Raw genomic sequence first — 56,975 nt, 5'->3', positions numbered from 1 at the left:
CTTGCCGCGCTTAATCATTAGCTCTAAAGCCTTCTCTGCCGCGCCCAGCGCTCGCATGCAGTGGTGAATCCGGCCAGGTCCAAGCCGCCCTTGGGCAATTTCAAAACCGCGGCCCGCACCCAATATCATATTAGTCTTAGGCACACGCACATTTTCAAACCAGACCTCGCCATGACCTTCAGGCGCGTCATAGGCATTAAATACCGGCAACATCCGTTTAATCACCACGCCTGGGGTTTTCATCGGCACCAGCACCATTGAGTGCTGGCTGTGGCGAGCGGCTTCGGGATTACTCACCCCCATAAAAATACCAATTTCACAGCGCGGGTCACCCGCCCCCGAAGACCACCACTTCTTGCCATTGAGAATGAGGTCGTCGCCATCTTCAACGATAGTCGCTTCCATATTGGTTGCATCTGAGGACGCGACATCTGGCTCGGTCATAAAAAATACTGAGCGAATCTTGCCTTCTAACAGCGGCTCTAACCACTGCTGCTTCTGCTCCTCGCTGCCGTATTTCCACAGCACTTCCATATTGCCGGTATCGGGCGCATTGCAGTTAAAGATCTGTGGCGCGATATGAGAGCGACCCATCTCTTCAGCCAAGGGTGCGTATTCCAATGTCGACAAGCCCGCACCGCGCTCGGCATCGTGCAAAAAGAAATTCCACAAGCCCAGCTCTTTGGCTTCGGCTTTGAGATCCTCAATGCGCGGATCTACCTTCCACTTAGTCCAATCGCCGCCATCGCTGCTAGCCAGCATCGCGGGCAATAGCTCCGCCTCTAAGGGCTCTATGCGATTTTTGATAAAGGCGCGCACCTGATCGATCAATTCTTGGCAGCGGGGGCTGTGACTAAAATCCATGATGTACTCTCCTCGATTATCTGCTCAAACATACGGCGTGTTTAAATATCAGTCTAATTTATTTCATAAATGTTATATCATCATTGCCGTGAATATATTAAAACGGTCGGCACCATGGATCTCAATCTCTTTAAAGTCTTTGATGCGGTCTACCGCGCCAACTCCCTCACCGAGGCCGCCAAAGATCTGCACATTACCCAGCCCGCAGTGAGCAATGCCCTTGCCCGCCTGCGCGAGCACTTTGACGACCCCCTATTTGTACGCCGCGGCCGCAGCATCGCGCCCACACCGCTGGCCGACAGCATTGCCGCCGACATCAGCAATTCACTAATCGCATTACAAGAGAGCCTGCATCGTGGCCAGCAGTTCGACCCAACCACCTCCAAGCGCCGATTTATTATTAGTATGGGTGACCCAATAGAATTCGTCGCCCTACCGAGCTTAATTAGTCAATTACAGCAACACGCGCCGGGTATCCGCCTGCAAAGCCAGCGCCTAGTTCGGGATCAGCTTAGCCGCCAATTAATCAGTGGCGAAATTTCAATGGCAGTCGACATTCCCCAGGCGGTCGACCCCAGCATTCAGCAGCAGTTTTTGTTCAAAGATGATTTTTGGGTGATGATGCGCGAGAACCACCCTTTGGCGGCGCAATCGCTCAGTTTAAAAAGCTACCTGCTCGCCCAACATATTTCGGTGTCTGGACGCAGCCGAGGCAGCGTTATTGAAGATGCCGCACTCAATCGCAAGGGCCTAAACCGCAATATTATTTTACGCGGCCAAAGTTACTACTCAGCCAGCCACATTGTTGCGGAAACGGATTTATTATTAACCTTACCCAAGCATTTAGCGCTGCGCTTTCAGCAGTTTTTACCGCTGCAATGCCTCCCGCTGCCGCTGAAACTGCCCGCGCTTGAAATGCAGATGTACTGGCATCGCAGCGCCAATAATGACACCGCCCATCAATGGCTACGAGAAAAAATTCAAGCAATTATCGCCCAGAACGGCGACGCAAATTAGACTAAACGCCCAGCCATAAAAAAACCGCCGTAACCTAAGTTACGGCGGTTTTTTGCTTCTAGCGTCTGACGTCTGGCGCTTTGCCTCTAGCTCACCTCAAGACAGAGGATAGTGTGCTGGGTATGGTAGCTGGGCAACCCCAGAATCTACCGCCGCCTGCGCGACCGCTGCCGACACCTTACCCAGCAGGCGACGATCCACCGGCTTAGGAATAATGTACTCGGGGCCAAAGGCCAGCTCTGTTACACCACAGGCGTCCATCACCACTTGCGGGACCGGCTCTTTAGCCAATTCGCGCAGCGCATGCACCGCGGCAATTTTCATTTCTTCATTAATCGCGCTTGAACGCACGTCTAAAGCACCCCGGAAAATAAACGGAAAGCCCAAGACATTATTGACCTGATTCGGGTAGTCAGAACGCCCAGTCGCCATAATCAAGTCATCGCGCACCGACAGTGCCAGCTCCGGCTGAATTTCAGGGTCAGGGTTAGAGCAGGCAAAGACAATCGGCTTTGGCGCCATCGACAGCAACATCTCAGCGCTGAGCAGGTCTGCACCAGACAAACCCACAAATACATCAGCGTCTTTAATCGCATCCTGGAGGGTGCGAGCATCAGTATCGTTCTGGAATTCTTCTTTGTATTTATTGATGCCTTCGCGGCCGGGGTAAATTACACCGCTGCGGTCGATCATAAAAATATTTTCATAGCGCGCGCCAAGACTCACCAGCAAACGCATACAGGCAATCGCAGCGGAGCCAGCGCCAAGACAAACCACCTTGGCGGTTTCTAGATTTTTGCCTTGAATCTCTAGCGCGTTCAGCATGCCGGCAGCCGTTACAATTGCTGTGCCGTGCTGATCGTCATGAAAAACAGGGATAGGGCACTGCTCTTTTAAGACGCGTTCAATTTCAAAACACTCGGGCGCCTTGATATCTTCAAGGTTAATGCCACCAAAGGTAATGGCAATACGCTTAACGGTGTCGATAAATGCTTGGCTGTCTTCGGCGTCGACTTCAATATCAATGGAATCAATATCGGCGAAGCGTTTAAACAACAAAGCCTTACCTTCCATTACCGGCTTGCTGGCCAAGGGACCTAAATCGCCCAAGCCCAAAATAGCAGTGCCGTTTGAAATGACCGCAACCAAATTGCCTTTGCTGGTGTATTTATAGGCATTGGCTGGATCTTTGGCAATTTCCCGCACTGGCTCAGCCACACCGGGGCTATAAGCCAGTGATAAATCGTACTGAGTTTCAGCAGGCTTAGTCAGCATAATGCCGATTTTACCTGGGGTAGGGAGCGAGTGGTAATCCAGAGCCGCCTGCTTAACATCTTTGGACATTCGATTATTCCCAATATGAACGCAATCTCAGAGAGGCGAGAAAGCATATAGAAAAGAACTAACAGTAACAAGTCACCTTATGTGACAAAGCCCGTCACAGCTGGGTTTCAAGGGCATTTCTGTACTCAGCGACAACATTGAAGGCTACTATCTAGATTAAGGTAACAACACAATTCGTCGGTGCGGGGCGCCAAGCCCACGACATAGACCCGAAGGCCACAAACAAAAATGCCCGGTCAGATAAGCACCGGGCATTTCTATGGTGGCTGCCTGCGCAGCCACTAAGCACTACCGGGATATTACTCGGTAGGTGCCGCCGCCGCTGCGCCACGTGCGCCAAAACGCTTGCGGAACTTATCAACACGACCGCCGGTATCAAGCATTTTCTGCTTACCAGTATAGAACGGGTGACAAGATGAACAAACGTCAACGTGCAGGGCGTCGCCCAATGTAGAACGCGTTTCAAAGGCGTTACCACAGCTGCAAGTCACGCTCATGGCGACGTAATTTGGATGGATATCTGCTTTCATGGGTATTTCCTCTATGGACGCCGCCACCCGATCATTTGCCGAGCACCGCGCAGGCTATGAGTCTCAAAATTAGCTTGAAATTCAGGCGGCGAATGTTAACAGAATTATATCAATAAGCAAGCAGCTCGCGCCGCTGTTCAAAAACTTCGCTCTGCGCAGCGCCTGAATTCTTATACACTGGCGTTTTTACACACTTAAATAGCCAAGCTGTATGCCAAAACTCGTCACTGTCGCCGTTCCCTGCCCCCTGCGCCGCGGCTTCGACTACTTGTGGCCAGAAACCCTAGGGCTAGAGGCTGAAATCGGTTTGCGGGTGAGCATTCCCTTTGGCCGCCAACAGCTGGTTGGTGTTGTTATCGCCCGCGATGCAGTCAGCGATATACCCAGCAACAAGCTCAAAGCCGTCTTAAGCGTGCTAGACGAACATCCCTGCCTGCCACCTAATTTAGTCCAGCTCGGCCGCTGGGCCGCCGATTATTACCACCACCCCGTTGGCGATTGCTTTCAGCAAATGCTGCCCGTGGCTTTGCGCAAAGCGAGCCCGCCCAAAGACAAGCCCGCCCAGTACTGGCGGCTCAGCGCCGACTGGGAACAATTACCCGAGATTGCTAGCCGCGCCCACCAACAGCTCAGCCTGCTCGCCGTGATTCGCCAAGCAGGACAACTCTCCCGTCGCCAAATTAAAGACCTTGGCTATAGCAATGCAGTGCTCAACACCCTAATCAATAACGGTTATTTACAGCAAGCCGACGCCCCCGTCACGCCACAACCACCAAGCGGCAACACAGAGCTCGCGTTAAATTCAGAACAACAGCTGGCGGTTTCCGCCATTAGCAATAGCCTTGGCCAGTTTGCCCGCTACTTGCTCGACGGTGTTACCGGCAGCGGCAAGACCGAAGTGTATTTGCGCAGTATTACCGAGTGCCTAGCGCGGGGCGAGCAAGTGCTAACCCTGATCCCTGAGATTGGCCTAACCCCACAGACCTTAGAGCGCTTTGAAAGCCGCTTTCCCGGCCAAGTTCGCGCCCTGCACTCCGGCCTCAGTGACGGCGAGCGCTACCGCAGCTGGCAGGACATTCGCAGTGGTCGCGCTCAAATTTTACTCGGCACCCGCTCTGCGGTATTTACGCCCTTTCAAAAACTGGGACTGGTCATTGTTGACGAAGAACACGACGCCTCTTATAAGCAGCAAGACGGTTGGCGCTATTCAGCCCGCGACATCGCCGTTAAACGCGCCGCCGACCATAACTGCCCCGTGGTACTCGGCAGCGCCACCCCCAGTCTCGACAGCCTGCACAACGTTGGCCAAGACCGCTATCAATTGCTCGAACTGCGCGAACGCGCCGGCGTGGCCAGCAAGCCCGATATTCGCCTTTTAGATATTCGCCAACAGAACCTCGACGAGGGCCTGAGCAACACCCTACTCGACGCCGCCCACGACACCCTGCAAGCAGGCAATCAGGTTTTAATATTCCTTAACAGGCGCGGGTTTTCTCCCCTTTTGCAATGCCACGGCTGCGGCTGGGTAGCCAATTGCCAAGCCTGCGACGCCAAAATGACCGCCCACTTTGGCCGCCGCGAGCTGCGCTGCCACCACTGTGACGCCAGAGAGGCACTACCAAGCATTTGTCCCCAGTGCCACAACAGCCAGTTGATTTTTCAGGGGCCGGGTACTGAGCGCCTCGAGCTCAGCCTTAAACGCCACTTCCCCGACGTCGACGTTATTCGCATAGACCGCGACACGACCTCAGCCAAAGGCAGCATGCAAAGTTTAGTCGATGGTATTCGCGACGGCCGCCCCAGCATATTGGTTGGCACCCAAATGCTGGCCAAGGGCCACCACTTTCCGGACGTCACCCTCGTCGGCATCATTGATATTGACGGCGGCCTGTTTAGCGCCGACTTCCGCGCGCCCGAGCGCAGCGGCCAATTACTGGTGCAAGTTGCCGGCCGCGCCGGTCGCGCCGACAAGCCCGGCCGCGTCTATATTCAAACGCACTGCCCAGATCATCCCGCACTACTGGCACTGGTGAGTGAAGGCTATCAACCCTTTGCCCAGCAGTTACTGGCTGAGCGGCAATTATTGAGCTTACCGCCAGTGAGTTTTAGCGCCGTGATTCGCGCCGATGCCAGCAGCCTGCGCTGCGCCGAAGATTTTTTAGCCGCTATTCGCGCCGAACTCGCACCCGGCGATACCCGCTGGAGCATTGTTGGCCCGCTGCCCGCCCCCATGACCCGCAAAGCTGGGCGTTTTCGCGCCGCGCTCATCCTGCAAGCTGAGCGACGGCCGATCCTTCACCGGCAACTCGCGATTGCCTGCCACACCGGCGACCGACTTCCCAAACACAAAAGCCTGCGCTGGTCGGTAGATGTAGACCCGATCGATTTGTTTTAATCTCATTTACCGTTATTAAGGTTTAGCTGCGCCCCCCAGCACTAGCCGCGGCAGCTGTAAACAGGGATAATACGCGGCCTTGTTTCGCCCCAGAGAGTTAGTCACTACGCCATGAAAGAGAAAGTTGCCGCACATATCCATCAGGCCCTGCAAACCCTGCGCAGCGCTCACGCTTGGCCAGAAGATTTGGTGGCAAATATTCAAGTGGAGCACACCCGCGACAAGGCCCACGGCGATTTTGCCAGCAATATCGCGATGACTTTGGCCAAGCCATTAAAGTCTAACCCCCGCGCCATTGCCCAGCTGATTGTCGATGCCCTGCCAGAAACCAGCGACATTGTTAAAGTCGATATCGCCGGCCCCGGTTTTATTAACTTTTTCGTCGACGAAGCCAGTAACTACCAAGTTTTACACGACATTTTCGCCCAAGGTGAGCAGTTTGGTCGCCATGCCAGCCGCAACAAATCGATGCAGGTTGAGTTTGTCTCCGCCAACCCGACTGGCCCGCTGCACGTTGGTCACGGTCGCGGCGCAGCCTACGGCGCCAGCGTCGCCAATATGCTGGAAGCAGCCGGCTATGATGTGTGCCGTGAATATTATGTAAATGACGCCGGCCGCCAGATGGACATCCTCGGCACCAGTGTATGGCTGCGCTATCTGCAAGCCTGCGGCGAGACCATCACCTTTCCCAGCAATGGCTATCAGGGTGACTATATTGCCGACTATGGCCGCGAACTGCTGGCCAAGCACGGCGAAATTCTGCGCCATGCTGCCACCGACGTTTTTGCCGGCGTATGCACCGACGCCCCCGAGGGCGACAAAGAGAAGCACATCGACGGCCTTATCAACCGCGCCAAAGAACTGCTTGGCGACAACTACCAAATTACGTTCAACAAGGGCTTAGACGCTATTCTCGGTGACATTCGCAGCGATTTGGCGGAATTCGGCATTGAATACCAGCAGTGGTTTTCTGAACGCAGCCTGACCCACGATCCCGATCAGGTCAGCCGCGCCATCGCCAAACTTCAAGACAACGGCTTTATCGAAGAGCGCGACGGCGCGCTGTGGTTTATGTCAACCCGCTTTGGCGACGACAAAGACCGCGTAGTGAAGCGCGACAACGGCCAAACCACCTATTTCGCCTCAGACATTGCCTACCACCTCAATAAATTTGAGCGCGGCTTCGACACCGTAGTCAATATTTGGGGCGCCGATCACCATGGCTACATCTGCCGCGTAAAAGCAGCACTGGAAGCCATGGGCATAGATCCCGAGAAACTCGTGGTGCGGCTAGTGCAGTTTGTATCGCTGTATCGCGGCGACCAACAAGTACAAATGTCGACCCGCTCGGGCTCCTTTGTGACCCTGCGCGAGCTGCGTGAAGATGTCGGCAACGACGCCGCGCGTTTCTTTTATATTATGCGCAAGGCCGACCAAGCCACCGATTTCGATCTGGAATTAGCGAAGTCCGAAACCAAGGACAATCCGGTTTACTATATTCAATACGCCCATGCGCGGGTGGCCAGCATTCTCCGCAAGCTCGCCGAGCAGGGCGAAACGTGGACGCCAGCCGCGGGCCTTGCCAATTTAGCCAAGCTAGATAATGAGGCCGAAAAAGACCTGTTAGTGAAACTGTCACGCTACCCTGAGACACTGGCCAGCGCCGCCGAGCACTTCGAGCCCCACAGCTTGGCGCATTATTTGCGGGAATTGGCTGGCGACTTTCACACCTATTACAACGCCCACAAAATGCTCGGCGAAGATACCGCCGTGCGCGATGCCCGCCTTGCACTGGCCTGTGCCGTGCAGCAAGTATTGCGCAACGGGCTAAGCTTACTGGGCGTATCTGCTCCAGAGGAAATGTAAGGCATGGCACAAGCCCCTAAAAAAACCAGCCGTGGCGCTACCCGCAGCCCAGCCAGAAGTGGCCTACCCGCTTCCGTGCTGCTGGGCACGGGCTTTATAGCTGGAGTAATCTGCTCGGTGCTAGTGTTTAGCGCAATGAGCAAACAACCCAGCAACGAGACCAAGGTTGCTGCGGCAAAAACTGCCGCCGAAGCCAAGGTAAAAGCCGACCGCAAAGAAGTCACCACTAATACCAAATTCGATTTCTTCACTCTGCTCCCAGAGCGTGAAGTCATTGTTAACGACGAGCGCCCCGCAGCCAAACCCGTCGCCACGGCGAGCGCCCCCAAGAATGACCGCCCTCCGGTTGAGGTCAAACCCGACCCCAATATGGAAAAATATATTCTACAGGCTGGCTCATTCCGTCAAGGTGCCGACGCCGACCGCCGCCGCGCCCAGATTCTGCTACTCGGCCTCGATGCCAAAGTAGAATCAGTTGAAGCAAATGGCGAACGCTGGCACCGCGTTTATGTTGGCCCCTTCCAATCGCACAATACCCTGAGCGATGCCCGCAGCAAGTTGATCAATGAGAGTATTGATACTCTGGTTATTCGCCAAAAGAACTAAGCATAAGCTTTCTCGCGCCCTTGAAAATATCAGGGGCCAACCCCACTAACTCTGTTCACACCCGCTTTTCCCTATCAATTATAAGGAGTCCCGCGTGGAACAGTTTCGCGGCACCACAATACTCTCGGTTCGCCGGAATAATCAGGTCGTTATCGGCGGCGACGGTCAAGTCACCATGGGTAATACCGTGATGAAGGGCAATGCCCGCAAAGTCCGCCGTCTATATAAAGAACAAGTGCTGGCCGGCTTCGCTGGCGGCACCGCCGATGCCTTTACCCTGTTTGAGCTATTTGAAATTCAGCTCGAAAAACACTCAGGCAAACTCACCAAGGCCGCTGTTGAACTCGCCAAAGCCTGGCGCAGCGAGCGCTCTCTGCGCCAACTCGAAGCCCTGCTCATTGTCGCCGACAAAGAAACCACCTTGGTTATCAGCGGCAATGGCGATGTCATCGAGCCCGAAGACAATATGATTGCCATTGGCTCCGGCGGCTCCTTTGCCACCGCTGCGGCCCGCGCGCTAATGGACAATACCGAACTTAGCGCCAGTGATATTGTTGAAAAAGGCCTGACCATCGCTGGTGATATCTGTATTTACACCAACCACAGCCGCACCATTGAATCTTTGGAATACTAGCGCCCAAGGGCGCCCTCGGAGTCTCCATGTCGACCATGACACCCCGTGAAATCGTTCACGAATTAGATAAACACATTGTTGGTCAAAGTGATGCGAAACGCGCCGTGGCAATTGCCCTGCGCAACCGCTGGCGGCGCATGCAGCTTAGTGAAGAGCTGCGCGACGAAATCACCCCCAAGAACATTTTGATGATTGGCCCCACCGGCGTCGGCAAAACTGAAATTGCCCGCCGCTTGGCCAAACTCGCCAACGCGCCGTTCATTAAGGTTGAAGCCACCAAATTCACCGAAGTGGGCTATGTCGGCCGCGACGTGGAATCCATTATCCGCGACCTAGTTGATGTCTCGATTAAACTGTATCGCGAGCAGGCCATGGAGCAAGTGGCTCACCGCGCCGCCGATGCGGCTGAAGAGCGCATTCTTGACGCTTTACTGCCGCCAGCACGCGGCGAAGCCACAGAAGAAGAGCGCAATACCAGCACTCGCCAACTATTTCGTAAAAAACTTCGGGAAGGCGAACTCGACGACCGAGAAATTGAAATAGAACTCAATATGGCTCCCGTTGGCGTCGAAATCATGGCCCCTCCTGGCATGGAAGAAATGACCAACCAGTTGCAGGGCATGTTCTCTAAAATGGGCGGCGACCGCAAAAAGACTCGCCGCTTAACGGTTAAGGCCGCTGCCAAGCAGCTTCAAGACGAAGAAGCCGCAAAGCTTGTTAACGAAGAAGAATTAAAGGCCCGTGCCGTAGAAGCGGCTGAGCAGAACGGTATTGTCTTTATTGACGAGATCGACAAAGTCGCCAAACGCCAAGAATCCGGTGGCGCCGACGTATCCCGCGAAGGCGTACAGCGCGACTTGCTACCGCTTATTGAGGGCTGCACAGTTAGCACTAAGCACGGCGTGATTCGTACCGATCATATTTTGTTTGTGGCCTCAGGCGCCTTTCACCTGAGTAAACCATCAGACTTAATCCCAGAATTGCAGGGCCGCCTGCCGATTCGAGTAGAACTGTCGGCATTAACGCCCGAAGATTTTGAGCGCATTCTTACCGAGCCACATGCGTCTTTGACCGAGCAGTATCAGGCCCTATTAGCAACCGAAGGCCTGAGCATTGAGTTCACCGCCGACGGCATTCGCCGCATTGCCGAAACCGCGTGGGAAGTGAACGAGCGCACCGAGAATATCGGCGCACGCCGCCTGCACACCATGCTCGAGCGTTTACTTGAAACAATTTCCTTTGACGCTGGCGACATCAAAGATCCTGTTAAAATTGATGGTGATTACGTGAATGAACAGCTAGGTGAATTGGCGAAGGATGAAGATTTGAGTCGATTTATACTTTGATCGGGAGACGCTATACGGGAGACGGAAAACGCTTTGTTGAACTTGCGTCTCCCATCTCCCGTCCAGCATCTAGCCACCAACGGACACCACCATGAGCCAAGCGCCTACCGATATTAAATTTCGCAAGCAGTCCCAGCAGCTGGAACTCACTTACACTGGCGGTGAGCAGTTTGCCTTGGACGCAGAGTTTTTGCGCGTGCATTCGCCCTCGGCTGAGGTGCGGGGCCACGGCGCGGGACAGGAAACCCTACAAACCGGTAAAATGCATGTAAAAATTACTGAGCTAATTCCGGTGGGCAATTACGCTTTGCAGCTGGTGTTTAGCGACGGCCACGACAGTGGCATTTTCTCGTGGGTGTATTTGCGGGAGCTGTGCGAAACCAAAGACGCCAAGTGGGAAAGCTATTTACAAAAACTGCACGACGCCAAGGCCAGTCGGGACCCAGACCAACAGGTCGTAAAGTTTTTTGGTTAACGCTAATTACGCAAAACAATTCGTGGGTTTAAGTTCACGCCACCATCTTCCTCTAAAACACCAATATTAACGCCGGTAGAATTTTCAACTACGACCATTGGTGGTTCAAAGCTCGGATGACGAATAAACTTAAGCTGCCAGCCAAAATTTTCGATTCTGCGCAGCGCTATTTTCTGCAAATCCGTCAGCATATCCATTGCATTCTCTGGCACAGGAGGTTCTGCCCTGCGTTTTTCTTGTGTCATATCCATAAACGGCCTACCTAATGTCGGATCTTTAGCCAATTAACACTAAGCTTATGGCGCGGAAAGTTCCATGACGGATAAACCCTATTGACAACAACTAGGCCCGCAAAACCGCGTTAACTGCACCGCTACCGCTGACTTTACGGGCTGAAACTCAGACCTTACTCAAGTATTGAAATCAAAGATTTTCCTCGGCAAACGCCGCTAATCGCGAGCGTTCAATACCATTAACGTGCATAACCCCCGCGTGTTCGAAGTGTTTACATTTTTCAACCAAATAGGTCAGACCAGAGGTCAACGGCGAAATATATTTATTGTCAATTTGAGCTAAATTGCCCAGCACCACAATTTTTGAGTTCACCCCAACTCGAGTGATGATGGACTTTAGCTGAAACTGAGTAAGGCTCTGCGCTTCATCAATGACAATATAGGCATTATTAAAAGAGCGCCCTCGCATAAAATTTAGTGACTTAAATTGAATATTCGCCTTGTCCTTCACATACTCTATACTGCTGTAGGGCGACTCGTCGCTGCCATGTAGCACCTCCAGGTTATCTTCAAATGCGGCAAGCCAGGGTGCCATTTTCTCTTCCTCCGTACCCGGTAAAAAGCCGATATCCTCAGCCATAGGCGGAGTCGAGCGCGCCACAATCATCTTGTCATATCGTTTTTCTTCCAAAATAGCGTGTAGACCATACGCTAAAGCGATAAGGGTTTTACCCGAGCCCGCTGGGCCCGTCATGACAGTCATATCTATATTGCTTTGGGCGATTAGGAAAAAGGCCATCGCCTGCTCAAAATTACGCGGACTCAAGCCCCACATCCGCTGGTGCATTAATTGATCGCGACTCAGGTCGAGTAGTTCAATTTTCTCCTTATCTACCGCCCGCACCATGCCGACAAAATCGTTGTCGTCATACACAAACTGATTAATGTGCGCCTTGGGCAGTAGTTCACTATTAAGTACATGAATGGTTTGACTGCCCTCGCGCAAGGTGTCTACCTTGTCGACGGACTCCCACAGCGTGCCAGCCAAGTGTTCATAGCCTTTGGCCATATATTGAATATCTTCCAACACTCGGTCTTTGCGATAGTCTTCAACATTTTCTAAGCCCGACCCTTTTGCCTTAAGGCGCATATTAATGTCTTTGGTCACCAGACAGACGTAGGCCTTGGGGTTTTTGAGCTGTAAATGCAGGGCAACATTTATAATTCGGTTGTCATTGGCTTGATGCTCGCTGCCATCAAGATAAGGCGCGGAAGTGTCGTGTTTAATCAGCTGATCGGGGAAAATGGCCAAGCTGCCATTTTTGTCTTCATCACGGGCCGAGGGAATAGGCACCCCCTCTTGTATTGCCTTAGGGCTGGCGTTAAATAAAATTTTATCAATCGCATTAATGGCAATCCGCGCTTCGCGACTCACATCTTTGTCGCGCCTGTCCTTGATATGATCGAGTTCCTCCAGCACCGTCATCGGGATAATCACCCGATGTTCATGAAAGGCGCTTAGCGCCATCGGGTCATGCAATAGAACATTGGTATCAAGAACAAAGATTTTTTCCATAGGACACTCTCTGTTGGCAACAACGACAAAAACCGGCACCTCATCGCCCTCGCGCCAAGAGCACGAGAAGACCGGCGAAAGACTAGTAAGTGAGAAAAACCTAAACGAAGGGGGTAAAACTGCTGCAGCGACACAGCGTGGCCGCGGTGCGCAAAGGTATTGTGACTGTAAGCCCAAAGGCAGTTGGATTCTGGCGGCAACAGACCGCTCCATACAGCGTAGCGTAGCTTGATTATTAAAAGCGATGGCCATCATTGTCAACCGTTATTACGTCGATTTGGGAAGACTCTGCTGCGCATTTCCGCTACCCTGTAGCCCTTTTTAGCGACCCGAACACAGGTACCACACCTCCATGCTCGACAAAAATGCCCTGCAGCAGCTCCGCCAACTCAAAACTCATATTATTGACACCAAAGATCAAGGTGAAGGCGAAGTTCGCGGCAGTCAGCGCCGCTTCGGTTTTGTGCGCTTAGATGACAAGCGCGACGTATTTCTCGCCCCAGACGATATGCAGCGGGTGTTTCCCGGTGATCGCGTCAAAATCACCGTGCACACCGACGACAAGGGTAAGTTTAAGGCTGAGCTCGAAAAGCTCATCGACAGCCCGCTAGACTGCTTTACCGGTCGCTATATTGTTCGCGGCCAGGGGCACTTTGTAGAGCCAGACCTGCCACGCTTTAATAAACTGCTGTTTATTCCGCCCTCACAGCGCAAGAAATGCGCCGAGGGCGATTTGCTGTATTGTCAGGTGGCACAACACCCCTTTAAAGACGGCAAATCTCAGGTCAAAGTATTAGAGAATATCGGCCGACCCGATCAAGCCGGAATTGAAGGCAAGTACACCCAGCGCAAATTTAAATTGCCCCGCGACTGGCCCGCTAGCTGCGGCATTACCGACGATGCCTACTTAGATGGCCGTGAAGATCTGCGCGAACTGCCGTTTGTAACCATCGACGCTGCCGAAACCCGCGACTTAGACGACGCGCTCTGGGCCCAGGGCAACGAGAACGGCTGGACGCTGAAGGTTGCCGTGGCTGACCCAGGTGCCTTTATCGGCCCAGGCACCCCTCTAGACCTTGCAGCCAAACAGCGCGCTAGCAGTGTCTATTTACCGGGCTTTAATCAACCGATGATGCCTAATAGCGTCTCCCAAGGTGCTTGCTCGCTGCTAGCCAACGAAGATCGCGCCGCGATGGTCTGCACCCTGCAAATTAGCCATGATGGCGACATTAGCGACATTCAGTTTAGCGAAGCCCTGATCCACTCCCAGGCCAAGCTGAGCTATAACGACGTTCACGCGCATATCCACGACGAAATGGATTTAGGCTATCCCAGCCTAAAAGACCTGTACGCAGCCAGCCAAGCCCTGAATCGCTATCGCCGCGAACACCACTTGGTGATGCCTGAGCAACCCGATTACCACCTGCAGCTCAATGAGCAGCGCAAGATTGAAAGCATTGTTAAAGTGGAGCGCAACGACGCTCACCGTTTGGTAGAAGAGTGCATGCTCGCCGCCAACCGCAGCGTTGCAGAATGGCTAGGCGACACTCCCGCACTATTCATTAGCCACGCGGGTCTGCGCGAAGACCGTCTCGACAATGTGCGCAAAGTCATCGCAAAGGAATTGCCCGAGCTAATTGACAGCGATATAAGCAGCCTCGCTGACTACAAAGCCTTAATTAAAGCCTGCGACGCCAGCAGCTCAAGCCTGCCATTGCGCAGTATTTTTGCCCGCATGTTGCAACCTGGCACCGTTAGTATCGAGCCCAAACCGCACTTTGGCCTCGGCCTAGCGCGCTACACCACCTTTACTTCGCCGCTGCGTAAATACAGCGATCTCATCGTACAGCGCTGCATTCGCGCCAAGCTCCGCGGTGAAACTGCCCAGCACATCGACGAAGACACCGCTAACGCCCTGCAATACGCCCTGCGCAACGGTCGCCAAGCCAGCAAGCAAATGGAGCAATGGCTGCAATACCAATACCTTGCCACTAATACCAGCGACACCGTTTATCGCGCCCGCATTGCCCACGTTAATGGCGGCGGTTTTAGCGTGGAACTCGAAGACTCCGGTATAAGCGGCTTTGTAGAAGCCCGCACCATACCCGGAAAACTCAGCTTCGATGCCGACACCCTGCGCCTATTCAACGAGCACAGCAATTATCAGCTAGAGCAGATAGTGAATGTTAAGGTGTCTGAGCTGGATGATTTTCAGCGTAAGCTGATGTTTATCCTCGCTTAAACGAGGAGACGCTTGACGGGAGACGGTGAACGCTAAGGAATTTACTACGCTCACATAACTTACCTACATGACTCGGGGCTTGTACACTGAGCAGGGCTAGGCTTTTGCGTCTTTCGTCTCCCATCCAGCGTTCTGCTGATAAGGCATTGCATCTCCTGTCAAGCACCTCCCGCTAACTCAGTAATCAGCATGCTTCGGCGTTCGTGGAAACGGAATCGCATCGCGGATATTCTCCATGCCGGTGATGTAATTCAGCAAGCGCTCAAAGCCTAGCCCAAAACCGGCGTGGGCAACGGTGCCGTAGCGGCGCAGATCGCGATACCACTCCAAGCCCTCTAAACCCTGCTCAGCCATACGCATGTCCAAAACATCTAGACGTTCTTCGCGCTGGGCACCGCCAATAATCTCGCCAATGCCGGGCGCTAATACGTCCATCGCGGCAACGGTTTTCCCGTCGTCGTTAAGCCGCATATAAAAAGCTTTTATGTCTTTGGGGTAATTAGTGACGATTAGCGGCCCACCGACATGCTCCTCGCACAGGTAACGCTCGTGTTCAGACTGCATATCGAGGCCCCAGCGCACTGGATACTCAAATTTCTTACCGGATTTCTCCAGTATTTTAATCGCATCGCCGTAGTCCATGCGTTCAAAGGGCGTGCTTGCCACTTTCTGAGCGCGGGCCAAAACGCCCTCGTCGACAAACTGATTAAAAAAGGCGAGGTCGTCTTCGCAGTTTTCCAAAACCTGAGTTAGCAAATAGCGAAGAAAGTCTTCGGCCAAGGCTGCATCATCGTCCAAATTGGCAAAGGCAATTTCCGGTTCCACCATCCAAAACTCAGCGAGGTGACGGCTGGTATTAGAGTTTTCGGCGCGAAAGGTGGGGCCAAAGGTATAGACCTTAGACATCGCCAAACAATAAGCCTCGGCATTGAGCTGACCGGAGACGGTTAGAAACGCTTCTTTACCAAAGAAGTCAGCGCCAAAATCCACCGCGCCCTGCTCGGTGCGGGGCAGATTCATCAGGTCCAAGGTGCTGACCCGAAACATTTCGCCCGCACCTTCGCAGTCGCTAGCAGTAATAAGCGGCGTATTGATCCACTGGAACTCACGCTCGTAAAAATAGCGATGTACCGCATTAGCCAATACCGTGCGCACCCGTGTGGTAGCGCCAAAGGTATTGGTGCGGGGCCGTAAATGAGCCACGGTGCGTAAATATTCAAAGCTGTGCCGTTTCTTGGCAATAGGGTAGGTGTCTGGATCATCTACCCAACCGCAAACTTCAATGCCGCTAGCCTGAATCTCAAAACTCTGGCCCTTGCCTTGAGACTCGACCAACACCCCCTTGGCAATTACCGAGCAACCCGCGGTAAGGCGCAGTACATCAGCTTGATAATTCGCAAGCTCTCCTGGCGCAACCACTTGGATCGCCGCTTGGGCTGAGCCGTCGTGTAGCGCCAAAAATGAAAAACCGCCCTTGGAATCCCGCCGACTGCGAATCCAGCCCCGCACTTCGACCTCGCTCCCCTGTGCGACGCGACCTGCCAGCAAAGACTTGATTGATACCACTGTCATAAGGACTCCAAATTTATTCAACAACATTTATCTGCGCATTATAGGCCGCGATGACCGAGCTCAGTAACTTCTCACAAGGAAAATATCTCGCCACCGCGACACTGCCAATATTAGGCCCGCGCCAGCCACAAAATTCACTCCCAATAAATACCATTTACGGCTACAGTAAATATTGGAAATACCCCTTCACCACGTTACAGAGACGAGTATGCAGGCCGAAAATTTTATTGCCCATCGCGGCTGGCGCCAACACTACCCAGAAAACACCCTAATTGCATTCCAGCAAGCCATTGCGGCGGGCGCGGTCAATATTGAACTCGACATTCAAATTAGCGCCGACGGTGTGCCCTTTGTATTTCACGACCCCAATCTGCAGCGGATGTGCGGCTGCGGCGGCTTGATTTGGGAATATCGCGCCAAGGAACTTCTGGCCTTAAAGGCCTCAGAAAGTGCCCGCCTCGGCAATAAATTTCCAGATAACCCCATGTGCTTGCTAAGCGACATCGTAACCTTGCTACAGGCCCACCCCACGGTGAATGCCTATGTGGAAATTAAAGAAGAAAGTCTGAGCCACTTTGATGAAGCAACAGTGGTCGATGCCATCATCGATGTACTGTGCCCGGTAGCCGACCGCTGCCTACTAATTAGCTTTGAGTTAAGCGCCTTAATTTACGCTCAACACCAAGGTTGGCAGCGCTTTGCCGCGGTGTTCGATTACTGGCCAGACTGGCAGCTCGCCTCTCTCGCCAGCCTAAACCCCGAAGTGATTTTTTGCGATAAACACTGTGTACCAACCGATGCCGACCTTCGCGCGCTGCCCTGGCCGCTATTGGTTTACGAGGTAGGCACCCTGCAAGAGGCGAAAGACTGGTTTGCCCGTGGCACCGTCGCGGTAGAAACATTTTTAGTTGGCGAGATGCTGCGAGACTTTAATATAACGGCGGCACTTCCTGCCATGCCGCTGCGCTAAGCCGAAAAAACCGCCCTAAAGCCCTCAAAAGCCGCTGCATTACACCAATTTAATCCCTGTGCCATGATTAACGGCCCTTAACCGCCAGCTAAATTCTAGGTAATAGAAGCGCTAAGTCCTTGTATTTAAATGGCATGGCACATGGCTAATAAATTAAATATGGCCGCAAATCCGGCCCCTGAGCGGCGTGCGCACAATATCGCCGTAACCCAATAAATGCGTGATCCTTCGTATACTGGCTACGTCATCAAGACACAGTAAATCTTACTTAATAGATACCTAGGAGCACCACCATGAGCCAATTACAAGCCGCCATCGCATCTAACGACATCAGCTTTTTTGCCGAACTCGCTGCCAAATACAGCCTACTGACGATTGTCGCTGTTGGCATTGTTGCCAGCGTAGCAGGATTAAACTAAGCCCTGCGTGCACTGCAACGAGAGCGATATAATGAGCGTAACCAATCAACTGTCGGCAACAACTGCGTCGACAGTTTTGCGTAAACTAGCGCAAAACGTAACAGAGCCTTGCCAAGTTTATTAACCCGCGCCACACTGCCAGCTATTCGACACTCCGCTATAAAGCCGCCTAGTTGAAACTGCCAATATGAAACACCTATTCCAATCTAGCTACATTTTATTCAGCACCAAAAAGCGCGATGGTAGCTTTGTCGCGACGCCGGTGTGGTGCTCGGGTGACGAACACACGCTGTATGCCTACTCGGCTGGTGAGGCCGGCAAGGTCAAACGCCTACGTAATTTTAGCGAATGTAAAGTCGCACCCTGCACGGTCAGTGGCAAACGCCTTGGTGATGATATCAATGCCCATGCCTATTTACTTGATCCCGAGGAAAGTATCGTCGCCCATCGAAGCTTGACGAAAAAATACGGCTGGCAAATGCGGGTTTTAAATGTCGGCGCGAGCATCACTGGCCGCAAAAAGAGCCGAGCGTTTATTCGTATCGAATTGAGCTGAACAGCCAATAGCCCTTGTCAATTCGGCCATTGACGCTAAGCGAGGGTTCACCTACTTTAGGCATCTATAACCTAGTAGGAGACTAATGCGGTGCGCACCCTAAATCAGTGGCTAGACGAATACGACGCTTCACACCAAAACCCACGCAACAAAGCCATCCACCTCTGGTGTGTTCCAGCAATTGCCGTGTGCACTGTGGCGCTGTTGTGGCTAGTAAATATTCCGAACACCACCGCCAATCTTGGCCAAATTCTGCTCATTGGCGCGATGTTCTTTTACGGCTACCTATCTGTTCGCTTGGCGCTGGGCATGCTTCCATTTGTTATTCTGATAGCTGCTGGCATCATGCTCTACCAAATGTACGTGCCCTTGGCGCTGTGGATACCAGCTGGAGCAATATGGATTATTGCTTGGATAATGCAGTTTGTCGGTCACAAAGCAGAGGCTCAGCAGCCTTCATTCTTTACCAATATATTATTTTTGCTGATCGGCCCGCTGTGGATTCTTGGCTCACTTTACCAAAAGCTGGGCATTCAATTTCGCAGCGTCTAATAGGCTGCTCAACTGCCACGTAGGCCCAGAGCTCAGGCCGGCCGCCGACACAGCAAGTGTATATAGCGGCCCAGCGCCCAAAACGGCTCTTCCGCGCCATACTGCCACTCCAGAGCAAGTACATCTGCCACACTACGCTCGGCGCGCACCGCGCGAGGCATTAAATCGTAAACTAGACGTATGCCGCGCTTAGCGACAATCTCTAGGCCTGCGGCTTCCAATATGGCCATCATTTCCTGGGGCTGACGCGGTGCCGGCGGCGTGAGCCCGCCAGGATGGCCGGCAAAATCACGATCGCGAAGCTTATATAAATTGCCCTTGGCCATATTGCTAATAATCAGGGCGTTTAGGTTATAAAACATTAACGACAAATACGCGCCGGGCCGCATGCCAGCAACTAGCGCCGCAATAATATCCTCTGGCTCTTTTACCCACTCCAGCACCGCGTGGCACAGCACTAAGTCAAAGGCCTCGCGATACTCCGCAGTAGCTAAATCTTGAATCGCAGCATGCTGTATAACAACTCGGTCAGCCACTCCCGCTGCTGCAATATCGGCTTCGGCGATCGCCAGCATATCGGCCGACACATCATTCAATAATATCTGATGGCCGCATTCCGCGAGACGAATACTCATTTGCCCTAGGCCACCACCGGCATCCCAGACGCTCATCGTCTGCTCACCAGTCAACTCGCTCTCGTTAAGAGCTGGCACCTTGGCGAGTAACTCCCGCCAACAAAGTGCTAAGCGCAATTCGCCTTTGGGGTTGCCATAGATATTTTTACGGAAGCGCTCTGCAATGCCATCAAAATTACGGTCGGTCATACCAGCTTGAGCCTGTGGAAAAACGCCGAGCTTAAGCAAGCGGAGCGAAAAGCTCAATGCATAAAAAAACCGGAGCAATAAATTGCTCCGGTTTCCAAAATTTTAACATCCAATGTCGCATCCAATCCGTTGAATGCCTAAATCTTCCTGACAAGGCCTATTATCCCCCTTTCTCGTTTATCCAACAGTGGAGAACACCGGTGCGTCACGTGAGACATTTCCCACAACAACTACCCATTACCAACAATATGCGCACTACACTACTGCTAGGCATCGAGATCCGGTATCAAATCGTCCTTCAGCAATTCAATATCATCCTTTATCCGCAGTTTTTCCTTTTTAAGACGCTGAATAAGTAGCTGATTTTGATAGGGATTGGCTGCTAATTCACTTATTTTTTCATCAAGTGCACGATGCCGAATCTGCAATAGCAAAATTCGAGCACTGATAGAGGGGATATGATCCATAGTAAAGCAGTATTCCTATGACAAGGACTGTGAAGCTCTGAACTATTACTTTTTACGCTGCGCGAGCCGTATACACAAGCCCTCCATCAGCACGATTTAATCGTCAAAGCTCGCGCTCAGCCAAAACTCGCTCTACCGTATCCACAATTACCTGAGTTTGGCGATCGACCTCAATATTCACCCTGTCACCAATCTGTTTAGCGCCCAAATTCGTCACTCGCAGGGTTTCAGGAATCAAGCACACCGTAAAATGGGCCTCATTGCGCTCATAGTCAGCCACAGTCAAACTGCAGCCATTCACCCCAATAAAGCCTTTTTTAAAAACATACTTACTTAACTGCGGAGGCAGGCGAAAATGCAGGCTGCAATTATTTTCAGTTTGCTCAATGGCAATAATTTCCGCACAGCCGTCAACATGACCAGAAATATTATGCCCCCCAATTTCCGCGCCCTGTTTTGCCGAACGCTCAACATTCACTAAATCGCCGCGGTCCAACTCGCCCAAAGTCGTTAAATTGAGTGTTTCCTGCATAGCGTCAAAGCTAACGCGCAGCCCGTCAATCTGGGTTACTGTCATGCATACGCCGTCCAACCCGACGCTGGCGCCAATCTGCAAGTCTTCTAGCAGTACCGGCGGCAACTCGATATATAGCTGGTGTAAACCGACTTTACGTACCACCGACGCCAATGGGTAAGCCCCGTGAACAATTCCCGTATACATAATTTTTGCACCTATTTTGCGTTACAGAATATTAACTTATATTGAAGCGCTGCCGCCAATGCCGCATTATGCTCGTCCAACAATAAGGACAAGGTTTCGCCACACTATGAATAATTTTGGCAAAGTATTTATGCTGGTTTTCTGGCTTGGTTTTGCGGTGAACTCCCTCTTTCCTCTGCTCGGCGAATACAGTGTATGGCTGCAGTGGGCGGGTGTGGCTATTGCCATAACTCATGTCATTGAGTGTATTATTTTCCGCAAGCATGTGCGCGCCAACTACAGCAAGCCCGCCGAAGGTTACTTAGTGGTAATGCTCTTTGGGGTATTGCGCACTGGTGATTGGATAGGCAAAAAGGTCTAAGTCAGTACTCCCAAGCCTGCAGACCTCGTTCGCACCAGATCAGCGCAAAAAATCCAATAAAAGGCTTATTGACCGCCGGTTTTCCGCTCGGCCAGCGACCGGTCATAGCACCATGGCACGAGAGCTGCTAGGATTGATTTTTAGCAAAAATTCTCAGGACAGAGCCATGAAACGGGTGATTTTTAACCAGAAAGGTGGTGTTGGCAAAACCAGCATCACCTGTAATTTAGCTGCAATCAGTGCATGGAAAGGCTTTAAAACACTGGTTATTGACTTAGATATTCAAGGTAATAGCAGTGAATACCTAATCGGCACCCAGTTTCGGGATTTAGAAGACAATGCCGCCGATTTCTTCAAACAAAAACTATCCTTGTTCGGCAAAAGTAAAGAAGCGGCAGACTGCATATACGAAACTGAATTCCAAAACCTCTACCTGATGCCCTCGCACCCCGAATTGGCGGTAATTGAGCGCGAGTTAGAAACCCGCCACAAAATTTATAAGCTGCGCGATGCCTTAAACAAGCTGCAAGCCGAATACGAGCATATTTATATTGATACCCCGCCGGCCCTCAATTTTTACAGCCGCTCAGCCTTGATTGCCGCCGACTCACTACTTATACCTTTTGACTGCGACAGCTTTTCACAGAGTGCATTAATGGGTCTAATGGAAACCGTGGAAGAAATTCGCGAAGACCACAACCCCGAGCTCAGCCTAGAGGGCATTGTGGTTAATCAGTTTCAATCTCAAGCGAGCTTACCCACTCAATTAATTGAAAGCATGAAGGAAAGCGGCCTGCCAATTTTTGAGCAATATTTGAGCAGTTCGGTCAAAATGAAAGAATCTCGCAGCAGACAAAGCCCGATGATCCATTTTGCACCCTCACACAAGCTCACGCAGCAATTGCTGAGCCTGCACGACAGTTTAAGTGGTAGCAACACCAGCAGTGCCGCTCGCAGCGCTTAAACGCTGCACGGCACTCTAGTATTAGGGTGCCGTTGAACCCAAACCGACCTTACCCTTTTTATTTATTGTGATATCACCCAAACCAAAGTTTTCTACTGCAGTGGTTAAACTGAGCTGGTAATCCAAATCAGACTGCATACTGCCCATAATCGCCCGCAACACGCCCAAGCCGCTGAGTAAATTCACCTCTACTGGCACCACAATCTCGGTACGACCATTGGCAGGCAAACTGAAGGATTCATTCAAACTGCCGCCAGCCAAAGCCTGGCCTTGCAAACTTAATTGGTAACGCAAACGGCCCAAATTCAAGGCAAAGCTATTGGGATTATCCAATTGCAGGCCAACCAACAAACGCTGCTGCAAACCATTGGCGGGCGCCATTTTAATATGGGTAATCGCAACTTGGGGCTTTTCTAGGGGATTAAATGCCGCACACGCCGACATCAGCATCGCCGCTAAAATCACTAAGCAGGTTTTCATTTTCATCGTTAACACCACCCTAAAAGATTTACTTCAGGCATAAAAAAGGGGCACCGAAAAGGGCGCCCCTACATCGCGTCAATATACTTACTGAGTAGGCAGCATTTCAATTTCAACGCGGCGGTTCTGCTCGCGGCCAGACGCAGTGCTGTTGTCGGCAATCGGATCACGAGGACCGTAACCAGAGGTACGAATACGGCTAGCAGCCACACCTTGGTTCATAAAGTAACGGCCAACGCTGCTGGCGCGCTGCTCAGACAGCGACTGATTGGTCTGGAAAGAGCCGGTAGAATCAGTGAAACCATTGATTTGCATCAGAGTTTTATCAAACTCTTTCGCAACCAGTACGACACTGTCTAGCACGTCGTGGAAACCACCTTTAATAGCCGAGCTGCCGGTATCAAACGTAATATTACCAGGCATAATCAGTTTGATATTGTCGCCAACGCGCTCAACGCGAACACCAGTGCCTTCTAAACGTGCGCGCAATTTTGCTTCTTGACGATCCATGTAATAACCGTAGCCGCCGCCAGCCGCAGCGCCGACAACCGCGCCCTGCAAGGCACCTTTTTTACGGTCATCTTTACTAGATACTGCAGCGCCCAGTACGGCACCACCCAAAGCACCCCAGCCAGCGCCCTTAGCGGTATTGCTGGTTTTTTCTTCACCGGTATACGGGTCGATACTACAAGCTGTCGCAAAAACAGTTGCCACTAACAGCGCTGTCCAGCGGCCGGCTTTAATAGAAATATTCATTGGTGAACCCCCTAGTTCATTTTCATCAAACAGTATTGCCTTATCATGACACAGGCATCTGACTAAAAAACATGCCACTATTCACGGCATTAAACCCCTCACCGCCATGAACTTGCCACACAACTTCTCTGTCGACTATGACAATGCGAGTTATAGACTAGTTCATTATAGCCGGTGCGCGCCACTGGCCATCGCCATCGGCATCAATATAAATCGGGTTACTTAACGCCAAGGGTGCCAAGCCCGGCATTAAGGATCGGTAGATTGATCCCGGCTGCCCAGAGACCTCCACCACCACATACGAATCGCGATCTGCAATCAGATCAACCACTCGATGATCTCCGGCCACAACACTGAGCTCGCGATAAATTTTACCGTTAACCCACACCGTTAATTTATCCACCGTCACCCACGGCGCGGCATCAATCTGCACATGCAGTTCACCTCGCCCGCCTTTAAATAAGTCGCCCAAACCCGCCTCTGCGCTGCCACTGCGCAAGGTCACCGCCAAGAGCGGACCCGTCGTGGTGAAACTATGGCCAGCTCGAATTCCCTCGCTTAATACTTCTTCATCCAGCGGTAGCGCACCCGCAGCGGGCAAATAAATATAATTGCGCGGCGCGGCCACCACACTGCGCAAACCGTGGGAATCACTGTTGCCAGTTGCGGCTCGGCGCGCACCTTGGTTTAACAAAGAAAACCAGTCGTCGCGAATCTGGGTATAAACGGCAAACTCTGCGCCGTTGAGCACCTCGATCACATCAAAGTCTATATCCCTAAAACCCGACACGGGGTCTGGCGCCAGCAAGCTTTCATTGTTACTGCTATCGAGGCTTTGACTGGGATCATAATTTTTACCCAGCGATAAGTGATCAAAAAATGCCAAGTCGGCATCGAGAGGATCAGCAGCGCGAGGATGGTTCAACTGAAATACCGCCGTGGGTGCTACCTGTCGTACACCGGCAATCACTTCGCCCAAGCTGCGATTTTCAACTGCCGGCGCACCGCCGGCAAACTCCGCAGGCTTGGCCGTGAGTGGAAAGGCATTGCTATGGCCCACAGTAAAAGGCGCCTTAGCAGTGCGCGCCATGCCCGTCAATTCCGCGCCCACAACTACCTGTACCTGTCCGGCCAATCCCAGCGCGACAACGCGATTGCGATAGTCCACTAGCCTATTATGTTCACTGGCCACTAATATCTCGGCGCCTTGCGCCACAAAGCTACGCAGGCGCTCATCGAAGGGCAGAGTGGCATCGAAGCTAGCGCCACTGTGTACATGGAGGTCGGCAGAGCGCCAATCGTCGCTATGCCATACCTGACGCGGAGGAATTATCGGCAACTGACTGGTTTTACCCGCCACGATCGTCAGTAAATACTCCTTTACGTCGTATTCAAGCCCACGGCTGGCGAGCACTCGATACTGCCCCGGCGGCAAATCGATTTCTTGGGGATCGGTGGCAACGCCGGCAAGATCGACTCTATTGCGCCGCAATGAGCTCGGCAGCGACACACCGGCTTCGGTAAAGCCGAGTAAATCATTGCCAAACTCCGGCGTAGTGGTATCGCCAAGACCAAAGAAATACAGACTCATGGGCATTTCGCGGGGCAGTTTAAGCAGGCCCTTCTTTTTAAATACCCAGCGACCACTGTCATTGCGAGCATCCGCCAAGGACAGCTCCCGCGTAATTTTTTGCCCCCACGCGGAGGTCGCCTGCATCTTCACCCACTGCGTGCGCTTGGGTAGACGAATCGTAAAGCTGCCATCCGCAGCCACCCGTCCCTGAGTCACCGGCCGGTCATCTTGATCCCAGATCGCAACCGACACAGAGCTGTCATTGGCGTAACCCCGCAGCAGAGGTCCTTGATAAATTTGATCACTTACTGAAGCCACATCACTGCGATCACCCACTAGCAGCTTGAATTTAGCCAGCAACTTCTCGCCAATCTCAATATCCATAAACTGGTTTTGCAGCATCGACAACCAATTTAAACGCTCGCTCTGTAACCACAGGGGCCGGCTCATCCATCCGTGTAAACTGTAATTTGGAAAGACGGCTAGGAAGCGCGGCAGCGGCTGGCGACTGCCATTCTTGGTGATAAGCTCTGCCGACTCCAGCTGCACGCCGTAGCTTACTTGGGTATCGTAGCTGGTAGCGCCAACTAAAATATTCCAGTCGCTGGGCATTAGCCCAGCCAATAACGAGGACACTTTATTACGATCAATCGCCGGATGCTGAAAGCCCAGCGTGGCGTCAGGAACATAGCTAGAATAGCTAAAAGGCGTTAGAGCTCGCTGGGAATAAAGGGTAAAAAGGCCGCTCATGTGTACGGCTTTACCGTCGCCAACACGCTCGATATTAACATCAATATCGAGGCTGTCGGCGCCCTCTGCTAAGCGGTAAACTACAGTTTGGCGAATACCATCGGCCTCGCCCATGGTGGTAATCTCAGCGCTGCCATCGCGAATCCCCGCGCTAACCCTAGTAACCGGAATTGCCGTTTCCTTAGCCAGCCCAGTAAGAATATTGCCATACGTCCACTGGTCGTTAGCCAAGTCGCAATGCCCAACGTCTATCAATGTGCCACCGCCAGCAACAATGCCGGCGCTGTGATCGACATCACTCACCGCAACACAGAGCTTGCCATTAGACAGCCACCAGTCACCTAGGCCAGCAATACTGTCGGGGCCACCGCGCGGAAAGCTATCGAAGGTTTCCGTTTTTATTTGTTCAGCGCGCAGCAGCGATGGCGGCGGCGGCGCTTCAGCAACCGGCAAGAATTCTTCGAGTTGAGGCGTAAAACCTTCGTCGTCCACGGACTTGTTTGGCTTCGATGCCGCCAGCGTCACCGACGTTAAAAAAGCACTTAACGGCAGCCACAGCATCCATTTTGCGTTAGTGCTTAGTCCAGCCATAAATATTTATGCCGCCATCACAAATAGCGAAATGCAAGCACCCATGCCCACTAAAAAACTCAAAGAGCGTAAAATATCTTTATTGGCAATATAAAAAATAGGGTAGAGAATTCGCGCGGCAATAAATATCTCCGCGGCCAGTGCTGCCCGCTCTGGCGCCACCCCCGCCAAATGCGCAACAAGCACCGCCGCGATAAACACCGGCAATGCCTCCCAGGCATTTTGCTGCGCCGCATAGGCTCGAGCGCCTGCTCCCTCAAGCTGAGCGTACTGCGCTCGCGGATGCTTATTATCAATATTCCCCAATTGCTTGGCGCGAAAATAACCACAGACCCAAGCACTCACTACCGGCAGTAAACACGCAATAAACACACACCAAAAAGCAACAGTCATTGTTAATCCCTATTCTTGTTTTTGTTAGCGCTCACGCAGCGCAAGCCTGTGGTTAGACTTATTTCGCAGCGCGCTGAACGCTTACTTCTGGAATCTCGGTAGCGAAAGTTTTATACAGGTAATCCCTTGCGTCTCGGCGCCGCACTTCGCTCAAGGCAAAGTGCGATTCAAAGAACGGAAATACTGCGAGCGTAGTGAGCCACTGCTGGCGAATTGGGTTCATCGCCTTAGGCAATGGATCCAATGTGCACAAGGCCGGCTGTGGTACTGGCAAAATACCTTGCTCAGCTGTACCCAATTCTGCAGCCCAAGCCTCGTCTTCCGTTTTGGCCAAGCCGCGAGTCACCATACTACAACCCACCATATCGGCATTATCTAACCAGCGGAAATATTTACCCGGCGTCGCAAACGCCGTATGCGACGCATCTTCCATGGTCACTAGCAGAGAGCCTTTCACAAACTCAGGAATATTAGCCCCATTCGCCGCATAGTCGATCATGGCATCGATCGGCGAGGCAATCATCATAAAGGGAATATCCCGCGACTCATAAAAATGTGGCCCGAACATAAACACCGGCCCGGCAATAGAGACCGCCGCCACAATCCGTAGATCAGCAGCCTCAGGGTGGAAGGCCGCCAAGGTGGAGGTCATCCCACCTAGCGACAAGCCCAGTACACCAATATGCTTTCTATCAATTTTTTCAAAAAACTGATTGCCGCTGTCGGCGTCCCAGCTTAAAAATTGATCGATTAAAAAACTAATATCCGCGGGCTGATTAACGACATCTTTTACCAGCGGCCCGCCAGGCGCACCTAAATGGGTCAAGGGGTAATCCATTGCCGCCACGATATAACCATGGCTAGCAAAATGCTCAGCGAGGTAACTGCCGCCGGTGCGCATCGACATAAAGCCATGACTGTATATCAGTAGTGGCGCAGATGAAGCCAATCCTTCTGGGTACCATATACGCGTGTTTAAGCGTCGTTCATCGCTACCTTTATACTCGCCATTTGCTTGGGTAGGCCGTGTGCTGTCAACCAGTTCTATATCAAAATAATCGACATCATACAGGCCTTTCTCCAGCCATTGACTGCTTTGCGAGTCAGCGAGCAGAGGCTCAGGTTTATTGCCAAACTGCAGATATAGCAGAGCCGCAGCAACGAGAAAAACAATAAACAGCAGGATTTTTTTTATCATCAAAGCACTCAATCAAGAAACGGGTATTAAGAGCACTAACTTAACAAGGCCACCGCCAGGACTCCACCATTAGCTAGTCCGCCGAGCAAAGTTTTTACTATATGGCGTGGCAATACGACGCCGATACTTATTTTTCTGGCTTTTTGCGCTGATAGCGTCGCTCCGACATCCGCTGATGGACACCTTTACGCAGGGAGTGAAAACTATTTTCCAATACATCAACTCCCACCAAGATACCCACTACCACCACCGCCACTAGTAACGCAGGACCGTATTTATCGAGACCTATCATTACCCCAATAGCAGCGAGCACCCAAATCGCCGCAGCCGACGTCACCCCCAACACCATACCGTCGCGAGACAAGATTACCCCCGCGCCCAAAAATCCGATACCGGTAATAACTTGACCAATCACCCGCGACGGGTCAGTAACGCAGTTGCCGACTGACACTGACATGGCAATAAATACATAAGTGCCCAAGCAAATTAGCGCCGCGGTGCGAATACCAATTGGCTTACCGCGAATCTGCCGCTCCAAACCAATAATTGCGCCCGCCACTATCGTGGTGAGCACCGCTGGCCATTTCAGCGGCGCTATCGACAATATCGCCAAATCGGGAAGTTCTACAGCCATTTTTTATACCTAAAAAAGACCAGCAGCCCACCAGCAAGGCCTACTAAGATGGCAATAAAAATAGCAAAAGCATAGTGATTATCAGCACCGGGAATTCCGCCAACATTAATGCCCAGCAAACCGGTGGCGAAACCCAGCGGCAAGAATATCGCTGACACTATCGACAGCACGTACATCCGGCTATTCGATTCTTCCGAAATTTGGTTTACAAGCTCCTCCTGACTGACCGCTGCGCGCTCGCGAATACTGTCGAGGGTTTCAATATACTGGGCTAAGCGGTCTCCGACCTCCCGCACCCGCAGCCGCTGATCATCGCCAAACCACGGCAGGCGCTCACTCTGCACCCAGCTCAAAGCTTCCCGCTGGGGCGCCAAATAGCGCCGCAAGGCAATGGACTGACGCCGCACCTGGCCAAGCTCGCTGCGCAATTTTGCCCGTGCACTGCTCAGCAGTGACTCCTCCAGCTCGTCAACCTTGTCTTCGGCGTTATCAATAGGGCCAGCCATGCGCCGCACCAAGCGGTCACACAATACCGCGACAAACTCGGCGCTGGTTTCTGGGCCCTCACCCTCTTTGAAGCTGCGCACAATATCGTCTACCGACAATAAACGGCGCTTCCGCGAGCTGATAATGCGGTGTTCATCGACACACAAACGAATCGAGACCATGTCTTCGGGGTCTGCCTCTGGATTCATATTGACGCCGCGCAGCGCCATGAGCAGGCCACCATTGTGCGAGGTTGCCCGCGGTCGCGTGTCTTCAGCCACCAGTGCCGCAATGGCAATATCGTCTAAGCCGCTATGCTCCTCAAGCCACTTCAAGGTACCGGGCTTGCTGTAGTCAAAATGCAGCCACAACAAACCCTGCGCGGGCTGCCATGTATCAATTTCGCTAGTGCTCAATGGCGTTGCCCCACCCTTGCCATCCAGCAGCATCCCGTACACTAAAAAATCATCCATACTGGGCGTCTCATTATTTGGTCTTGTTGTGGATAATCGCACAGCAGTCTACCCACAAACAATGCTGCGTCACGAAGAGTACAATTAGTAATGATTGGTCAGCGAAAGTAGTGCTAGAAAATAGCGTGGCCGCCAGCCCCAGCAAAGAGGGCTAGCAGGTAAGCATGATTGATGGAGCTGTGGTGCGTCAGGAAGCCTAGAGGAACACTCCGCCCCGCTCAGAACAAAATAATTTAACTTGCGTAGCCGTCGGGGTTACCGCTTTGCCAGCGCCAAGTATCGGCCATCATTTCTTCTAAGCTGCGGGCGGCTACCCAATCTAGCTCGGCCTTGGCTTTGTCGGCATTGGCCCAAAACGCTGGCAAATCACCGCTGCGGCGCGGCGCAATTTTATAGGGTACCGACTGTCCAGTGACGGCCTCAAAAGCTTTGACCATATCGAGCACCGACACACCGTGTCCAGCACCTAAATTAAAGGCGTGTAAACCGGGCGTGGCCAAAGCCAACAAGGACTTACAGTGACCTTCCGCCAAATCAACAACATGCAGATAATCCCGCAAGCATGTCCCGTCTGGGGTATCGTAATCGTCACCAAATACCGCCAACTCAGCCAATTTACCCACCGCCACGCGCGCGATAAAGGGCATTAAATTATTGGGAATTCCCTGGGGGTCTTCGCCGATCAAACCTGAGGCATGGGCCCCAATAGGGTTAAAATAACGCAGCGCTACTATCGACCAACGCGAATCAGACACGCATAAATCAGCCAGCACGCGCTCAGCCATGGCCTTAGATGCACCATAGGGACTGGACGGCTGGCCCAAGGCCATGGTTTCTTCGTAGGGCACTGCTGCGTCTGGCCCGTAGACCGTTGCCGAGGAGCTAAATACCAGTTTAAACACGCCTGCATCCGCCATCGCCTGGCTTAATGCTAAACTACCGTAAACATTGTTTTCGTAATATCGCAGTGGCTGCTCGACGCTTTCACCCACCGCTTTTAACCCGGCAAAATGAATAACGGCATCAATATCGTATTCACTAAACACCTCGGCTAAGGCTGCGCCATCGCGAACATCAGCATTAACAAAGCTCGGCCGCTTGCCGCAAATCGTCTCAATTCTGCCTAGTACAGCTAAGTTACTATTCACCAAATTATCAACGATCACTACCTCGTAACCGGCATTTAGCAATTCCACAACCGTGTGACTACCGATATAACCGGCGCCGCCAGTAACGAGTATCGTTTTCATGTATCAACATCCATGGCAAAAACCCGTATCTTAAAACAGCCAGCTGTGAAATAACTGCTACCAGTAAAAAAAATTCCCATTCAGGGAGAAGGATTCGATGAAAACCAAACCCCAAGTCTTATTTTTGTCTCATGGCGGCGGCCCCATGCCCCTGCTTGGCGATGCCGAGCACAGCGAAATGCTGAGCTGTTTACGCAGTATCGCGGCCGACATCCCTAAGCCATCGGCAATTCTGGTGATAAGTGCCCACTGGGAAGAACGCATTCCAAGTATTACCGCAGCTGCCACGCCGCCGCTAATTTACGACTACTACGGTTTTCCGGAGGAATCTTATCGTATTAGCTACCCCTGCCTAGGCGAACCTTTACTTGCCCATCAGGTTCACGCAAGCCTACAAAAAGCAGGTATTGCCGCTAACTGCGACACCCAGCGGGGCTTTGATCACGGCCTCTTTATACCCTTAAAAATCATGTACCCCGAGGCCGATATTCCCTGCGTTCAGCTGTCCCTTGTTGAGAGCCTCGACCCCGCTGAACATATAACTATTGGCAGGGCACTTCAAAAGTTAGATTACGGAAATTTGCTGATTATTGGCTCGGGGTTTTCCTTTCATAATTTTAAAGCATTTTTTGCACCGCCGAGCGCCGATTCCACAACCCTAAATGAGTCATTTGAAAACTGGTTGATCGAAACCTGTACTAATCCCGACCTTAGTGAAGCAGACCGAAGCCAGCGCCTCACCCAGTGGCAAGATGCTCCCGCCGCCCGCTATTGTCATCCACGCGAAGAACATCTGCTGCCGCTGCATGTTTGCTACGGCCTTGCTAACACCGCATGCACCAAGCATTTTGAATTACAAATTCTAAACAAAAAAGCGAGTATGTATCTTTGGCGCTAACGCCATTGGGACGCAACCGGTAACAGCCACAATTCAAAAAGCAAAAAGCCCAAGTCATTAATGTGACTCGGGCTTTTAAAACTAAAGCGAGCTTAGCGTTTTAACACCTTAATTTAATGTTCTACAAACGCCCGCTCAATTACAAAGTGGCCGTGAACACCGCCGCGGGTTTCTTGGAAACCCTCGGCATTCAATAAGGCGCAGCTGTCTTTAAGCATGCTTGGGCTGCCGCAAATCATAAACCGGTCATCTTCAAGATTAAGCGCAGGCAGACCAATATCCTTCATCAATTTACCGCTGCGAATTAAGTCGGTCAAACGGCCCTGGTTTGCGTATTTTTCCCGCGTCACGGTTGGGTAGTAAATCAGCTTATCGCGCACTACATCGCCAAAGTATTCATGGCTAGGCAAGTGGTCGCGAATAAAGTCTTGATAGGCCAATTCACTTTCGTAACGCACGCCGTGTACCAAAATCACCTTATCGAATTTCTCGTACACCTCAGGGTCTTTAATAATGCTCATAAACGGCGCCAAGCCAGTGCCGGTGCTAAGCAGATAGAGATTTTTACCCGGCAACAAATGGTCAGCCAACAAAGTGCCCGTCGGCTTACGGCTAATCAGCACTTCGTCGCCAATCTGAATCTGTTGCAACTTAGAGGTCAGCGGGCCGTCGGCGACTTTAATGCTAAAAAACTCCAGCTGATCTTCGTAATTAGCGCTCACAATACTGTAGGCGCGCATCAGTGGGCGATCACCTTGCTGCAAGCCAATCATAGTGAAATGGCCATTTTCAAAACGAAAAGACGGATCGCGGCTAGTTTTAAAGCTGAATAAGGTGTCATTCCAGTGATGTACGCTGGTCACCCGCTCACGAATAATATTGCTCACTGTAAACTCTCCTGCGGCGATGAGCGCCGCACCTGTTGTTGCTGATTTGCCAACAGTCTACGGGAGCGCTATGCTATCGGCAAAATGACTTATTATGATTTTTCATATCGGTTTTATTAATATGCACTATACCCTACGTCAACTTGAAGTATTCCTAGCGGCAGCCCATACCGAAAACATCACCCGCGCGGCTCAGCAGCTGTCGATGTCGCAATCGGCGGCATCGAGCGCCCTCAAAGATCTCGAGCAGCAATTTTCGATACAACTTTTTGATCGCATAGGAAAACGTCTGCAAATTAATGAATTAGGTCGCGCCCTACGCCCCCAAGCCGAAGCTTTATTAGATCAAGCGCAAGCCTTGGAACAAGGCTTTCGCCGCCACGATCAAGTCGGCGAGTTAAAAGTGGGGGCCACCCTCACCATCGGCAACTATATTGCGGTCGACATCATGGCCGAGTTCATCAATCGCCACCCAGCTGCCAAGGTCGAACTCAATGTCGCCAATACCGCGGCAATAAGCCAGCAAGTGCTAAATTTTGATTTGGACGTGGGCTTAATCGAAGGCGAATTGCACCACCCCGACCTGGAAGTCACCAAATGGCGTGAAGATGAATTACAAATTTTTTGCAGCCCCAACCACCCCTTAGCAAACAAGAAAAACCTAAGCAATGAAGATCTACTCGCCGCGCAGTGGATTTTAAGGGAGCCCGGTTCAGGTACTCGGCAAGCATTTGATCGCGCCCTGCACGACCTGCTACCCGACCTCAATATACGTTTGGAATTACAGCATACAGAAGCGATTAAGCGCGCGGTAGAAACCGGCTTAGGTATTGGCTGTTTGTCTAAAGTCTCCCTACAGGCCTCATTTGAGACCAAGCGCCTCGTACCTCTAGAGGCGAAAACGCGGGACTTTAAACGCTATTTTTACTTTATTCTGCATCGTCAAAAATACCGCAGCGAAGGCATATTACGGTGGTTAGAGCTATGCCGAAACAGCTAGGCCTCAGAGGCTAAGGCCTCCGGTTGCCGGCTTGGTTTAGGCACAAAATACAGACCTAAAGCCGAGGCCAAAAACATGGTGATCGTCATCGGCCACATATAATCGCTATGAAAATGCGTCGACAAGCCGCTAATAACACCGCCAATAAGATACTGGCCACTACCCATCAATGCCGAGGCAATACCGCTGTGCTGGGGAAAAAACTGCAGGGCACAGGCCTGCGAATTACCCATTATGCCGCCCAGCGCACCCACCGCCAGCATCACTAGCGGCACCACCACCCAGAGCGGCGGCGCAAAGCCAGTAACTAACAACAGCGCGCTGCAGAAAACAAATAAGATCAGCATAGCGCGGGGCAAAATGTGCGCGGCGGGAACGGTATTTAATAGGCGATTATTGATCCGGTTAGCAATCGCAAGAGTGACAATATTGCCCGCGAACAACATCGAAAACACCGTTTCACTCTGCTCATACAGATCGATATACACCAGCGCAGCATTGGCCACAAAGGTAATCATGACGCTAAAGCCTAAACTTTGAGCCAGTAAATAACCCATCGCAGCGCGATTCGACAAGACAAACTTATAACGGGTAAGCAGGCTGTCGGCCAGCGGCGCACGTTGCTCTGAGCCTGGCTTTTTAATAATTACGCTCGATAAACCACAGACAATAAGCGCGTAGGCCGCCAACACTAAAAACACCAGCTGCCAGCCACTCAAACTATATAGCACTGTGCCAATAGTCGGCGCTAATGCCGGCGCAATAATCGTGATTAGCATAATTTGCGAAAACAATTTCGCGGTTGCCTGACCTTCGGTGTGGTCGCGGATAATCGCGGGCACCACAACCGAGGCAAAGCCACCGCCCAGCGCTTGAAAAAACCGCGCTGCCCAAAACACCGACAGCGACTCGGTAGACGCAATGGCCAAACTCGCCACAGCAAACAACGCCAAGCCAAAGAACAACGCCGGACGACGGCCGAGATAGTCGCTTATCGGCCCACCAAAAAACTGGCCAAAACTCAAACCCAGCATATACAGGCTCACCGTTACCGCGATGTCTTGCACCGGCACACCGAGCTCCACGGCGATCGCCGGAATCGTGGGTAAGTACATGTCTATGGCCAGCGGCGACAGAGCAAAAATTAAAGCCAGTAATAAAATTAAACGCAGAGAAGGAAGCGTGGAGGACATAGGACACCTTTATCTTTCCAGCAAGATAATAGCTGGAATTTATCTTTCCGGCAAGATAATATTCAATAACCCCTATCGCAGGCTTCGCCAACCATGAATGCAAATCTAAATTCTCGCCCAGCAAAGGTCCCACCTGGGAATATGCATACGAGCCCACAGCAAGGCATCCGCACCGGCGCCAGCAAAGCTCTAGGACAAGACCATGGATGATAAACGGATTAGCATTAAAGAATTACGACAGCAGCAAAAACAGCACTGGCCAGAAATGCACAGTGCCGCCACCCCAGCAATATTAAGAATTATCCGCGCGGGGGATCGCTTTATGAAAGAGACAGAAGCCGCCTTTCAGGCCCACCAATTAACTCGCGCCGAGTTTGATGTGCTGGCCACCCTGCGCCGCCAAGCGCCACCTTATCAGCTAAGCCCCACCGAGTTGTGCAAGGCTATGCTGTTCAGCTCCGGCGGACTAACCAAAGTGCTTTACCGTCTACAGAGCGCCAATTTAGTTCTGCGCCCCCACAACCCCGACGACGGCCGCAGCTTGCTGGTACAACTCAGTCCCGAAGGCATCGAGCTGGCCGGGAATTTATGCGCCACCATTGCCGAGCTACACCAAGCGCGCGTGGCCAAGCTCAGCACCGCAGAGCAAAGCACGTTAAACCAACTATTAAAAAAAGCCTTTGGCGATTAAAAAACCCAGCGCAGCCGCCAAAAGAAGTCTGCCTCAAGGGACTCTAAACGGGATTCATCCACCACATCATCAAATACCGGCACCGCAGCCAGTAGCTCGGTTTCTAAACCTAAACCGGGCTTGAGGCTGAGTCGAAAGCCCGCATCCGCCAAGCTCTGATTTGCCGCCAACTCACCCCGCGCATTATTGAATTTCGTCGCCGCATACTCAGCAAAGAGCGACGACTCCCACGCCAAGCCCCACCACTGGTGTTTACCGTTCACGGCCAAATGCGCAAAATAGCCATTGTCACCAATAATCACGCCGGGCAGATACGCGCTCATGCTGTTCATGCCACCAAGCACAAATTGCTGCTGTTGCGGCAACTGGGTGTTATCAGCAAACTGGCCGTTAAAATTTAGAGCAAACTCGTAGTCTGGCGCCAGCGCGAATTTATAACCCAGCTTGGGCAGCAGTAGAATAAACTCTGCTTCGCGCTTGCCGATACTGACTGCATCACTGCTGTCGCTCGCAAAACTCCCGCCGTCACCAAAGCCCGTTTTTAACGATAGTTGCGCCTTAAGATACGAGGGAGCTTCAACTAAACTGCCACGCTGTGAATATTTAGCACCCAGCTCTAGGGTGTCATAATTTTCATCCAGCAACGGCGCACTCTGCGATGCAGAGCGAATCTCAGAGCTGATATGTTCAATCCGCTCAAATGCGCTCCAACGCCGCACCGGATTACTGTATACAACCTGCTCGCCCGACAGGGCAATACTGTCTATCTCGGCATCCAGAAAAACCGTTTCCACTGCCCCACTTACCGCGCAGTTATTCAATAGCGGCAAACACAATCCACCGCCAGCTGCACTGGTCGGCACTTGTGGGTGGCGCTGATATTCAATATGACTGGATTCAATACCAAATAAACCAAAGGTAAACGGATGCTCAAGGGCAAGATCAAATTGCTGATAATCGTCGCCATCACCAGCTTCGCCCAGCGACTCAAAAATAGTTTTGTAGGCCACATTTAACTCAGTGCCATTGCCAAACTGATGCTTTAACCCCGCCAAACCAAAGTAGCGCCCCAAAAACCGGCTGCCCTTATTATTCATTTCCAGAATAAAATCGGTGGCGTCATGATCGGCAATCACTTGTTCGCGAAAATCGAGAATCACCTGATTATCGTAGTGTTGCTCATAGGCAATACTGTATGACACGCCGGCGCGTTCGGCCTGCAAATCGGCCAACACCCGCGCGCGATCAAACTCTGCCAAGCTCAAGTCGGGGTCACCCACCAAGCCGGCAAAATGGCTAGTTACCTGCGAGTTGCCCCGCAAACCTTTTACAAGCGCTTGATTCACCAGCACCGTTACTGTGTCGTCTAGCCGATAGTAACTCACACTCACCAATAAATGGCCGGCATTGTAATAGCGCCGCGTTAATGCCGTGATCGCTGCCGAAGGGGTTTCTGCCTCGGCCAATAGCGCCTCAACCTGAGTGTTTGAAAGCAGTTGATTACCAATAACGCGAACAGTGATACCACCAATAACCGCCGAAATCGGCGCAGATTTCTCGCTGGCACTGGCTTCTATCTGTATTTGGCTGGCGAGCTGGGGGGGCATTACCGGTGGCAGATCAATTGCCATTTATATTCTCCTCAAATACGCGAGCGGGGGCCGAGGCCCCCGTATTCATGTTTAAAATTTAGTATCGATGGTGCACAACTCATCGCAGCCGTTTTAGCTCAACCCGTCGGTTCAAATCCCGTCCCTCAGCAGTACCGTTATCGGCGCGGGGGGATTCCTCACCATAGCCCTTAGCCACCAAACGCTCGGCATTCAGGCCTTGGCTCAACAGGTATTTCCGCACCGCAAGGGCTCTGGTCTCCGACAGCCGCAGATTATAATGGGTCGACCCGATATTATCGGTGTAACCACCCACCTCGATACGCCTCGCGTCAGATTGCTGGATAAGCAATACCACGCGATCGAGAACCAGCTTTGCACTCGAATTTAACGCCGCGCTATTGTGAGCAAAAAACACGCCTTCTAAGAGCAAGGTTTGCGGTCCGTCTAAATGGCAGCCATTCGCCAAGGTTTTAAGGCCGCGCGGCGTTTGTAAACATTGGTCGTCTTGATCGCAAACCCCATCGCCATCAGCGTCGGCGCAAGCATAAGTGTCAGACTGAATGCGACCAGCAACAAACACAGGGTCAATACTCGTAAGAGGAACCAACGCCGGCTGATCCTTAGCCGATCCCAGCGGAGCCACCGTATTAACTGCGGCCCCTTCGTCGGCGGCCAACACGCCCTGATCCATAGCTAATAACTCGTCGCTCGCTACCAGCGCACCTACCGGCAATGCTTCTGTGGCCCGCGAGACACCGGCATCAAGCCCGCCCAAGCTGTCGTCTAGCTCAATTCCCACTGCCTTGGTCACCGAGTTGGTGACCGCCAAAACACCGGTCTGATTTAAGACATCCAGAATCAAGCCGGCGTGGGCGACACTCAGCGGTAACAGCAATAACACCAGCAAACATAAAGGCCGCGATAAGTTTACAATCAAAGGAGATAACACCTGTAAAAATCCATTTTATTCCACTATGAGTACGTATTTAGCCCCAATCGCAAACGCCATTTGGGGCAAGCCAGTGAACAACCACTATATCAGTCGATTAAATCGCATTTACCCAAGTAGTGCATGGGGTTTATGCGAGATAGCTCATTTAAGGGCAAGCACGGGCGAACCGAACACGTTTTTGTGATTAACATCACGTCGCCGCACTAGAATTTGGCTTCGGAGCCTCGCTCGAGCCTGAACTCGAATTTGGCGCGGCGCTATGCTCAGCAATAACGGAGGTTTTTGCAGCTTGATATTCAGCGTCGCTAAGCGCACCAGATTGATGTAAGGCATCCAAGCCCTGCAGGGCCTCTACGAGTGATTTCGCCTTGAGATCTACCCCCGATTCTGGCCCAGGGTTTAATTGCGGTGATCCGCTGGCGTCCTCCATTAAGGCCTTACTCGTTTCCTTACTCAGCCCCAGCCACTGACCTATTTTGCGGAAAATTCGCGCGATGCCGCGCCACAACTTCGGCAGCAACCAAATTAACAACAGTAAAAAGACAACAAAACCGATTAAGAACAACACTGGGTGATTTAACGCCACCCACAAGCCGCCAAATACCGCGACATCTTCACTAATCGACGCCAGCCAGTTGCTCACTGGCTCCGGCGAGGTATTAATCAGCATTCGCGTACTCGCCTTTGCAGCGTGGGTCACCGAGGTCACTGAGCCGCCAACAATCCCCGCCGCCAACTGCAGGGCGGGGCTAACATCACCTACTGTATTTGCCGCCAGCAAGGCGCCAGCGGGTATCCGAATAAAGGTGTGCAGAGCATCCCAACCAGTATCCACCCCCGGAATTTTATCGGCAAAAAATTCCACCGCGTACATCAGGCCCGCCGCCAAAATTACCGCGGGGTCTTGCACCACCGCCAAGCTCTCTGGCAGATCAATGCCACCAACTGAGCCACCTAGGCCCAGCACTAAAATAGCTGCGTATAAATTTAAACCACTGGCCCAAGCCACCCCCATAGTGAGGGATATCACACTAATTAACTGCTGATACTCATCCACTGCTTTGATCTCCGCTGCGCAAGCGCTTGGCAAATACCCAACACAAGGCCGCCGCACTTAACTCAAATGACAGCGCCGACAAGGTGTACACCGAAGCGCTACCTGCCAACACTGCACCTATTAACCGCCCGGCACCTATACCGCCGGTAATAACACCATTTAAAAATAGCACATGACATGTCCATCTCGGCCGCCAGAGCGCCCACAGCGCACTCAAACCGATCGCCAACTCCATGCCACCATACATCGCACGCAATTCAATAAGACCATCGGTCGACGTCGCAGCCACTCCGGCCGAGACATCCAGCGCAGCTGGGTCGAGCATTAGCCAAGTGCCTATCGCTAGCCACGCCAAGGCCAAATACCCCAAAAAGAATCGCATTCCACCCCCACCGCTGGCGTTTACTTAATCTAAAATACACCGCGCTATCGCGGGTTTAGCTCGCTAAGCCCATGCGCTTTCCGCGCTAAAGAGCTAATATTCTAGTGACTGCCCACCCACATTCGATTGTTACATCGCTTTACAAGCCGCGATCATTCTGGAGACACCAGCATGTCGACCACCCAAGAATACCCGAAAAACACCGTATATGGCGAAGGCCATTATCGGCGCCGAATACGCCTGCGCGCCGAGCCGGGGCAAGTGCATGGCGAGCTAGAAGATACCAATCACGGTTTCAGCTGCACGGTATTTCACGACGGCAATAAGATCACCGACATCCATAGCGCAGCACTGCGCATCCCCTTCGACACCTGCCCAGGTGCTAGTGAACCGCTACGCAAATTAATTGGTCTGCCGCTATGTGAAGATATTCTCGACATAAAGCCACTCACCGATGCCTCAGCCAACTGCACCCATCTACTCGACCTTGCGCTACTGGCGATTCGCCACAGCACACGCCAAGAAGCAGAAATGATTTACGATATTTGCGTTGAAGACCAAGCGGAAGAGACCGAAACCGCGACCGCCGAGATTTACGCTAACGGCAATTTAATCCACCGCTGGCAAACCTGTAACTGGGCAATTTGCAGCCCTGCGGATCTCGACGGCAAAGTATTGTATAAGGGCTTTAGCAAATGGGCTTCTAAACAGTTTAGCGGAGATCAACGCGAGGCGGCTTTTGCCTTACAAAAAGGCTATTTCGTCGCCGTCGCCCGCCGCTACACCGATAACTCTCAGGTTGGCCAAGCCGCCAATGAACACCGCGACGTAATGCTGGGGGTTTGCTATAGCTATAGTTCGCCCCAAATCGAGCGCGCCACACGCACAGCCAATAGCGTACGTGACTTTAGCAATAGCCCAGAACAGCTCCTAAAATTCAAATAAAACCTTTATTAACATATAGTTACGCAAGAAAGCCAATCATACGCATAATTACGAATACACCTATTACTAGGCTGGCGATATTATAACTCCAAGCTTTCTTGACCCATGCTCCTAACATTGGTCTCCATAGTAGCACCCCCGCTTGGCACCCTAATGGGTGCTTTTTTTTGCCCGTAGAAAACGCTAGAAACATCGATTATTTCAACAAAAACACCACATTCAAGCTCGCACTAACGGTCTCTTTGCCAATTAACATGGGGGCTTGCCTGCCTACTTTTGCGTCCATCATCATCGCCCGTTCGTACACCACTGGCGCCGCCGCGCCCTCGTCAATGTGATAAACCCCGGCAAGCTTGCGACCAAAACCCGCAGCCAAGGTCTCGGCTTTCACTTTGGCATTTGCGATCGCGGCCTGCACGGCTTGGGCTTGCAGGGCCTCACGATTAGACAAGTCAAAACTGACATTGCCCAGCTCGCTAATGCCGGCTTGCACCAAAGCGTCGAGCACCGCGCCATAGCGCGCCACATCTTGAAGCTCAATATCAACACTGCGCTCAACCCGCTGACCACGCAATATGCGCTTGCCGTCCTGCCATTCATAATCTGGGTAAATCCGAATCTGTGAGGCGCGAATATCGGCCTCAGCCACGCCTTGCTCGGCAACCGAGGTCAACACCCGCGCAGTGCGCTGATCAACCAAACGTTTCGCCTCTACTGCTGTCTCTTGGGTTTCCGAGATCTGCAATTGCAAATGCGCGATATCAGGCTGGGCCTCAACCTCGCCACTTGCCGAGACCACCAAATGTGGCGCATTGGGCAAGGTCGCAGCTATCGCAAGCAATGGCAGCAACGCACTCAAAACAAAGGCTAAGCCACCCCGCAAAATCAACTTATTCACTTTTCTCATCCCTTAATTCCTTATTACCCAATATCCAATTTGCCGCAATTAACTCGGTAATTAGTAAGCGCCGGATTTAGCGCGGCACTTAATAATCGACCCCAGGCTGCTAATAAACAAGCGGCCAGCTAGCGGCCGCGTCCAACAAGCACAGATCTCAGACATCGACACCGCCAATGAGTGCCTAAATTGCCCCGACATGCCGTTCAAAAATTGCTAGTCGATGGCATTAAAAGCTACTCCTCACAACACATAGCCGCTATGCTGGCCTCCTTACGTCTGACGATATATGAGGCCGCATTTGCCACAGACAATATTAGGATGGCGAGAGTGGGTAAGCCTACCCGCGCTAGGCTTGACCGGCATAAAAGCCAAAATTGACACCGGTGCGCGCAGCTCCTCACTTCACGCCTTTGACATCAAAGCGATTGAGGTCGACGGCAAGCCATGGGTCGAATTTAAAGTACACCCTCATCAGCATGACACCACCGACGTTATCAGCTGTCGAGCGCCCATAAAAGACTACCGGCAAGTTACCGATTCTGGCGGTCACCGCAGTATGCGCTATGTTATAGAGACACGTATTTGTATAGGCGGTGAAGAATGTCTTGCCGAAATGACCCTTGCAGACCGCTCGCAAATGCTTTTTCGCATGCTGTTAGGACGCACTGCCATGAAAAACCGCTATACCGTCGACCCCAGCCGCTCGTATTGCGCCAGCAAAAAGCCACCGAAACCAGCCAATTACACATTACCAAACTAAACCCGTAAACCGCGGGAACTAAACAGCGACCGAGCCAATCTGATGGCTCCGCCCACCAACGCCAGATAACAACGAGAAGCCAAGCCATGAAGATTGCCATACTGTCCCGAAATAGACGCCTTTACTCGACTCGCCGCCTAGTAGAAGCCTGCACCGAGCGCGGCCATGAAGTTCGGGTTTTAGACACCCTAAAATGCTATATGGAATTAAACTCTAGCGAGCCGGTGGTCTGGTACAAAGGCGAACGGCTCGAGGGCTTCGACGCAATCATCCCCCGCATTGGCGCTTCAATCACGCCCTATGGCCTCGCAGTTATTCGTCAGTTTGAAATGTTGGGCACCTACAGCCTCACCGAATCCGTCGCGCTCGGCCGTTCACGCGACAAACTGCGCGCCCTGCAACTGCTGTCACGCAAAAACGTCGGCATGCCGATCTCTAGCTTTGCCCACGACGTCCACAACACCAAAGAACTTATTAAACTGGTGGGCGGCGCCCCTGTAGTGGTCAAACTGCTAGAAGGTACCCAAGGCCGCGGCGTGGTATTGGCCGAAACTGCCAAGGCGGCAGAGAGCGTTATCGACGCCTTCCGCGAGTTAAAGGCAGACTTCCTGGTGCAAGAATTTATTAAAGAAGCTGGCGGCGCCGATGTTCGCTGCTTGGTCATTGGCAAGAAAGTGGTTGCCGCCATGCAGCGCACCGCCGCCAGTGGCGAGTTCCGCTCAAACTTACACCGCGGCGGCACCGCTGAACTGACCCGCCTAACCCCAGCAGAGCGTGCAACCGCAGTAAAAGCAGCGCAAATTATGGGCCTGAACGTCGCGGGCGTAGATATTTTGCGTTCTTCACGCGGGCCGCTGGTTATGGAAGTAAATTCCTCTCCCGGCTTAGAGGGCATAGAAACCGCCAGCAAGAAAAATGTCGCCGCCGAGATCGTAAAATTTATTGAAGAAAACGCCGGCCCGAACAAGAATAAAACCCGAGGAAGGGGTTAACACCACAACATGAAGAAACTTACCATCGCTGGCACCGACATCCCCGTCGGTTGCCGCACCCAGATTGAACTGCCGGTTGCACAGCTTTATACCAACACCGAACTGTCGATGACCGTTAAAGCGATTCGCGGCCGCAAAGACGGGCCAACCCTATTTGTTAGCGCAGCAATTCACGGCGACGAGATCAACGGCGTTGAAATTGTGCGACGACTAATGCAGCACAAGGCCCTGCGCTCACTGCGCGGCACCTTGCTGGCGATCCCCATAGTGAATGTGCACGGCTTTCTCAATAATAGCCGCTACCTTCCCGACGGCCGCGATCTCAACCGATCATTTCCCGGCTCGCCCAAAAGCTCGTTAGCCGGGCGCATGGCACACACCTTTCTCAATGAAGTTGTGCTGCAATGCACCCACGGCATTGACCTGCACACCGGTGCCCGACATCGCAGCAATCTGCCTCAAATTCGCGCCGATATTAAAGACGAGTCGACCCGCGCCATGGCCGAGAGCTTTGCCGCACCAGTCATTCTGCACTCGGCAACCCGAGACGGCTCACTGCGCGAAATCGCCAGCAGCCACAATATTCAGGTACTGCTTTACGAAGCTGGCGAAGCACTGCGCTTTGACGAAGTTGCTATACGTGCAGGGGTTAGCGGCATCATTAATGTGATGCGTCATATTGGCATGCTGCCGCCCTCGCGCAGAAAAAAACCCAAGCGTAGCAGTATGATTACTGGGCAATCAACGTGGATACGTGCAACCAGCAGCGGGGTTTTGCGGGCACTGGTTCCACTGGGCGCATTTGTAAGTAAAGGCGATGTACTCGCGCTGATCTCCGACCCCATGGGTAATAACAGCTCAGACACCAAAATCCTCGCTAGTGACGACGGCATAGTTATTGGCCGCACATTTTTACCCTTGGTGTACGAAGGCGACGCCCTATTTCATATTGCCAAATATAAGGCCAATATTGGCGAGGCACTTGAACACGTTAACGCATTCCGAGAAGAATTTGAGCCCGAACCGTACTCTACCTCAGACGACTACGACGACCACCCACCCATTGCAGGATAACCGCGAATACAGCAGTAGATGAAGCTTTAAGCATCAAACACCCTACCGCTGTACAATGCCAATATTTGTAGAGCTAAAGCAAAGCGCCAATCAACCACTAGCACTTTGCCAAACTGTTTTGGAGAGTGTGGACGTAATTCCATAGGGTCTATCACAATAGGTGGCGGCCATTATATGTATAAATATTTTTCTTTTTCCACGCAGCGCCTTTTAATTCTCATGCTTTTTCTATTGTGTATTGTTTTGTCCACATCGCACACTTTATATCTCTTTTTAAACGTACCATCTTGCTGTAAATTAAAGCCCATTAAATCAGCCAAAACTTCCTTTCTTTGAAATTCTGCCATATCGCTATCATCACTAGTAACGAAAGCTATTAATTCAAGCGGCGAATCTTTGTAAAAAATTAATTCCGCGATCTCATTTGGGCCAACAGTCGCCCTACCAAGTACATTTTTAGTTGGCCATTTATAGTCGCCGTAAGACAAATAAACTACCTCTGAGCATGTGACCTTAGCGGCGGAGTCGACATTAAACCCAAAGTCATACTCCTTGCCTGCTTGTTCATTTAAATTACTAAACACCTTCAATATATTTTTTTCAGGCTTATCCAACAAACCTTTCACCCTAATAGATGCGAACGCGTCCATGTCAATCCACTCATGAAAACGAGAAAAAGCAGCCCCATGCCTCCTCATTTCAATAATAGAGAAACCACTTTCAATTTTCTCTCTAAAAGGCTCCAGTTCTTTTGCGCCCCAAATCCCCAGCTCAATCAATTGTTCTTTTGTTCCCAACCAAACAGCATTATGCCCCCAGTAGCCGGGTATTAAGTAATCAGTTAACTTATTGGATTTTTTCTCAAAAATAATATCAAGCGGTCTTAATTTAGCCAAAATCTGCTTCTGGGAGGCACTACCGATCCTCGCATTTCTCGACCACTCAACTGGGCCAACAACGGCACCAAAAGACCGACTTATGGATCGCGTTGACACAAAGAAAATATTCGCCAATATATCACTAAAAAAGTAATCTAGTTTTGCGAAGCTATTCAATGATTCTTGATTATAAAATTTGTTATAAATAATTGAATCTTCATATCCGGCAGGCTTTTTTCTCAAAACCACATCAATAAGGATAGGAATTTTATCCCTATTAGACCGAGACAAAATCCGTCCAATAAATTCCTCTATCTTATTGTCTATCATTGTCGATTGATCCTTTAGAATAAATCGAGTAGCGCGACTCTCCATATACTTATCATAAAGCAATTGAGTTCTTTCAATTAAATACAGTTCGGCCAGTGCTTCGCGCCCTGAAAAACCTCGCCTTGATGACTTCAATAGAAGATCTGAGGCTGCAATATAGGCATCCCAACTATCTTTCACCAAGGTCAAAAACAAACCATTAACACTTTGTCTTGACGATAGATAGTCAACTCCATAGCTCCCTAAAGCAAGGGTATGCTGGTATATTGCAAGATGCTTTTTATTAGCGGAATAGTCAGAATTATATTTAATCATATCCAAGTTTTTTTCAAATCCCGACAACTCAGATGAGCCCACAGAAACCGAAACAAAAACAAGGATAAAAAATGCAGAAAGCTCTTTCACCCGCAGCAATGACAGACTGGCAATAATTACTTTTTTGGACTTCAGTTTAAAAAACACAAAATATTAGCTGGCCTTAAATTAAGCGGAATATCGTTTCTTATTAATGATTTTTTTAAGACTTTAATAAAGACTCCATAGTTACCAAGTCACTACAACAGGGCTGCCGACTTAGCAGATGAACAATAAATACAAGTCAATATCCGCCATATAAAATTGTCAGCAGCCCTAAACATCAACTAATACCCGACGGGTATAAAAACCATTGCAGCCCCTTGAAATCCAAGTCGATAATTCATCACTTGATTTTTCTTAATATCAACGACGGTTTCTATCGGACTGGCGGCACAGTTTCTATTTGGAAAGGCGCGAAGCAAGTGTCGCCCGCCGGTAACGTGCAGTTCGAGCTTTTCACCGACATTAAGCGGCGCGACATGCTCTTTATCAAGTGTAATCAAAGGGATGCAGGCTGCCCCCCTATAACCGGTATCTCGACTAATTATAAGCACTCCAGTATCGTTACCTGGCGTACGATAACTCTCAGTCCGCCACTGACTTTCCTGCGCCGACACGGGGTTCTGGGCTGGTAGGGTATTACCGACGCAGCCTGACAATATCACGACCGCAAAAAATACAGTAAACACTTTCATTTATTAACTCTCCAATTTAATGGAGGGTATTCAAGCTTTTCAAGCATCGCATCCTTACCGAGGCCAGCCAACAAGAACCCACTCCCACTAGCAATCACGCGACATTTGTTGATTTCAAATCATGCTCAAGCTTTGTCGCAGAACTCCGCTCCATGCGCCGTTCCTAAATCGGTTATAGGCTCGTTTACGTGAATAACTATGCAATAAAGGGTAGCATCCCTGCTTTAGGCACTGACCGATCAGCGTAAACTTCTATTCACTGCACCAAGCAAACATCACCAAGACAATTCATAGCCACATCCATGCCAGCCAAGTTCGGTAATATCTGTTAGATTTGCCCACCGCCAAATCTAACAGTATAGTCTATCCATAACCTCCCCTAGATTGGGGAGAAGCAAAGATTACCGCGGTAACGAACCACAAGATGTGAGTCAAAACGCGCTTGACTGGCAAATACCCCAGGAATGCAAAGCAGTAAATTATCCCAGCTGATTGGTGAGCTTTACCGGCACGCCCACCAAGCCGATGGTTGGATGGCCTTTTTTGCCATGCTCGAAACCGAAATCCTGTCGCGCTCCACAACGCTCATGTTTGAGGACATTCAAACTCACGCGACCGATATGGTTTTATCGCGTCATTTAAACGATGACGAACTACAGGTATACGGTGAGCATTATATTCACACCGACGTCTGGGCAGAGGCCATGGCTGATATGCCGCTATTCCAGTTTCACAGCAGTGATGCCATCCCAGATCGGCACTTCTTATCTTCCGAGTTTTACGCTGACTACACCAAGCCTCTGGATATCCGTTATGCCTGTGGCGCTTATATTGAAAACCCAAAAATCGGCCAGGCTTTTCGCGTGACCATTCAGCGCGGTCATCAGCACAAACCCTTTAACAGCAAAGAACTTGAAACCCTCAACCTCTTTGTTCCCCACTTACAAAATGCGCTGGCCATATACAAACGCAATATCGCCTTAGAGTCACTGCAAAGTGGCTTCGACTCAATTACCAATATTATGGACAGCGCGGCCTATTTGCTGCGCCCGGACACATCGATTGTCTCGCAAAATACACTGGCAGAAGACCTATTACGCCAAGACGTGGCGTGTGTAGCTGGCGGGAAATTGTCTTTTCGGCCCCATAAACTGCGCAACACCGTAGCCCAGCTTATGAATAATTTGCAGGACTTCACTCATAATCGTGCAGCCTCCTGCCGAAATTATGCCCGTACCGAGCAATATCAAATTAGTGTAGAGCCCCATCTGCTGCCAAGCCTCGTGCCCGGCACTCAGGAGCTTGGCGTACTCCTGCAAATTAAAAATTGCGACGCCAATGTAAATATTGACCTAGCGGGGCTGGAAATTTTATACGAACTAACCAGTACCGAAGCCGGTGTAACACGCTTACTTTGTAAGGGCCTAGTGGTTAAAGAAATAGCCGAAGCCATGGGCGTAAAAGACAGCACCATACGCTCCCACCTTAAGGCAGTTTTCTCCAAGCTTGGCGTGCGCTCACAACCCGAATTGCTCAGCAAAGTCATGGCATCGCTAGCCCGAACCCAAATAGATATCGTTTAACACCCCGTCTAAATAAAATACTTCACAAGGCAGACTGCGACTCGAATCGCTCGACTATGGGTTGTAGGTAATCCAGCATAAAGTCGCGAAAAATTCGAATTCTGGCGGTAGTGCGCAAATCAAGATTCGTCAGCAACCAAAAGCCCATCGGTTCCATGACACCCTGCGCGGGAATTTTGATTAAATCGGGGTCGCTATTGCCCAGAGAACAGGGTATTTCAGCAAAGCCGCTGCCCTGCCTGACTAAATCATAAATCACATTCAAGGAGTTAGAGCGATAGCGAATCGGCATATCAGGGTAGCTTTGCCGCAGCCATTCGGGAATTGCTTTGCCGTCTAACATCCACGAAATCGCGCCCACATCGCCGCGCCCCGCCATGTAGTCCTCCCACGCGCTTTTGGTGGCATAAACCCCATAATTGAAATCGGCGATTTTCTTGCCAACCACATTCGGCGGCGGATTATTGGTAGTGCGAAAGGCGATATCCGCCGCATGCACCGACAAATCCAAGGCCTCTTCTGACGCCAATAGCTCCACATGAATACTGGGGTATTTTTCGCTGAAGGCCTTCAGGCCCGGCAACAAAATGCGCTGAATACACACATCCAGCGCCGTAATCCGCAGCGTGCCATTAAGGTCCTTGCGGTCGGCGTGCACGCTGCGCTCTATGGCACTCGCGGCCTCTTGCATCTGCTCCAGATTGGGCAAAATAGACTCCCCCACCGGGGTCACCGACCAACCCGAGGTAGAGCGATCAAACAAAGACGCGTGCAGGGTTTTCTCCAACGCGCTTATACGCCGAGACACCGTGGTGTGATTAACACCCAGCTTCTTCGCCGCGGCCGTCACCGAACCCTCTTGGATCACTGCCAAGCAGTAATGCACATCACTCCAATCCATCGCCTGCATATTTGCACCATACATGTGTGTTTTTGGCTATTTACCATTATATACGCACAACCTACACTGACCACGTTACCAATACAAAGCAATTTGTTACCAAATTACCTGCCACGGCAGAAACCACACTGACAAGAGAATGCCATCATGAAAACAATCCAACACATACTGCTTACCTTTGGTCTAGTCATCGGCGCGCTAAATAGCGCCCACGCCCGCGAAGCTACCAAAGACTTAGTTGCCACCTGTAAAGACAGCACCCTTGCAAAATTCAGTGAAAGCGGAGACACCGCCCGCGCGCGCTTCAAAGGCATTAGCGGGCCATCAAACTCCCGAAAAGTACAACTGCTAGTCATGCCCCATGACCAAGCAAACTACCGCGCCGAATGCTTTATAGATGCAAAAACCCAAGAAATAATCAGTATTGAAAAAGCAAGTTAAGCGGTTAGATATTAAAAAGGCGAGCGCTTTCGGGCCCTCGCCTTTTTTGTTTGCTTGGAGATATAGTTATAGCCCCGCAGAGTGGCTATTTCGGTTTAAAATCAGCGCTGCTGCAGATTGATACATTGCTGCTACTGGTAAAAAGCGGTCAGTCGAACGGGGTCATGCTGACATGCTAGAAGGGTGTTGTGAGGCGGAGGGGTAGTGACCCTCGGCTACCCGATTATGCTTGATCTCCCGCACTATCTATTTCCTTGTAGCCAACATACAAACTTATACGCAGAGAAAAAACAAAACCGAAAATTAGTGACACCAAAGCAACTAACGCCAACACACCAAAGCTTTGCCAGCCTCGAGTATATTGGTCGATTGCCACACATGACGCTATCACTACTAGAGCTGAAGCTGAATGAGCGTGAATGCGGCTTTTAATGAAGTAACATGCAACCGCTGACTCAACTGCTGCGACAAACATCAAGATGACAGCGCTAACAAAATACTCGATAAAATGCTCCTTGCCCTAAAAAATAACGCCCACGCCAGTGGTAGACAAAGTAGAGCGCGTTTTTATGCGACAAAGTGCGCAGCGAATGCCCGAAAAGGCGTGAATATTTAGCTGTCTAGGCGCGATTTACAGCGGCTAACTGCGCGTGATTGTTATATGAAATCATATTTCTACAAAGCCCACCTTACTTGGCACATATTTGTTAAACGCGGGGAGCCACGGAAGAACAACTTCCTGTGATTCTTGACTTGATTTCGTGAATATTATTTTTGCAAGTTCACGCGAAGAATGAAACTCAACAACTGATATATTCATCCAAGGCAACAGAATTTTATCGAAATAAGGGGCTAATTCATTAAATATGATAACTCCGTCATTTGATGCGCCTATTAACGACCGAAAGACCAACTTTTCGGCATACAATCTACCGTATATTTTTTCTGTTTTTCTTGGAGTAGAACTAGTTTCAAAACCATCAAAAACGGACTTCCAAGTCTTAAATGCTGGCTTTTTAAAGTAAAAAAACGCGCCGAGCAAGACTGATAAAACACCTGCAATTCCGAAAAGTAATTCAGCCATTTTTCACATAACGCCTTGCTCATTTGCGCAGCGGTTGTAGTGGATTTTTGTGCAACAATGAACGAAGCGAATGCACAAAATGGAGCGTAGACCGCTGCGTCAAATGGAGCAACTTGTTAAGCATTAAACTCAATTACATGCCCTGTGGATAGTGATAGCTCAAATGCCTCAGGGTATGGGCTAGCATCTTTCGTTAGGTCTACCTCAAAAATAGATCCGCAGTCGAAGACCAAACGGAAGAACGACTGCTCTAGGTATTCGGCTTTGGCGATCCTGGAGCCAATCAAGCTCACAAGCTTATCTGCGTATTCCGGCTGCCTCTGTCTATACACCTTTCCATCCGATTCTACCGAAAACGGATTACAGATATTGATCTTGTGGCCATCATGGAAAATGAGCTGGACGTAGTCATGAACGAACCAGACTTGCGAAAGCATCTCCCAATTTTTCAGTTCTTCAAACATAGCTGCTGATCTACTTTTCTTGGGGAACTCGGCTGCTTAACAGTTTTGTTATGACGACTCTGGCCATATATCACTTTGGCCCCCTTATCACGGAACTGGCTTTTACGTTGACTAGAAATTTATTGGGAATTCAATGATGTAGCGACATCGCCATTAGCGAGTGTCGGTCAAACGGAGACTACTTCCCTTTAATTCTGCCAAACATTCCTTTCCATTGATCATATCGCGTTTTGTATAAATTTCAATCGGTTAAGTGATTCACCATGGTGTTAATGGGAAGCACTCTCTTGTTCACTTGTTTCGACTACGCGAAAGCTGTGACTGACCGCTAATGTGACGCTAGAGCCTTTCATATTACTACTCTAAGCGCGCATTTCCGGAACTGGTAGGCAGACGCTCTATCATGGCGTCCCTTGGTCGATCGATCTCAGACGCCCCTTAATATCTATTCCGCAATTCGACGAGGTGCGTCCATGCTCTCATGCAGCACCCGAACGATAAGAATGTAGTGTTTTTCTAGTCGATAAAATACCAAATGGTGCTCTTGGTGAAGCTGGCGATAACCAGGGAGTACGTGACTATAATCGAGTCCCAGTTCAGGATGAGCGATCAGTTGATTGATGCCACGTTCCAATTGATCCAAGTACTTATCCGCCTGATCAACACCCCACTCGTTGCAAGTGTAGACCCAAATATCGACGAGATCGGATTCCGCCTCCGGCGTTATTTCAAGGCCAAGCACTACTCAGCAGCCTTGATAAGTTTACGCCCAGCCCTTTTAACAGCAGACATATCTAGCGGACGGGATTTGCCACTGGCCTCACCCTTCTTAAGCGCCTGCCTAAGCTCTAAAAGGCGCTCTTGGGAATGCTGATCCTGCCTGATGAGATGGCGGATGTATTCACTGTCGTTGCCGAAATGCCCACCATCAATCTGACACTTCACCCAGTTTTCTTGTTGTTCCGTTAGTGTGATAGTTTTCCGATGCATACTCATGGCGGATCCTACGTCAGCTCGAAAGGTATGACAATATCATACTAATACCTAGCCACAAATCAAACTAGCTTTGATTTTATGTCCGCTATTATGACAAAGCCGTCATCCAGGACTTGTCACGGCATCTGATCGCGTGTCTGAGAACAAGTTAGGCGGTATTGGATTCTGAATCACGCTCAGGGTGACGGTAGAGGGGGAATGGGCCAATGCCAACTCACATATACTTAACATTCTAGAGAGTTCACCCCACCAAACACTGGTCTATATAGGCTCGTAACCGCGACCGTATTTGCGACATAAATTCTCGGGTAGCGCCGTAACTGCGGCCGAGTAATTCTGCTACTGAGCGCAGGTCTAGTTCATCATCAATCACCCACGATAGCGCTTGGGCGCCTTCGGGGTAGTCTCGGGTAAATACCGACATTTGTCCTGCGATACAGGCTTGCAGCCGCGCTTCGTCGTAGCTTCCAGATTCGATCTCCCAGTTATCGTCATAGGTTTCTGTATTTTCTTTACTCGCTTGTCGGTAGCGGTCCGCCAATTTTGAACGAACCACCGACCACAGCCACCCTCGCCCTTGCCCACTCGGAGTGAAGCCATCGCAGCGTTTAATAAAAGCGAGAAAGATGTCGTGCATCAGGTCTTCTGACTCTGATTCTGGCACACCACGCAGTTGTAAGAAGCGGGTAAATTTTCCAGAAAATTCTGTATAGAGCTGGGTTACGGCGTGTTTGCGCTGGGCACCTCCGGCCTGAAGATCCACAATAAGCGCGTCGACCTCAGCATTATTCATTGCGGTCACCGCGCAGCGTTTCGACTACCTCTAATTTAAATTCAATTCGCTGAGCAATTGGCCACGGTTTATTCCGCTCAGACTCTGGCAAGGCTTGCTGCCAGCGCTGCGCATCTGCTTCGCTATTAAGCTGCAATAGCCAATGACCGGCGTTGGCGCCCTGTTTTAACGATATACCCTCTCCGGCAAGTTCGCTTAGCGTCTGCCACTGCTTGTCAGTTACCACTAGGCGGAGTGCGACGACGCCCCCTTTCTGGCGGGCAGCCTGCTGTTGTTCATTCGCTTGCGGCGCCGCGGCAACGCGATCGCGTTGCGCCATTGCGCTGCTCATTTCAGCCGCTTCGTTTTTAGCAGCATCCGCCAGATACTGCTCGCCAGACATTGCCTCGGCCCTCGGTTCGATCATCTCCTCTTCCGCTATGTCTTTACGCATTTGTGGCGTTGCGGCCATCATCTTAAATTGCGCAGAGTCCGAATCTGCTGCACTGCGCAGTGCCTGCCGTGTTGGGCCCTTGAAAACCGACAGATCGAGCATAATCGCCAAGCCAGCTAACACCGCCGCGGCATAGCCGTAGCGATGTAAATTTCGGCCACGTTTCGGCTTAGGCTGTTGATGCGTAGCTTGTTGGTAAAGGTCTTCTTGCTCGATACGTCGATGCAGGCGCTGCAGTGCCAGCTGGTCTAGCTCGCTAGACTGCTGCGATGCACTAAGCCCAGATTTGATCGCGGCCATAATCGCTTGCTCTCGAGCTGACTCACACTCGCTCGGATTTTTAAGCTGGGTGAGCCAGTCTTCGATATTTTTCTCTTTCACTCTTGGGCGATCCTAGTAGTGGTAAGCCTTTCGATTAGACCAATAAATTCGCTGCGTTTGTCATCTGGCATAAGCGGCAATACCGCTCTTGCGCGGCGCAAGGCTGCCGCGTAGCTGGCTGAACCCGCATGCTCAGACTGCGACAACACCAAACTAAACTCCGCTACCGCTGAGGCCCAGCGAAGATCTGGCGTAGCTGACTCGACTGCCTTGGCCCGTGTTGTCATAGCATGCGCAAATTCAATGCCTTTGTCGCCATCTGGCTGCTTGTAGCGAATTTTGACAAAGCCTAGCTCCATTGCCTGACTACCCGCACTGCGAACTGTTGGGTAGCGACGTTCAATATCTGGCGCGGCGCCGTTACCTGTGGGAATGATTTCGTAGAGCGCGACCACCGAGTGGCCTGCGCCTATTTCGCCAGAGTCCTTTTTGTCGTCCCTAAAATCTTCGGCGTTCATTACTCTAGATTCATAGCCTAACAGCCGGTACTCCGCTACCGCAGCCGGATTAAACTCCACCTGCACTTTCACGTCTTTAGCCGCAATGTGTAGGGTGCGACTTAGCTCGGAGCCAAACAAGCGCTGGGCTTCGGCGTCAGAATCCAAATAATGCGCAACGCCGTTACCGGCCTCGGCCAAGATCTGCATTTTCGCGTCTTGATAATTGCCAGTGCCCATGCCAATCACCGACAGAAATACGCCGCTGGCGCGCTGCTTCTCGATCATTGCTTTTAGCTCGCCGTCGCTGCTGGCGCCAACATTAAAGTCGCCGTCGGTGGCGAGAATCACTAGGTTAGTGGCCTTGCTATCAAACTGCTTGCGGGCAACATCATAGGCCAAGGCGATGCCTGCACCACCGGCGGTAGAGCCACCTGCGCTAAGATTGGCCAAGGCCCGCTGAATGCGATTAGATTCGGTAACTGGCGTGGGCGGCAATACCACTCCGGCACTCCCCGCGTAAGTCACAATCGCAACCTGATCATCTTGCTTTAAATTCGAGAGCAAGGTTTGAAAGCTGCGGATAAGCAGCGGCAATTTATTGGGGCTATTCATAGAGCCCGAGGTGTCGAGTAAAAATGTGATGCGTGCGCCGCGCTCACTGCTAGCGGTGGTGTCCACCGCCTTCACGCCGATCATGGCAATGCGGTGCGCAGGGTTCCACGGCGCTACCGCGTAATCTGACATCACCGCAATAGGATGCTTGCCTGTTGGCGCAGGGAAGTTGTAATCAAAATAATTTACCAGCTCCTCTAATCTCACACTGGCGGGCACGGGGATTTGGCCGTTATTGATTTGACGACGCATATTAGCGTAGCTCGCCGAATCCACCTCAAGGCCAAAGGTGGATAGCGGCGATAGCGCCACCGACAAAAAGCGGTTCTCAGTTTTGGCGGCATAGCCTTCTCTATCTCGTGGGGCGATGCTCATTGAGGAATCCGTATCCGCGATAAAATGAGATCGCTGCCTGACCAGCATGGCGGACTCCTTTATTTGCTTAGCATGCGCAGCCGCTGCCTGAGCGCCAGCAAAATGTTCCGCAAGCATCTTTTCAGATGCCGGTTTGGGAGCTGCCAGGCCAATAGCAGATGTATAGGCCTCGTCCTTTACAGCACTCCGCTGCGGCTCAGCAAGCTCGTTTATCGCGTGGTGTTCGAATTCATTTGGGGCGGAAATTTCTGAAGTGCCCTGATTTTCTAAGAGTGAATCTTGTGGCCCTCGTAAAAATATAAAAGCTATCGCAAAGATAAAAAATAGTGACAAGCTGGCGGCGTATTTCATGTGGTTCTCCATGTGTCGCAAGATAGGTTTTGCTAATCGTCATATCTATAAACGCGCCGCCAAGGCAATTGTCAGGGTATTCGCTAAAATATTTTTTGGGTGGAGTTTAGGCAAAAAAAAGCCCCTCGGTGAGGGGCAACAGGGTGTTTATATCAAATAGAGGTTAAGCAGCTTGGTTTGCAATTTGCTCGGCGCTGTTTTCCAACACCGGCTGGCGAATCAAGTAGTCGAAGGCGCCCAAGGCGGCGGTTGCGCCACTGCCCACCGCAATCACAATCTGCTTAAAGGGCGTGGTGGTGACGTCGCCAGCGGCAAACACACCAGGCACCGAGGTTTCACCGCGCGCGCCAATTTCAATTTCGCCCCGCGGGCTAAGGTCTACCACCCCTTTTAAAAACTCGGTGTTGGGCACCAAACCGATCTGCACAAAGATACCCGCTAGACTAATGGTTTTGGTCTCGCCGCTTTGGCGGTCGGTATACGCCAAACCAATCACTCGGTCGCCGTCACCCAGCACTTCGGTGGTTTGGGCGCTGGTAATAATATCGACGTTCTTTAGTGAGCGCGCCTTGCGCTGCAAAACCTCGTCGGCGCGCAGCTTGCTGTCAAATTCCAACACCGTGACGTGGCCGGTGATTCCCGCAAGGTCGATGGCGGCCTCAATACCCGAATTACCACCGCCAATCACCGCAACCGATTTACCTTTAAACAGCGGGCCGTCGCAGTGCGGGCAGTAGGCCACGCCCTTACCACGGTATTCTTGTTCGCCGGGCACGTTCATTTCGCGCCAGCGAGCACCGGTCGCCAGCAACACCGAACGGCTACGCAATACCGAGCCACCCTCGACGGTGATCTCGATGCTGCCGTCGTCAGCTACCGATAAGCCGCTAGCTTGGTGGCCCGCCATAATATCCACATCGTAAGCGCCAACGTGGGCCTCGAGATTGGCGACCAATTTTGGTCCTTCGGTTTCGTTCACCGAAATAAAGTTTTCGATACTCACGGTATCTAATAATTGACCGCCAAACTTGTCAGCCAACACGCCAGTACGGATTCCTTTACGGGCCGCGTAGATTGCCGCAGAGGCGCCAGCGGGGCCACCGCCAACCACTAACATATCAAATATGTCTTTCTCGGCGAGTTTTTTAAGGCTTCTCGCACCGGCGTTTTTGTCCATCTTTTTTAAGATATCGGCCAAGCTAATACGGCCCTGAGAAAACTGTTGGCCGTTCATAAATACGGTTGGCACCGCCAGCACTTTTCGCGTTTCCACTTCGTTTTGGAACATCGCGCCGTCGATCATTTCATTGCGAATCTGGGGGTTGATCGCCGCCATCATATTTAGCGCCTGAACCACCTCGGGGCAGGTCTGGCAGCTCAAAGAAATGTAGGTCTCAA

At 51.3% G+C, this 56,975-nt stretch carries 58 protein-coding genes (2 of these 58 cut by a window edge); 23 read left to right on the top strand and 35 right to left on the bottom strand.

What is annotated here, in order from left to right:
* Positions 1-864, bottom strand: partial view of an acyl-CoA dehydrogenase family protein gene (locus tag AB4876_RS07315; protein WP_368380998.1) — the 5' portion only. Its footprint begins 357 nt before the window's first position; the window shows 864 of its 1,221 coding nt (coding positions 1-864); its start codon is at positions 862-864; its stop codon lies beyond the left edge, outside the window.
* A 114-nt stretch (positions 865-978) separates the two neighbouring features.
* On the opposite strand from AB4876_RS07315, the gene AB4876_RS07310 reads away from it, so the two are divergent.
* The gene (locus tag AB4876_RS07310) at positions 979-1,881 is read left to right on the top strand and encodes a LysR family transcriptional regulator (RefSeq protein WP_368380997.1); all 903 of its coding nucleotides are present in this window, start codon (positions 979-981) and stop codon (positions 1,879-1,881) included.
* 96 nt (positions 1,882-1,977) lie between these two features.
* Here AB4876_RS07310 and AB4876_RS07305 read toward each other — a convergent pair whose 3' ends face one another.
* Positions 1,978-3,225: a malic enzyme-like NAD(P)-binding protein gene (locus tag AB4876_RS07305; RefSeq protein WP_368380996.1), complete on the bottom strand. Its 1,248-nt coding sequence runs from the start codon at positions 3,223-3,225 to the stop codon at positions 1,978-1,980.
* A gap of 299 nt (positions 3,226-3,524) precedes the next feature.
* On the bottom strand, positions 3,525-3,755 hold the full coding sequence (rpmE, locus tag AB4876_RS07300) for a 50S ribosomal protein L31 (RefSeq protein ID WP_301028817.1): 231 nt from the start codon (positions 3,753-3,755) through the stop codon (positions 3,525-3,527).
* A 211-nt stretch (positions 3,756-3,966) separates the two neighbouring features.
* Here rpmE and AB4876_RS07295 point away from each other — a divergent pair, with 211 nt between their 5' ends.
* From AB4876_RS07295 to AB4876_RS07270, 6 genes are all read left to right on the top strand, one after another.
* Positions 3,967-6,150, top strand: coding sequence for a primosomal protein N' (locus AB4876_RS07295; protein ID WP_368380995.1), 2,184 nt, complete (start codon positions 3,967-3,969; stop codon positions 6,148-6,150).
* Positions 6,151-6,261: 111 nt separating this feature from the next.
* On the top strand, positions 6,262-8,016 hold the full coding sequence (gene argS, locus AB4876_RS07290; RefSeq protein WP_368380994.1) for an arginine--tRNA ligase: 1,755 nt from the start codon (positions 6,262-6,264) through the stop codon (positions 8,014-8,016).
* A 3-nt stretch (positions 8,017-8,019) separates the two neighbouring features.
* Complete coding sequence (locus AB4876_RS07285; protein WP_301028812.1) at positions 8,020-8,622, top strand: SPOR domain-containing protein; 603 nt, start codon at positions 8,020-8,022, stop codon at positions 8,620-8,622.
* A 94-nt stretch (positions 8,623-8,716) separates the two neighbouring features.
* Positions 8,717-9,256 carry an ATP-dependent protease subunit HslV gene (gene hslV, locus AB4876_RS07280; RefSeq protein WP_368380993.1) on the top strand — a complete coding sequence of 180 codons (540 nt, stop codon included), beginning with the start codon at positions 8,717-8,719 and terminating at the stop codon, positions 9,254-9,256.
* 26 nt (positions 9,257-9,282) lie between these two features.
* Entirely contained in the window at positions 9,283-10,602 is a 1,320-nt protein-coding gene (gene hslU / locus AB4876_RS07275; RefSeq protein ID WP_368380992.1) for an ATP-dependent protease ATPase subunit HslU, read from the top strand.
* A gap of 91 nt (positions 10,603-10,693) precedes the next feature.
* A complete protein-coding gene (locus AB4876_RS07270; RefSeq protein WP_368380991.1) occupies positions 10,694-11,077 on the top strand; it encodes a gamma-butyrobetaine hydroxylase family protein in 384 nt (127 codons plus the stop codon).
* Positions 11,078-11,079: 2 nt separating this feature from the next.
* On the opposite strand, the gene AB4876_RS07265 is transcribed toward AB4876_RS07270, so the two are convergent.
* Together AB4876_RS07265 and AB4876_RS07260 are read right to left on the bottom strand one after the other, a co-directional pair.
* Positions 11,080-11,328, bottom strand: coding sequence for a hypothetical protein (locus AB4876_RS07265; protein ID WP_368380990.1), 249 nt, complete (start codon positions 11,326-11,328; stop codon positions 11,080-11,082).
* Positions 11,329-11,500: 172 nt separating this feature from the next.
* Positions 11,501-12,886 (bottom strand): PhoH family protein, encoded by a 1,386-nt coding sequence (locus tag AB4876_RS07260; RefSeq protein ID WP_368380989.1) that lies wholly within the window; start codon positions 12,884-12,886, stop codon positions 11,501-11,503.
* A gap of 352 nt (positions 12,887-13,238) precedes the next feature.
* Here AB4876_RS07260 and AB4876_RS07255 point away from each other — a divergent pair, with 352 nt between their 5' ends.
* Positions 13,239-15,128: a VacB/RNase II family 3'-5' exoribonuclease gene (locus AB4876_RS07255; protein WP_368380988.1), complete on the top strand. Its 1,890-nt coding sequence runs from the start codon at positions 13,239-13,241 to the stop codon at positions 15,126-15,128.
* 177 nt (positions 15,129-15,305) lie between these two features.
* Here the strand turns inward: AB4876_RS07255 and asnS are convergent, their stop codons facing one another.
* Complete coding sequence (asnS, locus tag AB4876_RS07250) at positions 15,306-16,700, bottom strand: asparagine--tRNA ligase (protein WP_368380987.1); 1,395 nt, start codon at positions 16,698-16,700, stop codon at positions 15,306-15,308.
* A 208-nt stretch (positions 16,701-16,908) separates the two neighbouring features.
* On the opposite strand from asnS, the gene AB4876_RS07245 reads away from it, so the two are divergent.
* The 4 genes from AB4876_RS07245 (at position 16,909) to AB4876_RS07230 (ending at position 19,197) form a co-directional block, all read left to right on the top strand.
* Positions 16,909-17,670 carry a glycerophosphodiester phosphodiesterase family protein gene (locus AB4876_RS07245; RefSeq protein WP_368380986.1) on the top strand — a complete coding sequence of 254 codons (762 nt, stop codon included), beginning with the start codon at positions 16,909-16,911 and terminating at the stop codon, positions 17,668-17,670.
* Between the two features lie 293 nt (positions 17,671-17,963).
* On the top strand, positions 17,964-18,089 hold the full coding sequence (locus AB4876_RS07240; protein ID WP_368380985.1) for a hypothetical protein: 126 nt from the start codon (positions 17,964-17,966) through the stop codon (positions 18,087-18,089).
* 187 nt (positions 18,090-18,276) lie between these two features.
* On the top strand, positions 18,277-18,645 hold the full coding sequence (locus tag AB4876_RS07235) for a PPOX class F420-dependent oxidoreductase (RefSeq protein ID WP_368380984.1): 369 nt from the start codon (positions 18,277-18,279) through the stop codon (positions 18,643-18,645).
* Between the two features lie 90 nt (positions 18,646-18,735).
* Entirely contained in the window at positions 18,736-19,197 is a 462-nt protein-coding gene (locus tag AB4876_RS07230) for an Mpo1 family 2-hydroxy fatty acid dioxygenase (RefSeq protein ID WP_368380983.1), read from the top strand.
* A 32-nt stretch (positions 19,198-19,229) separates the two neighbouring features.
* Here AB4876_RS07230 and AB4876_RS07225 read toward each other — a convergent pair whose 3' ends face one another.
* The 3 genes from AB4876_RS07225 to AB4876_RS07215 all read right to left on the bottom strand — a co-directional run bounded on the left by AB4876_RS07225 (position 19,230) and on the right by AB4876_RS07215 (position 21,209).
* Positions 19,230-20,021: a methyltransferase domain-containing protein gene (locus AB4876_RS07225; protein WP_368380982.1), complete on the bottom strand. Its 792-nt coding sequence runs from the start codon at positions 20,019-20,021 to the stop codon at positions 19,230-19,232.
* A gap of 266 nt (positions 20,022-20,287) precedes the next feature.
* A complete protein-coding gene (locus AB4876_RS07220; RefSeq protein WP_368380981.1) occupies positions 20,288-20,488 on the bottom strand; it encodes a YdcH family protein in 201 nt (66 codons plus the stop codon).
* A 103-nt stretch (positions 20,489-20,591) separates the two neighbouring features.
* Positions 20,592-21,209, bottom strand: coding sequence for a riboflavin synthase subunit alpha (locus AB4876_RS07215; RefSeq protein WP_368380980.1), 618 nt, complete (start codon positions 21,207-21,209; stop codon positions 20,592-20,594).
* 106 nt (positions 21,210-21,315) lie between these two features.
* On the opposite strand from AB4876_RS07215, the gene AB4876_RS07210 reads away from it, so the two are divergent.
* On the top strand, positions 21,316-21,570 hold the full coding sequence (locus AB4876_RS07210) for a DUF1145 domain-containing protein (RefSeq protein WP_368380979.1): 255 nt from the start codon (positions 21,316-21,318) through the stop codon (positions 21,568-21,570).
* A 166-nt stretch (positions 21,571-21,736) separates the two neighbouring features.
* A complete protein-coding gene (locus AB4876_RS07205; protein ID WP_368380978.1) occupies positions 21,737-22,534 on the top strand; it encodes a ParA family protein in 798 nt (265 codons plus the stop codon).
* 21 nt (positions 22,535-22,555) lie between these two features.
* On the opposite strand, the gene AB4876_RS07200 is transcribed toward AB4876_RS07205, so the two are convergent.
* The 8 genes from AB4876_RS07200 to galE form a co-directional block, all read right to left on the bottom strand.
* The gene (locus AB4876_RS07200) at positions 22,556-23,020 is read right to left on the bottom strand and encodes an LEA/WHy family protein (protein WP_368380977.1); all 465 of its coding nucleotides are present in this window, start codon (positions 23,018-23,020) and stop codon (positions 22,556-22,558) included.
* An 81-nt stretch (positions 23,021-23,101) separates the two neighbouring features.
* Positions 23,102-23,770 (bottom strand): YiaD family glycine zipper/OmpA-like lipoprotein, encoded by a 669-nt coding sequence (locus tag AB4876_RS07195; RefSeq protein ID WP_368380976.1) that lies wholly within the window; start codon positions 23,768-23,770, stop codon positions 23,102-23,104.
* Between the two features lie 157 nt (positions 23,771-23,927).
* Positions 23,928-26,684 carry a CehA/McbA family metallohydrolase gene (locus AB4876_RS07190; RefSeq protein ID WP_368380975.1) on the bottom strand — a complete coding sequence of 919 codons (2,757 nt, stop codon included), beginning with the start codon at positions 26,682-26,684 and terminating at the stop codon, positions 23,928-23,930.
* A gap of 6 nt (positions 26,685-26,690) precedes the next feature.
* A complete protein-coding gene (locus AB4876_RS07185) occupies positions 26,691-27,077 on the bottom strand; it encodes an MAPEG family protein (RefSeq protein ID WP_368380974.1) in 387 nt (128 codons plus the stop codon).
* Positions 27,078-27,135: 58 nt separating this feature from the next.
* Positions 27,136-28,275, bottom strand: a complete 1,140-nt coding sequence (locus AB4876_RS07180; protein ID WP_368380973.1) for an alpha/beta hydrolase family protein — start codon at positions 28,273-28,275, stop codon at positions 27,136-27,138.
* A 127-nt stretch (positions 28,276-28,402) separates the two neighbouring features.
* The gene (locus AB4876_RS07175) at positions 28,403-28,909 is read right to left on the bottom strand and encodes an MgtC/SapB family protein (protein ID WP_368380972.1); all 507 of its coding nucleotides are present in this window, start codon (positions 28,907-28,909) and stop codon (positions 28,403-28,405) included.
* Complete coding sequence (gene zntB / locus AB4876_RS07170) at positions 28,900-29,868, bottom strand: zinc transporter ZntB (protein WP_368380971.1); 969 nt, start codon at positions 29,866-29,868, stop codon at positions 28,900-28,902. The genes AB4876_RS07175 and zntB overlap by 10 nt, the downstream gene beginning before the upstream one ends.
* Before the next feature lie 233 nt (positions 29,869-30,101).
* Positions 30,102-31,118 carry a UDP-glucose 4-epimerase GalE gene (gene galE / locus AB4876_RS07165; protein WP_368380970.1) on the bottom strand — a complete coding sequence of 339 codons (1,017 nt, stop codon included), beginning with the start codon at positions 31,116-31,118 and terminating at the stop codon, positions 30,102-30,104.
* Between the two features lie 97 nt (positions 31,119-31,215).
* On the opposite strand from galE, the gene AB4876_RS07160 reads away from it, so the two are divergent.
* Positions 31,216-32,016, top strand: a complete 801-nt coding sequence (locus tag AB4876_RS07160) for a DODA-type extradiol aromatic ring-opening family dioxygenase (protein ID WP_368380969.1) — start codon at positions 31,216-31,218, stop codon at positions 32,014-32,016.
* A gap of 113 nt (positions 32,017-32,129) precedes the next feature.
* On the opposite strand, the gene AB4876_RS07155 is transcribed toward AB4876_RS07160, so the two are convergent.
* A complete protein-coding gene (locus tag AB4876_RS07155; RefSeq protein WP_368380968.1) occupies positions 32,130-32,903 on the bottom strand; it encodes a ferredoxin--NADP reductase in 774 nt (257 codons plus the stop codon).
* A gap of 121 nt (positions 32,904-33,024) precedes the next feature.
* On the opposite strand from AB4876_RS07155, the gene AB4876_RS07150 reads away from it, so the two are divergent.
* Positions 33,025-33,903 carry a LysR family transcriptional regulator gene (locus AB4876_RS07150; protein WP_368381123.1) on the top strand — a complete coding sequence of 293 codons (879 nt, stop codon included), beginning with the start codon at positions 33,025-33,027 and terminating at the stop codon, positions 33,901-33,903.
* Here AB4876_RS07150 and AB4876_RS07145 read toward each other — a convergent pair.
* Positions 33,900-35,096: a multidrug effflux MFS transporter gene (locus tag AB4876_RS07145; protein ID WP_368380967.1), complete on the bottom strand. Its 1,197-nt coding sequence runs from the start codon at positions 35,094-35,096 to the stop codon at positions 33,900-33,902. The genes AB4876_RS07150 and AB4876_RS07145 overlap by 4 nt on opposite strands.
* Before the next feature lie 202 nt (positions 35,097-35,298).
* On the opposite strand from AB4876_RS07145, the gene AB4876_RS07140 reads away from it, so the two are divergent.
* Positions 35,299-35,787, top strand: a complete 489-nt coding sequence (locus AB4876_RS07140; protein ID WP_368380966.1) for a MarR family winged helix-turn-helix transcriptional regulator — start codon at positions 35,299-35,301, stop codon at positions 35,785-35,787.
* On the opposite strand, the gene AB4876_RS07135 is transcribed toward AB4876_RS07140, so the two are convergent.
* From AB4876_RS07135 to AB4876_RS07120, 4 genes are all read right to left on the bottom strand, one after another.
* Complete coding sequence (locus tag AB4876_RS07135) at positions 35,784-37,418, bottom strand: ShlB/FhaC/HecB family protein (RefSeq protein ID WP_368380965.1); 1,635 nt, start codon at positions 37,416-37,418, stop codon at positions 35,784-35,786. The genes AB4876_RS07140 and AB4876_RS07135 overlap by 4 nt on opposite strands.
* A 79-nt stretch (positions 37,419-37,497) precedes the next feature.
* Positions 37,498-38,337, bottom strand: a complete 840-nt coding sequence (locus tag AB4876_RS07130; RefSeq protein WP_368380963.1) for an OmpA family protein — start codon at positions 38,335-38,337, stop codon at positions 37,498-37,500.
* Positions 38,338-38,542: 205 nt separating this feature from the next.
* Positions 38,543-39,409: a DUF4126 domain-containing protein gene (locus AB4876_RS07125; RefSeq protein WP_368380962.1), complete on the bottom strand. Its 867-nt coding sequence runs from the start codon at positions 39,407-39,409 to the stop codon at positions 38,543-38,545.
* Positions 39,402-39,791: a DUF4345 domain-containing protein gene (locus AB4876_RS07120; protein WP_368380961.1), complete on the bottom strand. Its 390-nt coding sequence runs from the start codon at positions 39,789-39,791 to the stop codon at positions 39,402-39,404. Before AB4876_RS07120 ends, AB4876_RS07125 begins: the two co-directional genes overlap by 8 nt.
* A gap of 171 nt (positions 39,792-39,962) precedes the next feature.
* Here AB4876_RS07120 and AB4876_RS07115 point away from each other — a divergent pair, with 171 nt between their 5' ends.
* Positions 39,963-40,736: a DUF2889 domain-containing protein gene (locus AB4876_RS07115; RefSeq protein ID WP_368380960.1), complete on the top strand. Its 774-nt coding sequence runs from the start codon at positions 39,963-39,965 to the stop codon at positions 40,734-40,736.
* A 196-nt stretch (positions 40,737-40,932) separates the two neighbouring features.
* Here AB4876_RS07115 and AB4876_RS07110 read toward each other — a convergent pair whose 3' ends face one another.
* Entirely contained in the window at positions 40,933-41,643 is a 711-nt protein-coding gene (locus tag AB4876_RS07110) for an SIMPL domain-containing protein (protein ID WP_368380959.1), read from the bottom strand.
* 292 nt (positions 41,644-41,935) lie between these two features.
* On the opposite strand from AB4876_RS07110, the gene AB4876_RS07105 reads away from it, so the two are divergent.
* The 3 genes from AB4876_RS07105 (at position 41,936) to AB4876_RS07095 (ending at position 44,463) form a co-directional block, all read left to right on the top strand.
* Complete coding sequence (locus tag AB4876_RS07105) at positions 41,936-42,397, top strand: ATP-dependent zinc protease family protein (protein ID WP_368380958.1); 462 nt, start codon at positions 41,936-41,938, stop codon at positions 42,395-42,397.
* An 86-nt stretch (positions 42,398-42,483) separates the two neighbouring features.
* Positions 42,484-43,389 carry a 30S ribosomal protein S6--L-glutamate ligase gene (gene rimK, locus AB4876_RS07100; protein WP_008252529.1) on the top strand — a complete coding sequence of 302 codons (906 nt, stop codon included), beginning with the start codon at positions 42,484-42,486 and terminating at the stop codon, positions 43,387-43,389.
* 9 nt (positions 43,390-43,398) lie between these two features.
* Positions 43,399-44,463 (top strand): succinylglutamate desuccinylase/aspartoacylase family protein, encoded by a 1,065-nt coding sequence (locus tag AB4876_RS07095; RefSeq protein WP_368380957.1) that lies wholly within the window; start codon positions 43,399-43,401, stop codon positions 44,461-44,463.
* Positions 44,464-44,633: 170 nt separating this feature from the next.
* On the opposite strand, the gene AB4876_RS07090 is transcribed toward AB4876_RS07095, so the two are convergent.
* Together AB4876_RS07090 and AB4876_RS07085 are read right to left on the bottom strand one after the other, a co-directional pair.
* Complete coding sequence (locus tag AB4876_RS07090) at positions 44,634-46,133, bottom strand: YiiX/YebB-like N1pC/P60 family cysteine hydrolase (RefSeq protein ID WP_368380956.1); 1,500 nt, start codon at positions 46,131-46,133, stop codon at positions 44,634-44,636.
* Between the two features lie 179 nt (positions 46,134-46,312).
* Complete coding sequence (locus AB4876_RS07085; protein WP_368380954.1) at positions 46,313-46,723, bottom strand: hypothetical protein; 411 nt, start codon at positions 46,721-46,723, stop codon at positions 46,313-46,315.
* 464 nt (positions 46,724-47,187) lie between these two features.
* Here AB4876_RS07085 and AB4876_RS07080 point away from each other — a divergent pair, with 464 nt between their 5' ends.
* Positions 47,188-48,306, top strand: coding sequence for a helix-turn-helix transcriptional regulator (locus tag AB4876_RS07080; RefSeq protein WP_368380953.1), 1,119 nt, complete (start codon positions 47,188-47,190; stop codon positions 48,304-48,306).
* A gap of 22 nt (positions 48,307-48,328) precedes the next feature.
* On the opposite strand, the gene AB4876_RS07075 is transcribed toward AB4876_RS07080, so the two are convergent.
* Complete coding sequence (locus AB4876_RS07075; protein ID WP_320838667.1) at positions 48,329-49,216, bottom strand: LysR family transcriptional regulator; 888 nt, start codon at positions 49,214-49,216, stop codon at positions 48,329-48,331.
* A 138-nt stretch (positions 49,217-49,354) separates the two neighbouring features.
* On the opposite strand from AB4876_RS07075, the gene AB4876_RS07070 reads away from it, so the two are divergent.
* The gene (locus tag AB4876_RS07070; RefSeq protein ID WP_368380952.1) at positions 49,355-49,648 is read left to right on the top strand and encodes a hypothetical protein; all 294 of its coding nucleotides are present in this window, start codon (positions 49,355-49,357) and stop codon (positions 49,646-49,648) included.
* 667 nt (positions 49,649-50,315) lie between these two features.
* Here the strand turns inward: AB4876_RS07070 and AB4876_RS07065 are convergent.
* The 8 genes from AB4876_RS07065 to ahpF form a co-directional block, all read right to left on the bottom strand.
* Positions 50,316-50,732 carry a hypothetical protein gene (locus AB4876_RS07065; protein ID WP_269621322.1) on the bottom strand — a complete coding sequence of 139 codons (417 nt, stop codon included), beginning with the start codon at positions 50,730-50,732 and terminating at the stop codon, positions 50,316-50,318.
* 116 nt (positions 50,733-50,848) lie between these two features.
* Positions 50,849-51,196 (bottom strand): hypothetical protein, encoded by a 348-nt coding sequence (locus tag AB4876_RS07060; protein ID WP_368380951.1) that lies wholly within the window; start codon positions 51,194-51,196, stop codon positions 50,849-50,851.
* 445 nt (positions 51,197-51,641) lie between these two features.
* Positions 51,642-51,938, bottom strand: coding sequence for a type II toxin-antitoxin system RelE/ParE family toxin (locus AB4876_RS07055; protein WP_008252541.1), 297 nt, complete (start codon positions 51,936-51,938; stop codon positions 51,642-51,644).
* The gene (locus tag AB4876_RS07050) at positions 51,938-52,192 is read right to left on the bottom strand and encodes a type II toxin-antitoxin system ParD family antitoxin (RefSeq protein WP_008252542.1); all 255 of its coding nucleotides are present in this window, start codon (positions 52,190-52,192) and stop codon (positions 51,938-51,940) included. Before AB4876_RS07050 ends, AB4876_RS07055 begins: the two co-directional genes overlap by 1 nt.
* A gap of 241 nt (positions 52,193-52,433) precedes the next feature.
* Positions 52,434-52,985 carry an RNA polymerase sigma factor gene (locus AB4876_RS07045; RefSeq protein ID WP_368380950.1) on the bottom strand — a complete coding sequence of 184 codons (552 nt, stop codon included), beginning with the start codon at positions 52,983-52,985 and terminating at the stop codon, positions 52,434-52,436.
* Positions 52,978-53,799: a hypothetical protein gene (locus AB4876_RS07040; RefSeq protein WP_368380949.1), complete on the bottom strand. Its 822-nt coding sequence runs from the start codon at positions 53,797-53,799 to the stop codon at positions 52,978-52,980. The genes AB4876_RS07045 and AB4876_RS07040 overlap by 8 nt, the downstream gene beginning before the upstream one ends.
* A complete protein-coding gene (locus tag AB4876_RS07035; RefSeq protein WP_368380948.1) occupies positions 53,796-55,577 on the bottom strand; it encodes a vWA domain-containing protein in 1,782 nt (593 codons plus the stop codon). Before AB4876_RS07035 ends, AB4876_RS07040 begins: the two co-directional genes overlap by 4 nt.
* Positions 55,578-55,740: 163 nt before the next feature.
* Positions 55,741-56,975, bottom strand: partial view of an alkyl hydroperoxide reductase subunit F gene (gene ahpF, locus AB4876_RS07030; RefSeq protein ID WP_368380947.1) — the 3' portion only. The gene runs 361 nt beyond the window's last position; only the last 1,235 of its 1,596 coding nucleotides appear in the window; its start codon lies beyond the right edge, outside the window; it ends in the stop codon at positions 55,741-55,743.

This window comes from Zhongshania guokunii, from assembly GCF_040892635.1.
GTDB lineage: Bacteria > Pseudomonadota > Gammaproteobacteria > Pseudomonadales > Spongiibacteraceae > Spongiibacter > Spongiibacter guokunii.
Note: the sequence above shows the minus strand (reverse complement) of the source record. Positions and strands in the feature narration are given on the sequence as shown.

Excerpts from the sequence above, each read along its gene's own strand:
- AB4876_RS07175 (WP_368380972.1), bottom strand. The coding sequence starts at position 28,909 with ATGGCTGTAGAACTTCCCGATTTGGCGATATTGTCGATAGCGCCGCTG.
- AB4876_RS07095 (WP_368380957.1), top strand. The coding sequence starts at position 43,399 with ATGAAGAAACTTACCATCGCTGGCACCGACATCCCCGTCGGTTGCCGC.
- AB4876_RS07305 (WP_368380996.1), bottom strand. The coding sequence starts at position 3,225 with ATGTCCAAAGATGTTAAGCAGGCGGCTCTGGATTACCACTCGCTCCCT.
- AB4876_RS07260 (WP_368380989.1), bottom strand. The coding sequence starts at position 12,886 with ATGGAAAAAATCTTTGTTCTTGATACCAATGTTCTATTGCATGACCCG.
- AB4876_RS07240 (WP_368380985.1), top strand. The coding sequence starts at position 17,964 with ATGAGCCAATTACAAGCCGCCATCGCATCTAACGACATCAGCTTTTTT.
- AB4876_RS07195 (WP_368380976.1), bottom strand. The coding sequence starts at position 23,770 with ATGAATATTTCTATTAAAGCCGGCCGCTGGACAGCGCTGTTAGTGGCA.
- AB4876_RS07265 (WP_368380990.1), bottom strand. The coding sequence starts at position 11,328 with ATGGATATGACACAAGAAAAACGCAGGGCAGAACCTCCTGTGCCAGAG.
- AB4876_RS07075 (WP_320838667.1), bottom strand. The coding sequence starts at position 49,216 with ATGCAGGCGATGGATTGGAGTGATGTGCATTACTGCTTGGCAGTGATC.
- argS (WP_368380994.1), top strand. The coding sequence starts at position 6,262 with ATGAAAGAGAAAGTTGCCGCACATATCCATCAGGCCCTGCAAACCCTG.
- AB4876_RS07065 (WP_269621322.1), bottom strand. The coding sequence starts at position 50,732 with ATGGCTGAATTACTTTTCGGAATTGCAGGTGTTTTATCAGTCTTGCTC.
- AB4876_RS07245 (WP_368380986.1), top strand. The coding sequence starts at position 16,909 with ATGCAGGCCGAAAATTTTATTGCCCATCGCGGCTGGCGCCAACACTAC.
- AB4876_RS07210 (WP_368380979.1), top strand. The coding sequence starts at position 21,316 with ATGAATAATTTTGGCAAAGTATTTATGCTGGTTTTCTGGCTTGGTTTT.
- AB4876_RS07045 (WP_368380950.1), bottom strand. The coding sequence starts at position 52,985 with ATGAATAATGCTGAGGTCGACGCGCTTATTGTGGATCTTCAGGCCGGA.
- AB4876_RS07160 (WP_368380969.1), top strand. The coding sequence starts at position 31,216 with ATGAAAACCAAACCCCAAGTCTTATTTTTGTCTCATGGCGGCGGCCCC.
- AB4876_RS07145 (WP_368380967.1), bottom strand. The coding sequence starts at position 35,096 with ATGTCCTCCACGCTTCCTTCTCTGCGTTTAATTTTATTACTGGCTTTA.
- AB4876_RS07135 (WP_368380965.1), bottom strand. The coding sequence starts at position 37,418 with ATGGCAATTGATCTGCCACCGGTAATGCCCCCCCAGCTCGCCAGCCAA.
- AB4876_RS07140 (WP_368380966.1), top strand. The coding sequence starts at position 35,299 with ATGGATGATAAACGGATTAGCATTAAAGAATTACGACAGCAGCAAAAA.
- AB4876_RS07190 (WP_368380975.1), bottom strand. The coding sequence starts at position 26,684 with ATGGCTGGACTAAGCACTAACGCAAAATGGATGCTGTGGCTGCCGTTA.
- asnS (WP_368380987.1), bottom strand. The coding sequence starts at position 16,700 with ATGACAGTGGTATCAATCAAGTCTTTGCTGGCAGGTCGCGTCGCACAG.
- hslU (WP_368380992.1), top strand. The coding sequence starts at position 9,283 with ATGTCGACCATGACACCCCGTGAAATCGTTCACGAATTAGATAAACAC.
- AB4876_RS07200 (WP_368380977.1), bottom strand. The coding sequence starts at position 23,020 with ATGAAAATGAAAACCTGCTTAGTGATTTTAGCGGCGATGCTGATGTCG.
- AB4876_RS07225 (WP_368380982.1), bottom strand. The coding sequence starts at position 20,021 with ATGACCGACCGTAATTTTGATGGCATTGCAGAGCGCTTCCGTAAAAAT.
- AB4876_RS07270 (WP_368380991.1), top strand. The coding sequence starts at position 10,694 with ATGAGCCAAGCGCCTACCGATATTAAATTTCGCAAGCAGTCCCAGCAG.
- AB4876_RS07050 (WP_008252542.1), bottom strand. The coding sequence starts at position 52,192 with ATGAGTATGCATCGGAAAACTATCACACTAACGGAACAACAAGAAAAC.
- AB4876_RS07205 (WP_368380978.1), top strand. The coding sequence starts at position 21,737 with ATGAAACGGGTGATTTTTAACCAGAAAGGTGGTGTTGGCAAAACCAGC.
- AB4876_RS07235 (WP_368380984.1), top strand. The coding sequence starts at position 18,277 with ATGAAACACCTATTCCAATCTAGCTACATTTTATTCAGCACCAAAAAG.
- AB4876_RS07110 (WP_368380959.1), bottom strand. The coding sequence starts at position 41,643 with ATGAGAAAAGTGAATAAGTTGATTTTGCGGGGTGGCTTAGCCTTTGTT.
- AB4876_RS07310 (WP_368380997.1), top strand. The coding sequence starts at position 979 with ATGGATCTCAATCTCTTTAAAGTCTTTGATGCGGTCTACCGCGCCAAC.
- AB4876_RS07285 (WP_301028812.1), top strand. The coding sequence starts at position 8,020 with ATGGCACAAGCCCCTAAAAAAACCAGCCGTGGCGCTACCCGCAGCCCA.
- AB4876_RS07295 (WP_368380995.1), top strand. The coding sequence starts at position 3,967 with ATGCCAAAACTCGTCACTGTCGCCGTTCCCTGCCCCCTGCGCCGCGGC.
- AB4876_RS07070 (WP_368380952.1), top strand. The coding sequence starts at position 49,355 with ATGAAAACAATCCAACACATACTGCTTACCTTTGGTCTAGTCATCGGC.
- AB4876_RS07180 (WP_368380973.1), bottom strand. The coding sequence starts at position 28,275 with ATGATAAAAAAAATCCTGCTGTTTATTGTTTTTCTCGTTGCTGCGGCT.
- rpmE (WP_301028817.1), bottom strand. The coding sequence starts at position 3,755 with ATGAAAGCAGATATCCATCCAAATTACGTCGCCATGAGCGTGACTTGC.
- AB4876_RS07085 (WP_368380954.1), bottom strand. The coding sequence starts at position 46,723 with ATGAAAGTGTTTACTGTATTTTTTGCGGTCGTGATATTGTCAGGCTGC.
- AB4876_RS07255 (WP_368380988.1), top strand. The coding sequence starts at position 13,239 with ATGCTCGACAAAAATGCCCTGCAGCAGCTCCGCCAACTCAAAACTCAT.
- AB4876_RS07120 (WP_368380961.1), bottom strand. The coding sequence starts at position 39,791 with ATGCGATTCTTTTTGGGGTATTTGGCCTTGGCGTGGCTAGCGATAGGC.
- AB4876_RS07080 (WP_368380953.1), top strand. The coding sequence starts at position 47,188 with ATGCAAAGCAGTAAATTATCCCAGCTGATTGGTGAGCTTTACCGGCAC.
- AB4876_RS07220 (WP_368380981.1), bottom strand. The coding sequence starts at position 20,488 with ATGGATCATATCCCCTCTATCAGTGCTCGAATTTTGCTATTGCAGATT.
- AB4876_RS07150 (WP_368381123.1), top strand. The coding sequence starts at position 33,025 with ATGCACTATACCCTACGTCAACTTGAAGTATTCCTAGCGGCAGCCCAT.
- AB4876_RS07185 (WP_368380974.1), bottom strand. The coding sequence starts at position 27,077 with ATGACTGTTGCTTTTTGGTGTGTGTTTATTGCGTGTTTACTGCCGGTA.
- AB4876_RS07115 (WP_368380960.1), top strand. The coding sequence starts at position 39,963 with ATGTCGACCACCCAAGAATACCCGAAAAACACCGTATATGGCGAAGGC.
- AB4876_RS07060 (WP_368380951.1), bottom strand. The coding sequence starts at position 51,196 with ATGTTTGAAGAACTGAAAAATTGGGAGATGCTTTCGCAAGTCTGGTTC.
- AB4876_RS07035 (WP_368380948.1), bottom strand. The coding sequence starts at position 55,577 with ATGAAATACGCCGCCAGCTTGTCACTATTTTTTATCTTTGCGATAGCT.
- rimK (WP_008252529.1), top strand. The coding sequence starts at position 42,484 with ATGAAGATTGCCATACTGTCCCGAAATAGACGCCTTTACTCGACTCGC.
- zntB (WP_368380971.1), bottom strand. The coding sequence starts at position 29,868 with ATGGATGATTTTTTAGTGTACGGGATGCTGCTGGATGGCAAGGGTGGG.
- galE (WP_368380970.1), bottom strand. The coding sequence starts at position 31,118 with ATGAAAACGATACTCGTTACTGGCGGCGCCGGTTATATCGGTAGTCAC.
- AB4876_RS07215 (WP_368380980.1), bottom strand. The coding sequence starts at position 21,209 with ATGTATACGGGAATTGTTCACGGGGCTTACCCATTGGCGTCGGTGGTA.